Below are 54,668 nucleotides of genomic sequence, written 5' to 3'. Positions count from 1 at the left end.
TTAAAGAGCGTTCGTTACCCGTTCGCTTGCGGCGAATCTTACGGTAACGCGGGAGGCAGATAATACGCTTTCCCGCTACAGAGTCAACAACTTAATTCGTTAATTTTCTCTGTTCTCCCCGGCCACTCTGTGAAGTTGCTCACAGCGCCGTGTCGATGGATGCGCATTATAGGGAGCTGCTTCAGAATGGCAAGGGTTTATCGTAAAGTTTATTCCGTTTGCTGATTATTTGCGCTTTACGCTTATTTAACCCGCATTTTGATGGCTTTTGGTAGTTCTGCGAGGCTATTTAGCACCCAATCGGCCAGCGCTTCACCCGCTTCAGTTACGGGTTTACCGCTTCTCACCAGAACTTTAGTACCGACATTGGCAGCCAATGCGGCCTGCATGTCTTCAATTTTATCACCTACCATATAAGAAGCAGCCATATCGATGTTCAATTCTTGCTGTGCTTCTATTAACATGCCAGGTAACGGCTTGCGACATTCGCAGGTTTGACGAAACTCGTCGACACTTCCTTCCGGATGATGCGGACAGAAATAGATACCATCCAAATCCACACCGCGATCGGCCAGTGACCAATCCATCCATTCTGTCAGGCTGACAAACTGGGCTTCGGTAAACATGCCGCGGGCGATGCCAGATTGGTTAGTCACTAGCACTAAGGCAAAGCCCATTTCTTTTAATTCACGGCAAGCATCAATCACACCGTCAATAAACTGAAAGTTATCTATCTCGTGGACATAACCGTGGTCGATATTAAGAGTACCGTCACGATCTAAAAATATTGCGGGAACTGGCTGCGTCACTTATATGCTCCTGAGGACTGTAAACACCGCTAGTATTGCATGTTTCACCCATCATTGAGAATGAAGAGAAATAACCTTCCCAGTTGACTTGGACGTCTAGACGCCTTAACATCCGATCCATGCTTTGGTTTCACTAAAGTTTACTTTTTATCTAGCCACGGAAACTAACGATAAAATAAGAATAATATGATTAAACTCTCCAATATCAGCAAAGTGTTTCAGCAGGGATCGCGTGTTATTACCGCCCTCTCTGACGTGACTCTTCACGTCCCTGCCGGACAGATCTATGGCGTTATCGGCTCATCAGGCGCAGGCAAAAGCACCCTGATTCGCTGCGCCAATATGTTAGAGCGACCAACCAGCGGTCAGGTTCTGGTTGATGGTCAGGATCTGACTTCATTATCAGAACGCGAACTGACTCGCGCACGCCGTCAGATTGGCATGATTTTCCAGCATTTTAATTTGCTCTCCTCCCGTACCGTATTCGGTAATATTGCTCTGCCGCTTGAGTTGGATAACACGCCGCGCGCAGATATAAAGAAGAGAGTGCTCGAATTACTTGATTTGGTCGGTTTGGCTGATAAACAGGACGCCTATCCGGCTAACCTTTCCGGCGGACAAAAACAGCGCGTGGCTATTGCCCGAGCGCTTGCCAGCAATCCGAAAGTTTTATTGTGCGACGAAGCCACCAGCGCACTGGACCCAGCGACGACCCGTTCTATTCTGGAACTGCTGAAAGACATTAACCGTCGGCTGGGATTAACTATCTTGTTAATCACCCATGAAATGGACGTGGTAAAACGCATTTGCGATCAGGTTGCCGTTATTAGCGAAGGCAAGCTGATTGAGAAAGACAGCGTGAGCGAAGTGTTCTCCCATCCGAAAACGCCGCTGGCGCAGCAGTTTATTCATTCCACGCTGCATCTGGATATCCCAGAAGACTATGCCCTACGCATGAGCGCTGAACCTGCGTCTGACCGTGTGCCATTGCTGAAACTGGAATTTACCGGCAAATCCGTAGACGCTCCGCTGATTTCTCAGGCAGTACGTCGCTTTAACATCGATATCGGTATTCTGAGTTCACAAATGGATTATGCCGGCGGAGTTAAATTCGGCGTTATGTTGGCGGAATTGCACGGCGAAAGTGAAGATGGCCTGGCCGCAATCAAATTCCTGCAAGATCATCATGTAAAAGTAGAGGTTCTGGGTTATGTCTGAGGCAATGATGTGGTTAATGGGCCGGGGCATCTGGGAAACGATTGTGATGACCTTCGTTTCCGGCTTTTTCGGTTTTGTACTGGGCCTGCCAATTGGCGTGTTGCTGTATATCACACGTCCTGGGCAAATCAGCGCCAACAGTACCTTATATAAGACAGTCTCAGCGTTGGTGAATATTTTCCGCTCCATACCTTTCATTATTTTATTGGTTTGGATGATTCCATTCACTCGCATGATAGTAGGCACCTCTATCGGCCTACAGGCGGCAATCGTTCCTTTAACCGTAGGCGCTGCGCCATTTATCGCGCGTATGGTAGAAAACGCCCTACTGGAGATTCCATCTGGTTTAGTAGAAGCGGCTCGCGCCATGGGTGCCACGCCGTTCCAAATCATCAAAAAAGTATTATTACCAGAAGCTTTGCCCGGTTTAGTTAACGCGGCAACCATTACGCTGATTACTCTGGTCGGTTATTCCGCCATGGGTGGCGCAGTCGGTGCCGGTGGTTTAGGTCAAATCGGATACCAATATGGTTATATTGGGTATGACGCGACCGCAATGAATACCGTCTTAGTATTATTGGTTATTTTGGTCTATCTGATTCAGTTCTGTGGTGACCGGATCGTCAGAGCCGTGACTCACAAGTAATAATCAGCCTGCGATAGCGCTCACAGCGGCGCCTATTAAAATGAATGTCTATAGAGGAAAGGATATGTCTTTTAAATTAAAATCTATCGCGGCAGTCGGCGCGCTGATCGGAACCCTGCTTTTGGCCGGTTGTGGTCAGGAAGAAAAAGATACTAATCACATCAAAGTAGGTGTGATCGTTGGCGCTGAGCAGCAGGTTGCAGAAGTTGCGCAGAAAGTTGCGAAAGATAAATACGGTCTGGACGTTGAGTTAGTTGTATTCAACGATTATGTGTTGCCTAACGAAGCGTTGAGCAAAGGCGATATCGATCTGAATGCTTTTCAGCATAAACCTTATCTGGATCAGCAAATCATTGATCGCGGTTATAAATTGGTTTCCGTTGGTAATTCCTTCGTTTACCCCATTGCCGGTTACTCCAAGAAAATCAAATCACTGGACGAACTGCAACCGGGCTCCAGCGTCGCAGTACCTAACGATCCAACTAACCTAGGCCGTTCCCTGCTGCTGCTGGAAAAACAAAATCTGATCAAACTGAAGCCAGGCGTAGGCTTGCTGCCAACGAAGCTGGATATCATCGAAAACCCTAAAAACCTGAATCTGGTTGAGCTGGAAGCGCCCCAGTTACCGCGCGTTCTGGATGACCAGAAAATTGCGCTGGCGGTGATCAACACCACTTATGCCAGCCAGGTTGGTCTGACTCCGGCGAAAGACGGTCTGTTTGTCGAAGGCAAAGACTCACCTTACGTTAACCTGATCGTGGCGCGTGAAGACAATAAAGACGCGGAAAACGTGAAGAAATTCGTACAGGCCTACCAGTCTGAAGAAGTTTACGAAGCCGCGAATAAAGCCTTTAACGGCGGTGCTGTAAAAGGCTGGTAATTTTTCATTACTGATTTTAGTGAATATATCTTCAAGACGGGCTACGGCCCGTCTTGTTATTTGCATGATAGATTGCTTCAATAGCGCAACTTAAATATAAAAAGCAAAGGAATCTCTATGCGTGCGTTACCTCTCTGTTGGTTAGCTCTTTCGCTAACTGGATGTTCCATGCTGCAAACCGAATCATCCAATGGCGGGAAGATGTTGCCAAACCCACAGCCGACGGCCAAATCCACTCAAACTACGGCTCCGCGTTCTGCGCCGGTGAAACTGTATAAAACCGCCGAAGAGTTGGTCGGTAAACCTTTCCGTGATTTAGGGGAAGTTTCAGGTGAATCCTGCCAAACCAGCGCGCAAGACTCACCGCCGAATATTGCCACGGCGCGTAAGAGAATGCAGATTAAAGCCTCTTACCTGAAAGCAAACGCGGTATTGCTCCATGAATGTCAGATTATCAGCGGCGCGCCAGGTTGTTACCAGCAGGCGATTTGCCAAGGTTCTGCGTTGAACGTATCGTCAAAATGACCACGTTTTCCTTTGAGCAGATCGGCGTTATCCGGTCGCCCTATAAAGAAAAATTTGCAGTTCCTCGACAGCCGGGGCTGATTGAAGACGGCGGCGGTGAGCTACAATTACTGGCTCCTTATAATCAGCCAGAGGCAGTTCGCGGCCTGAATGATTTTAGCCACCTATGGATAATGTTTGTTTTCCATCAAACCATGGACGGCGGTTGGCGACCTACTGTGCGTCCTCCACGCCTTGGCGGCAATGCTCGTATGGGCGTATTTGCCACCCGATCGACTTTCCGTCCCAATCCCATCGGTATGTCGCTCATTGAGCTGAAAGCCGTGCGAGTGAAAGGTTCGGAAGTGGTGCTTGAGCTAGGGAGTCTGGATCTGGTCGACGGCACGCCGGTTATCGATATTAAACCCTACCTGCCCTTTGCAGAAAGCCAGCCGCTGGCTCGTGCCGGTTTTGCTCAATCAGCACCTGACGCCGATATGCCAGTAACATTTTCCGCTTATGCCCAACGGCAGTTAGCAGAAAATCAGGCGCGCTACCCGAATCTAGAGCGTTTTATTTCTCAGGTTCTGGCACAGGACCCTCGTCCGGCCTATCGGAAAAATGAAGTAGAAACGCGGGAATACGCAGTATTATTATTAGAGTTTAACGTTCGTTGGCGAGTTATTGGGCAGCAAACCGAAGTGTTATCCCTCGACCCACGCTAAATTTCGTGCTGTTCTCTTTTGACAACCGTTTCTCACTGGTAAACTAAGCTACTTTTACTGTTTTTGACTGCCTGACCAATCTCGGCAGCCTGTTGCAATTTGCAGTTCTAATGGAACCAAAACATCATGCGCACTAGCCAATATTTGCTCTCCACTCTAAAAGAGACGCCTGCCGACGCGGAAGTCATTAGCCATCAATTGATGCTGCGTGCCGGCATGGTTCGTAAACTGGCCTCAGGTCTTTATACCTGGCTGCCCACCGGTATCCGCGTTCTGAAAAAAGTTGAAAACATCGTTCGTGAAGAGATGAACAATGCGGGCGCTATTGAAGTTTCCATGCCGGTAGTTCAGCCCGCAGACCTGTGGCAGGAGAGCGGTCGTTGGGAGCAATACGGCCCTGAATTGCTGCGTTTTGTCGATCGCGGCGAACGTCCTTTTGTACTTGGCCCGACTCACGAAGAAGTGATTACCGATCTGGTTCGTGGCGAAATCAACTCTTATAAGCAGTTGCCGCTGAACTTCTTCCAGATTCAAACCAAGTTCCGGGACGAAGTACGTCCGCGCTTTGGCGTTATGCGCGCCCGCGAGTTTCTCATGAAAGATGCTTACTCTTTCCATACAACGCAGGAGTCTCTGCAAGAAACTTACGATGCCATGTATGCCGCATACAACCGAATCTTTGAACGTATGGGGCTGAACTTCCGCCCGGTTCTGGCTGATACCGGCTCTATCGGTGGCGACGCATCCCATGAGTTCCAGGTTCTGGCCGACAGCGGTGAAGACGATATCGTTTTCTCTACCGAATCAGACTACGCGGCGAATATCGAATTCGCGGAAGCCATGGCGCCAAACGAACCTCGCGCGGCCGCGTCGGAAGAATTGCGTGTTATTGATACGCCAAATGCGAAAACCATCGCTGAATTGGTAGACCAATTCCAGTTACCCATCGAAAAAACCGTCAAAACCCTGATGGTTCATGCCCATGAAGAAAGCGGCCATAAGCTGATTGCCCTGCTAGTACGTGGCGATCACGAGCTGAACGAAATCAAGGCGGAGAAACTACCGCAGGTTGCCAAACCGCTGACCTTCGCGAGCGAAGAAGAAATTCGCGCTATCGTAGGCGCAGGTCCTGGTTCTCTCGGCCCGGTGAACCTGCCAATGCCAGTGGTTATCGATCGCAGCGTTGCAGTTATGAGCGATTTCGGCGCTGGCGCAAACATTGATGGCAAACATTACTTCGGTATTAACTGGGAGCGCGATCTGCCGCTGCCGCAGATTGCTGATCTGCGTAACGTGGTTGAAGGCGATATCAGCCCAGACGGCAAAGGTACTTTGCAGATTAAACGCGGTATCGAAGTGGGTCATATCTTCCAGCTGGGCACCAAGTATTCCGAAGCAATGAAAGCGACGGTTCAGGGTGAAGATGGCCGCAATCAGGTCATGACCATGGGCTGTTACGGCATTGGGGTTTCCCGCGTAGTGGCGGCGGCGATTGAGCAAAATCATGATGACCGCGGGATTATCTGGCCAGACGCTATTGCGCCATTCCAGGTTGCTATTCTCCCTATGAATATGCACAAGTCTTTCCGCGTTAAAGAGCTGGCGGAAGAACTGTACGCCACTCTGCGCGCTAAAGGCATCGATGTCATTCTGGACGACCGTAAAGAACGTCCGGGCGTGATGTTTGCCGATATGGAACTGATTGGCGTGCCGCACAATATCGTTATTGGCGATCGCAACTTGGACAGCGAAGAAGTGGAATACAAAAACCGCCGTGCCAGTGAGAAGAAAATGATTAAAACCAGCGAAATCATTGAGTTCCTGCTGAGTGAAATCAAAGGCTAATCAGCCGAGAATGGATACCAAAAAGCCCTGTTTTTAACAGGGCTTTTTCTTTAGCTGAATCACTGAAAAACCAGTGAATAATCCGTCCGCTTACGATTATTTGCTATTACAGGTTTTACCCGCAGTGAACTTGATATTACCATCAGGAATCATGGACTTATCCCACTGTCCGTCTTCCATAGACGGTCGCATACCAAAATGTCCATTTAACGTCAGGAAAACCGGCTCGCCGGCGTTTTTCCGCGCATTCATATAACCGGTTTCCAACTCGACATTATTATCAACCGCGAAGCTATGGCCGGTAGCGCAGTCGGTAAACTGTGCCGCATCAGCCATATAAATATACATGCCGCGCAAAGGAATAGACGTCGTTGGCAAAGCTTCGCTGGCCGTTAACTGGTAGTTCAGAGAGGATTTAATCCGTTGTCCATTTTGATCCAACATTTCCAGATTCTTTCCTACCGGATGGAAATAGCGCTTCTCACCTTTAGCGCTGGTTAACACTAGCTTATCGGCGGTTCGCGCCCAGGTTCCCTGCTCTGAGAATGTCCTATCGCCATCTCTGGTATCGCGATAAGTTTCCTGCAATACGAAGGTGCCGTCAGCATCTAAAAATAAAGACGTATCCAGCCCACTGCAATCCGCGCAAGGCAATACGCCCTGATAACTTTGCAGCATCGGTTGTAAAGGTTGCTGTTTTGGCTGATAAAGGTTTTTACAGCCCAGCAGTGACAAAGCGCCAGCTGCTAATAACAAAGTAATACTGAGTTTTCTCACAGCTTATCTCCTACTGCGTACCAATCCTATGGACCCACACCCCTGCGGTATCAATCCTGATGTATTTTGCCGCGCAGCGCTTTAGTTGCACCTTTGCGGACTTTTCCTTCCACCCGCCGAATTTTAGAGCCTTTGGTCGGCTTGGTTGGTCGCCGGGTCTTCTCTACGACCATGGCTTGGCGAATCAGCGCCGCTAAACGGGCCAGAGCTGCCTCGCGATTCATATCCTGACTGCGGTATTCCTGAGCCTTGATAATCACCACCCCATCCGCCGTGACCAGATGATGATTCAGCGCCAACAGGCGCTGCTTGTAATACTCTGGCAGGCTAGAGGCCTTGATGTCAAAGCGCAAATGTATTGCCGTTGAGGATTTATTAACATGCTGGCCACCCGCGCCCTGAGCCCGGATCGCCGTTAGCTCTATCTCGCTGTCGGCCAGCGTCACGCTATTCGAAATATTTAACACACTTATTGCTCGCTGCCTTGCCATTCAGAAAAAGTGATTTCCAGATTATTCTGAGCATCAGAAAGCCAAATGGTTCCCTCTTGCAGGGTCGCCTGCAAATTCATGTTGCGAGCGGACATCGCAGCCAGTTTCGCCATTTGCTCATCATCCAGAAAACGTACCTGAAGATTTTCATGGCCGGAAAGTTTCTCTTTAACCTGCGGCCACCACACTTTCGCCGCGCGTTCCCCATAGGAATAAAGAACAACTTTTTTCGACTGATTGCAGGCTTTGCGCAAGCGCTTCTCGTCCGGCAGCCCTAACTCCACCCACAGCTCGATGCCGTTATGATCGTTACGCAGCCAGATTTCCGGCTCATCGTCCGCACTTAGGCCTTTGGTAAATAACAAACGCTCGTCCGCATGGCAAATCCACGCCAATAGCCGCAGCATCATGCGTTGATCGGTTTCGGATGGGTGCTGTGCCACCGTCAGGTTAGTATCCATAAAGACATTGCGATCCATATCGGCAATATTGACTGTGGCTTTGTGAATGGTTGCTTTTAGTGCCATGGGTGACCTCTTGATTTTCAGGAGGACAGTGTACTTGATCCCGCCTTTGCGCGCGCTGCTAACCCCACATAAACCGATTATTAATGGCTTTTAGTAAGCAAAGAAACCTTCCGCTGAACGCTGATATCTCTTCAACTCCTGTGCTATAGTCCTTATAAGTTCAGAGTTTATCTTCGTGGTTTTACAATGTGGTTTACCATTGAAAATCCACCGGGTTAAACTTTTCCGGGAGGATACCGTGCAACAATACTGTGAATTAGTACGTCGTTTTTATTCCGAGATTGGCAGTGGCGATCTTGGGTATGTGCCTGATGCGCTGGGCTGTGTATTGAAAGCATTGGACGAAGTTGCGGCAAATGACGCACTGCCGTCCTCCGTTAGGGAACAGGCGGCTTACGCCGCCGCTAACTTATTGGTGAGCGATTATGTCGATGAGTGAAGAGTATCAACCCATCAATTGCGATGATTACGATAATCTGGAACTCGCCTGCCAGCATCACCTGATACTGACGTTGAAGTTGAGAGGCGGTGAGATCGTAGAAGGTAAAGCCAGCGACCTGCTATTACGCAAGCATGTCGAATACCTGATTGTGGAAGAATCGGGGAAAATGCGCGAGTTACGGCTGGATCATATCGCCAGCTTCAGTCATCCAGAAATTGGAACTGTCGTGGTCAGTGCTTCGTAATCCTTTCGCCAAAAAAAACGGGCCGCTGAAAAGTGGCCCGTTTTGTTTTTAACCAAGGCGAAATATTAGGGTTTAAGGCTGGCATAGTAAGCCGCCAAATCAGACATATCCTCATCGGTCAAACCTGAAACATAGGCGCGCATCACCTCAGCCTGACCGCCAGAACGCCCGCCGGTTTTATACGCTTTTAGCGATTGCTCAAGATAGAGCGCATTTTGCCCTGCCAAATTCGGATACATCGGCACCGAAACCTTACCATTCATACCGTGACAGGCAATACAGGCGGCAGACTTCGCCTTACCGGCCTCAATATCATTTTTCGCCATTGCAGAAAAACTGCATAGGCTCAACGCCACTGCCAGACACACAACTGATTTCATCATTGATCCTCAAGACCGCTTTTATTATTCGTTATTTATTCTGTTATTCAGCTGACGCCACTGAACGCACCAGCAGGCTCCGCCTTCTTCGGCTACGCCCTCTGGCGTGATAAATACGCCGATGGCGGCTATCAATTGCTCACCAAAATACAATAGCGGAATACGTTCGCGCTCCCAAGGCGGAATGCCTAATTCCTGCCACAATTTTTTAGCGCGCCGCGAATGCCGACGCCCAACGATTCTGATGTTCCCCTGTAGGCCAAAACGGACGCTAACAGGTTCATTTTCAGCGGGCACTCGGATTTTCTGTCCCTTCTCATCAGCCAGTTCCAAACGTCCCAGCCCGGCGGGTAGCTCCAACGGCGATGGCACAGACCACGGTAAAACTGTCGTAGTGATGGCTTCCAACTGCGGTAATACATACAAATATTGCCGAAAACGCCGTACCTGATGAGGAGCTAACTCCAGCACCGGTTCTGCATCAGCCCGCGCCAACGCCACTTCATTCCAAATTCGCTGTAGCTGTTCTCTGGCGGGCATCGCCACGCCTTTCTCTGCCAGCCAACGACGCAGCAAGGCACCGCGTTTAGCTTCCGACATTAGCGCTAAACCGTTGATCGCTAAAGAACCATCCGGTTGCCGTAGTTGCGCCAAGGGTTCAGATAATAGCTCATCTAACAATTGTTCCTGCTCAGCGCACAACTCCGCACTACGCGCCACCGATCGGGAAAAATGCGGCCAACGTTCGGATAAAACCGGCAATACTTTCAGACGCAGAAAATTACGATCGAAGCGATCGTCCTGATTGCTATCATCTTCTATCCATGCCAACTGGCAATCTTCGGCGTAACGCTCTAATTGTTTGCGAGAAATAGCTAATAATGGGCGCAAAATCTGCCCCTCAGCAAATGGCATAGCCGCAGCCATCGAAGCTAAACCCGCAGGGCCGCTGCCGCGTTTTAACGCCAGTAAAAAGGTTTCACTTTGATCGTCGAGATGCTGAGCAGTAAGTAAGGTTTCTCCTTCTGCCAAGTGGCTGGAAAAGGCCTGATAACGCGCGGTTCGCGCGGCGGCTTCTATCCCACTGTGGCGCGTATCGAGCTGTACCCGAACAACTTCAAATGGCACATTCCAGCCCTGACACTGTGCCTGGCAATGTTCCACCCAGTTTTCCGCCAGTGGATTCAAACCATGATGTATATGAATAGCGCGCAGGGTTAGAGACGGCAACAGACTGGCGCGCAGCTGCACCAAAGCGTGGAGCAACACGCTGGAATCAAGTCCACCGCTGAACCCCACCAGAAAACTGGTTTGCCCACGCAGGTTATCGGCAATATATTCAACGAGTTGTTGTGGCTGATTCATCGATACATCACCGAGACGGCTTCAATTCATACAGTTCCAACGGCAGCCCGTCCGGATCCTGAAAGAAAGTGAAACGCGATTGTGTATAAGGATCGATTCGCAGCGTTTCACAAGCCACGCCCTTCTCAGCCAATTGCTTAACGCTCAAATCAATATCATCTACCTGAAACGCCAGGTGACGTAAGCCACAGGCTTCCGGGCGGCTTGGCCGCGCAGCCGGAGCCGGGAAGGAAAATAACTCAATGATATAATTATCGTTTAATGCAAAATCGGCTTTCCAGGAATCACGCTCTGCGCGATAAACCTCACTCAGCAAAGTGAATCCCAATACGTCGCAGTAGAAATCCTTGCTGACCTGATAATCTGAGCCGATCACCGCAATATGGTGAATCTGGCGAATGTCCAACATGGCTGGCTCCATCATTATTTTTCACCCGCTGGCCAACGGGTGATGGGTTATCAACTGGTTTTCAGCACCTTAACCATATATCGTCCATCGTCGGCCAGATGAGCGCCGTGAATATCGGTTTCAAAGCCGGGATAGTGCTCGCCGATAGCACACAGCATCAGCAGGAAATCCAACACCGCTCGGCTTTCTTCGGTAATCATTTCACCCGGCATCACCACGGGTACGCCCGGCGGATAAGGCAGAATCATATTGGCAACCACTTTGCCAATCAGATCACCCATTTCACATTCTTCTATATTACCGCGGATTTGCTGTTGGAACATATCGTAAGGCGTCAGTTTCATTTCCGGCAATACGCTAAAGGACTGATGCATTAGACGCGGCAAGTCATGGTGACGAATAAGTTGATGTATGCCGGCGGCGAGATCCTGAATTCGCATATGACGATAAAAATCAGGATCTTCCGCATACAAATCCGGCAGCATATTTTTGACACGTAAATTCAGATCATAGGCGCGCTTAAACTCCATCAGCCCACGTAATAAACTCATGGCTTTGGTTTTATCTATACCAATACTGAACAGGAACAATAAGTTATACGGCCCGGTTTTCTCAACTATAACGCCACGCTCATCGAGAAATTTTGCCACTAGAGCGGCAGGAATACCTTCCTCCGTCAACTGCCCATCACTGTTCATTCCCGGCATCAGAATCGTGACTTTAATCGGGTCCAGATACATATGATCAGCGTCTGCCTTAGCAAAGCCATGCCAGTTTTCGCCCGGCTCTAGCGGCCAGCACTGGATGTCTTCAATATCATCTGGCTGCCAGACGTCAAAGAACCAGTTATCGCTTTCGGCTCTCAAGCGCTTAACTTCTTTACGGAAATGCATCGCGCGCTCAATAGAGCGCTGAATCAGCCGTTTGCCCGGTTTACCTCGCATCATGGCGGCTGCCGTTTCCATTGAGGCCACGATACCGTAATGTGGGGAAGTGGTCGTGTGCATCATATAGGCTTCATTAAAGGTCGATTCGTTATAATCGCCTTTTATATGAATCATCGAAGCCTGAGAAAATGCGGCCAGTAATTTATGCGTCGATTGGGTTTCGTAAATAACTTTACCGGGAATCCTATCGCCGCTCATTCCACTCTTACCATCGTAGATCTGGTGAAATTGAGTGTAAGGCACCCAAGCAGAATCAAAATGTATCGAAGGAACGTCCAGAGTCTGTTTAATATAATCGGTGTTATACAACAGACCGTCATAGGTTGAGTTAGTAATAACCGCATGGACAGGCCAGGTAGCCCCCGCCGTTTGCGCGATCTTTTCGTTGATGCTTTCGCGAGTAAACTCTCTCTTCGGTATTCCGCCCAAAATACCGTAGGCATTACGCGCAGGCCGCAAATATAGCGGCGTGATATCGCTCATCATCAATAAATGCGTCAGTGACTTATGACAATTACGGTCGATCAATATGCTGCAACCGGCTGGGGCAGAATACATGCCGACGATTTTATTGGCGGTCGACGTACCGTTGGTCACCATATAACTTTTTTCGGCGTTGAAAGTACGCGCGATATACTCTTCGGCTTCTAAATGCGGGCCGCTATGATCCAGTAAAGACCCCAGTTCGGTCACCGAAATAGAAATATCGGCTTTTAAGGTATTGGCGCCAAAGAAATCATAAAATAGGCTCCCCACCGGGCTTTTCTGAAATGCCGTGCCCGCCATGTGCCCTGGGGTGCAAAACGTATATTTTCCCTCTTTAACATAGTGAAACAACGCTTTGGTCAGCGGCGGCGTGATGACATCAATATACTCGGCGGTATACTGCTCAATATGCTGAGCAATATCATCGGCTGCGTTAAGCGCATATTCGAAGAAATACAGTGCCATGCGCATTTCATTCAGGCTGACATCCAGCGATGAGGTCGTATTGATAAAAGCATAAATCGGCAGGTATTCATTTAACTCGTTGATCTCGGTACACAGCGCCATGCTGTGCTGATCCCAATCGAAAATGACGCCAATAATCCGAGCGTTATGTTCAATCAGCTTGAGTAGATCCTGCCCATCTTTCGGGTAAACCAGTTGAAAACCTTTAGCTTGCAGAGCGCTGTGAAGCTCACGAATTGGCTCATCCTTATAGTAACCCCCCATTGGGCTCATAATGGCGATGATATTCATTTGTATAGTCCTCACATTTTTATTTATCCCTATAACAACATGAAAACTCGCCGCTGTGTACCTAATTAGATAATAATGTTGGAAATTCTATATCAGACACCATGCCATATATTGACTGCATTCTGGACAAAATAATAAATTTAATCACCGAGTGAATTAATCGGGCGAGATCAAAGCCACAATTAAAACTAAAAAAGAGAACGATCAGACAATAATAATTATCAAAACAAGCCCAGCCAGCAAATTAAATAACATCAAGTAATAATCAAAATGTAACTTATTTTAAGGCTTTTAAATTTTTGATTTACACTTAACACTTCACCATCAAAATATAATATTTTATTTCACAGGTTATAAGGATGGTGTTATGCAGGGAAAGTTTCTTTCTCTATTAATCAATACACTGTTTATTATTGGACTTCTATTTTTTTATATATCCGCCAGCTATGCTATTTACCCCGTTAGCCTGGTATACCGCGCCGACACCCGGGACTTAGGGGAGATAAATGCAGCTAACGGAATGCGTCCTTGGGCAGGCCCACGCGTTGATTATGATCTTATACATCATTTTGATGGAGAATCTGTCGATGATTACACCAGTGCCTTTGTCTCTACCAGCGCTTCGTTTCGTCATAGCATCGAGCACGCAGCATCACTTGCCAGAGCCAATAGCGAAGAGCCTTTTGAGGAAGACTTTCGAATTTTTATCTATGCCATAAGGCCAGAGTCAAACTTCTATGAAGTCGAAGGTTCTATCGCACATGCCAGAGATACCAGCGCCGAACACTCACCACGACAAGCCGGATTATCAGCGCTATTGCATAATTATGGCGGAATGGAGGAATGGGTGGCGCTGGAAGGTATATCGGCGGAGCGGATCATTTCTTTTATCGAAATAACCGGAGAAATATTGCAGAATTATTATCAATCCGGTCAGCTATTTTCAAATGGCTTTTGGATAAATCGATGGCAGCCAAATTTAGGTTATAACTCAGCCAACGATGGTGATATCAGTAGCTCAGAATTTTATACCCATATTGGCAATCCGCGAGGTTATCGTGATGTAATACAAGGTGAAACACTGCCCCCATTAGCCGCCTCTTTTACTTGTATAACTCCCAACTCCAATTCCATGAAGAAAAGGCAGTTACAAAATAAAAGATGTAAAACCAGAAAAGGCAGACATTTTTATTTCGTCAACAGACTTATTGCGGCATTAGAGAATAACGTTGAATAAATAAACATATCTCAATGAGATATTAACCCACCATAATATAAATGATACACGGAGGTTATTTTGAATAAACCGATTATTTTTTCTCTGTTTGTTTCATTAACGCCTATTGCCTTTGCCGATGATACTCCTGGCTCCAGTTATGTCATCGATGGGACCGTCGCGGCCATTCGCGTATCGGATCAGGGGTGTCGGATTTCATTTAGTGAGAGAACCGAACCACGCGAAAATATGGTCTGGCATTTTAGTGACGTACCGATAATCTGTAATCTGGCTAAAACGGCTTATGTACTGCGGGAAAAGGTCAGAGTAAACGTGGAGATAAACCCGGATAAAAGTTACGTTAACACTATTTCTAGTATTATTCTTGGCGATACCAACTCAAAGTGGTTACCCAATAATCTCTGATTGAGCGGCTATTATTGCCCAATAAAAAACCCGGAGTCAAAGTGAGTCCGGGTTTTTGTCTGAAAGATTAAATCAGCAATAGCCGTAGTTCATCAACCGCTGGTAGCGGCGATTCAGCAGCTCATCGTTATTCAATACATCCAGATCGCTCAGATCGGCCAGCAATTGCGCTTTCAGTGAAGCGGCAATGGCCTGATAATCGCGATGTGCACCGCCTAAAGGTTCAGGAATCACGGAATCGATCATCTTGAGCTCTTTCAGGCGTGGCGCGGTAATACCCATAGCTTCGGCAGCTAACGGCGCTTTATCCGCACTTTTCCACAGAATTGACGCACAGCCTTCCGGCGAAATCACCGAGTAAGTGCTGTACTGCAACATATTCACTTTGTCGCCTACGCCAATCGCCAACGCGCCACCGGAGCCGCCTTCACCGATAACGGTACAGACGATAGGCACATTCAGACGAGACATTTCGCGCAGGTTACGGGCAATGGCCTCTGACTGGCCGCGTTCTTCGGCGCCAACGCCAGGGTAAGCCCCCGGAGTATCAATGAAAGTAATGATCGGCAGCTTGAAGCGCTCAGCCATTTCCATCAAACGCAGCGCTTTACGGTAGCCTTCTGGAGCAGGCATACCGAAGTTGCGACGAATTTTTTCTTTGGTTTCACGGCCTTTCTGATGACCAATGATCATCACCGGACGGCCTTCCAAACGGGCAATTCCGCCGACGATAGCTTTATCATCAGCATAGGCACGGTCACCTGCCAGCTCTTCGAAATCCGTAAAAATGTTAGCGATATAATCCAGGGTATAAGGACGTCGCGGATGGCGCGCTAATTGAGCGACCTGCCAAGCCCCGAGGTCCGAAAAAATCTTCCGCGTCAGCTCAACGCTTTTCTCACGCAGACGCTGGACCTCTTCATCCAGATTAATATCTAATTTTTCGTCTTGACGGCTGACTGCAGTCAGCGAGTCAATTTTCGCTTCCAGCTCTGCAATCGGCTGTTCAAAATCAAGAAAATTCAGACTCATAGCATTCCTATTTTAGTCAAATTCCAGTTCCACCTGCTCATTACCAACCAGCGTCCGCAGGTCGATCAATAAACGGTCTGTCGGGGTAACACGCCACGTGGCACCAAATCGTAGTCTGGCGCGCGCATCTTCCCGTTGGTAATAAAGATGTACTGGGATCGTCCCCGATCGGTGGGGTTCCAACGATTGGCGGAGACGGTTCAAAAGCTGGTCATCAATTTGCCTGTCAGTCAGCGAGATAGCAAGCCCACGGGCATATTTTTCACGAGCTTCACTGATATCCATTAACTCACGGGCGGTCATTTTAAGTCCACCGCTAAAGTCATCAAAGCTGACCTGCCCACTGGCTATCAGGATACGGTCTTTTTCTAACAAATGCTGATATTTTTCCAACGCATCCGTGAACATCATCACTTCCAGACGCCCGGAACGGTCATCTAGCGTACAGATGCCGATACGATTTCCGCGTTTTGTTACCATCACGCGCGCAGCGATTACCAGCCCCACTGCTGTCGTCATTTTGCCCCGATCCGTCGGGTGCATATCTTTCAGGCGCAACCCACCGGTATAACGCTCGATTTCCTTTAGATACTGGGTAATCGGGTGACCGGTTAAATACAGCCCCAGCGTCTCCCTCTCACCGTCAAGAACCACCTGTTCCTGCCAGCGCGGTACGTTAGCATAAGATTGCTCGACCTGCTCAGGCGCATCCGCCAGTACGCCGAACATATCTGCCTGACCAATAGCTTCCGCTTTGGCATGCTGATCTGCCGCTTTCAGCGCTTCTCCGAGAGAGCTCATCAAGGCCGCACGATGCGGACCGAGACGATCGAAAGCGCCGGACATTATCAGTTTTTCCAGAATCCGTCGATTCAGTTTTTTGGTATCAACCCGCGCACATAAATCGAACAGATCTTTAAAGTAGCCGCCTTGGTTGCGGGCTTCCAGCATAGCTTCGATTGGGCCTTCGCCCACGCCTTTGATAGCGCCAATGCCGTAAACGATCTCGCCTTCATCGTTCACATGGAAATGATACAGCCCGCTGTTTATATCCGGCGGCAGGATTTTCAGCCCCATGCGCCAGCACTCATCCACCAAACCAACGACTTTCTCTGTATTATCCATATCAGCGGTCATTACCGCAGCCATAAATTCAGCCGGATAATGTGCTTTCAGCCACAAAGTCTGATAGGAAACCAACGCGTAGGCGGCAGAGTGAGATTTGTTAAAACCGTAACCCGCAAATTTTTCTACCAGATCGAAGATCTTAATCGCCAGTTCGCCGTCAATACCCTGACTTTTAGCTCCATCTTCAAACACGGAACGCTGCTTGGCCATTTCCGCCGGATTTTTCTTACCCATTGCGCGGCGTAGCATATCCGCCCCGCCGAGGGAGTAGCCCGACAGCACCTGAGCGATCTGCATAACCTGTTCTTGGTACAAAATAATGCCGTAGGTAGGCTCTAGTACCGGTTTCAGAGATTCATGCTGCCATTGGATATCTGGATAGGACAACTCTTCGCGACCGTGCTTACGGTCAATAAAGTTATCTACCATGCCTGATTGCAACGGTCCTGGGCGGAACAGCGCCACCAAGGCGATCATATCTTCGAAGCAGTCGGGTTTCAGGCGTTTAATCAGATCCTTCATCCCGCGGGATTCGAGCTGGAATACCGCCGTCGTTTCCGACCGTTGCAGCATATCAAAGCTCTTTTTATCCTCCAGCGGAATGGACGCGATATCGATGGGTTCCAGCCCGGTCTTGGCGCGACGGGCGTTGATCATCTCCAGCGCCCAGTTAATGATGGTTAGAGTACGCAAACCGAGGAAGTCAAACTTCACTAAACCGGCATATTCGACATCATTTTTATCGAACTGAGTAACCGGGTTATTCCCCTCGGCGTCGCAATATAGCGGCGCAAAATCGGTAATTTTGGTCGGCGCGATAACTACCCCACCGGCGTGTTTACCGGCGTTACGGGTAACACCTTCCAATTTACGCGCCATATCGATCAAGGCTCGAACTTCTTCGTCCGCTTCGTAAATTTCAGGTAACTGTGGCTCGGCGGCGAAGGCTTTTTCCAGCGTCATCCCCGGATCGGGCGGAATCAATTTGGAAATACGATCGACAAAACCATAGGGATGGCCCAGCACCCGGCCAACGTCGCGGATTACCGCTTTAGCGGCCATCGTACCGAAGGTAATAATCTGCGAAACCGCGTCACGGCCATACATTTCAGCAACGTGCTCAATCACCAGATCGCGTTTTTCCATACAGAAATCGACGTCGAAATCGGGCATGGATACACGTTCAGGGTTCAGGAATCGTTCAAAAAGCAGATCAAATTCCAGCGGATCCAGATCGGTGATTTTCAGGGCATAAGCCACCAGAGAACCTGCACCTGAACCACGCCCCGGCCCAACCGGTACGCCGTTATCTTTCGACCACTGGATAAACTCCATCACGATCAGGAAGTAGCCTGGGAATCCCATCTGGTTGATAACTTTAAGCTCGATATCCAGACGTTCATCATATTCAGGCCGCTTTTGCGCCCTGACTTCCGGATCCGGGAATAAAAATTCCAGACGTTCTTCCAGACCCTGTTTGGATTTTTCGATCAGAAAATCTTCGGTACTCATATCCCCGGTCGGGAATTGAGGCAGGAAATATTCACCCAGCCGAATTGTCACGTTACAACGTTTGGCAATTTCAACGCTGTTGATCAGCGCTTCAGGAATATCCGCGAACAGCTCGCACATCTGCTCTTCATCGCGCATAAACTGCTGAGGACTATAATTTTTTGGTCGTTTCGGATCGACCAAAGTGAAGCCATCATGAATCGCCACGCGAATTTCATGGGCATCAAAATCCGTTTCATCAATAAAGCGCACATCGTTGGTGGCAACCACGGGAATACCGCGTTCAGTCGCTAATGCTACCGCTACGTGCAGATAATTTTCTTCGTCCTGTCGTCCAGTACGGATTAGCTCTAAATAGTAGCTACCAGGGAAGTATTCATTGTAAAAATCAAGACATTGATCGACCTGAGCCTGATTGCCACGCAGCAAAAATTTGCCTACGTCGCCCATACGTCCGCCGGACAACAAAATCAGCCCTTCGCGGTGCTTAATCAGCCAGTCACGATCGATAACCGGCCCTGCGGGGCCATAGCCACGCTGATAAGCCTCGGAAATAAGCAGGGTAAGGTTTTGATAGCCTTCGTTGTTACGCGCCAGAATAGTCAGATGCGCAAACTCATCGCCCAGCATCTCGCTCTGCACACAGAAATCAGCGCCAATGATAGGTTTGATTCCCGCGCCGTGAGCGCTGCCGTAAAACTTCACCAAACCGCACAGGTTGGTAAAGTCAGTAATCGCTAACGCTGGCATGCCTAAGGCGGCAGCCCGCTTCACCAAGGGTCCAATCTTGGCTAATCCATCGATCATGGAATAATCGCTGTGAACACGCAGGTGGACAAAACGAGGTTCGGCCATATCCAGATACCAGAAATTAGTGGATTGAATCACACCCGCAGGACTGGGTGTCTCGGGGCATCATAACTATAACCTGTATCACGCAAACCATTGTATGGATGCAATTCGATATTCACTGGCTATACGTTGTTTCCATCAGGCAGTAGCAATGCGGGCCTATGCCAGCCCGAGCACGCGTTTAACCGGAGCAAAACTGCGACGATGGTGATCTGTGGCACCCAATGCGGCCAACCGCTCTAGATGGAATGCGGTCGGATAGCCTTTATGCTGAGCAAAGCCGTAATCCGGAAACTCGGCATCCAGCAACGCCATTTCCCGATCGCGGGTCACTTTTGCGACGATAGACGCAGCGCTAATCTCAGCCACTCGGCTATCCCCTTTCACCACCGCGAGGGACGGCATCGGCAGTGCCGGACAACGGTTACCGTCGATTAAGACATAATCAGGCGCAATATGCAGCCCGGCAACCGCTCTCTGCATCGCCAGCATGGTAGCGTGCAATATATTCATATCGTCAATTTCTTCCGGCTCTGCGCGCCCCAGACTCCAAGACAGCGCCTTCTCGGTAATCTCGTCATAAAGCGCCAATCTGCGCTTTTCACTGAGTTTCTTTGAGTCTGCCAGCCCGATAATGGGTTGATTCGGGTCGAGGATCACTGCGGCGGTCACGACCGCGCCAACCAGCGGCCCGCGCCCGACCTCATCAACGCCGGCAATGAGATTTGCCTGCGGATAAATAAAAATATCGCTCATTGCTTCGCTAATTCCAATACCGCCTGTGCGGCCTGTTTGTCCGCATCGCAGCGAATGCTTTGGTGCAAGGCCAGAAAACGTGTTTTTAGTGCTTCAACCGCCTCGCCACCCTTCAATAAAGGTAATAAAGCGTCTGCCAATTTTTGCGGCTGACACTCTTGCTGTAGCAATTCGGGAACCAGTTCTTCGCCCGCCAGTAAGTTAGGTAATGAGACATAAGGCGTTTTCACCAAACGCTCCGCCAACCAGAAGGTGAAAGGCTTCATACGGTAACCCACAACCATCGGCGATTTGGCCAACATGCATTCCAGCGCGGCGGTGCCCGAAGCCAACAGAGTGGCATCGCTGGCGACCATTGCAGCTCTGGCTTTACCATCCAATAAATGGACGGATAATTCCGGTGCAACTTCGGCTTTTATACGTTCGAACTGTTCCCGACGCTTGCTGTTCACCAGCGGCACCAATACTTCTAAATCAGGGAATTGCTGCCGTAATATCTCGGCGGTGCGTAGAAAGTCGGCACTTAACATTTCGACTTCTGAATGCCGACTCCCCGGCAATAACGCCAGACAGTGGACATCAGTAGCGATACCTAATTCAGCACGAGCCGCCGCACGATTGGCAACCAACGGCATGGCATCCGCCATGGTGTGACCAATAAAACGACAGGGAACGTTGAAACGATCGTAAAACGCTTTTTCGAAAGGCAGAAAAGCCAAAACCATATCTGTGGCTTTACCGATTTTGAAAACGCGCTTATGACGCCAGGCCCAAACCGAGGGACTGACGTAATGAATAGTGCGAATTCCGTTCTGCTTTAAGCGGCCTTCCAGGGTGATGTTAAAATCGGGAGCATCGATACCCACGAATACATCGGGAGAAAGCTCGCTGAAACGGCGCGTCAAATCCTTACGGATTTTAAGAAGACGCGGTAACCGTTCCAGCACCTCCACAACCCCCATCACAGCCAACTCTTCCATTTCGTACCAGGCTTCACAACCCTCGGCTTGCATTAAGGGGCCGGCAACGCCGACAAAGCGGGCATTGGGAACCTGAGCTTTAAGCGCCCGGATTAACCCTGCACCTAAAATATCGCCGGAGGTTTCTCCGGCAACTAACCCAATAGTTAATGGGCGATCGGCTGTCATGACAGGCTCTTGCATAAGTTAGCGGATAATACCGCGGGTCGAACGAGCGAAGAAATCGCTGAACGGCTTAACCGCAGGATGCTGCTCGGCCAATTCGGCAATTTCCGGCTTCACTTCATCCAAAGTACGTCCGCTGCGATACACTAGCTTGTAAGCATTACGGATAGCATGCAGAGATTCTTTATCAAAACCACGGCGTTTCAGCCCTTCGATATTAATACCGAACGGTGTCGCGTGGTTTCCTTGCGCTATGACAAAAGGAGGCACATCCTGCGCAACCCCGGAACAGCCGCCAACCATTACATGTGCACCGATCACACAGAATTGATGAACAGCGGTCATTCCGCCAATAATGGCATAATCATCCACTTCAACGTGGCCACCCAAAGTCGCGTTATTGGCAAAGATGCAGCGGTTGCCGATAATGCAGTCATGAGCGATATGGGCATTAATCATCAGTAGGTTATCGCTACCAACTTTCGTCACCCCGGTACCTTGTACCGTGCCACGGTGGATAGTCACACTTTCACGGATACGGTTACGATCGCCAATTTCCACCCGTGTCGGTTCGCCGGCATATTTCAGATCCTGGTTAGCTTCACCAATGGAAGCAAACTGGTAAATCTCATTATCGCGGCCGATTTTAGTCACGCCGTTCACGACAATATGGGATTTCAGTACTGTGCCTTCACCAATTTCCACCTGGGAACCGATATAGCAAAATGGGCCAATGTGAACATTAGCACCAATCACAGCACCTTCTTCAACGATAGCACTCGGGTGGATAAAGGCGGTTTTGTCAATCACGTATCAAGACTCCTTAGATGCGGGTACTGCTGCTGGTGCCGGTTTGCTGCGTGCGCACATCATGGTGGCAGTACAGACAATTTCACCGTCAACTTTAGCAACACCGGTAAAGCGGGTTAAACCACGACGCTCTTTGACGAATTCAACTTCCATAATCATCTGATCGCCAGGCACTACCGGGCGTTTAAAGCGGGCTTCATCAATACCAGCAAAGTAGTAAAGTTCGCCTGGTTCAAGTTTACCGCGGCTTTTAAATGCCAAAATACCGGTAGCCTGCGCCATTGCTTCCAAAATCAGTACGCCAGGGAAAATAGGCTTACCGGGGAAATGGCCTTGGAAAAAAGGCTCGTTGAAAGAGACGTTCTTCACTGCACGTAGAAATTTCCCTTCCTCAAAATCCAGGACGCGATCTACCAGCAAAAAAGGAAAACGGTGCGGCAGTAGATCTAAAATCTCTTCAATATGCAGAGTATGAGTGTCAGTAGTCAAAATACTCTTCCTGTCTAAAAAATTAATGCTATCAACGACACGGCCTGCTTTGACCCCAAAAGGAGATCATTAGGCAGGCCGCAAATTAGGAACTCTGTACGCTTCGGGCAGTAAGCGCCAATAGCTTTTGTTATTGGCTCAGAGTGGTAATTACTCTTTATCGATTTTACGTTCGACAGCTTTCAAACGCTTATTCATCTCATCGATATTCATCACCAGTGCTGCGGTTTTTCGCCACGTTTTATTTGGCTGCAACGGAATTCCGGAGGAGTATACCCCAGGTTCAGTGATTGGACGCATCACCATTCCCATTCCGGTCACAACAACCTTGTCGGCAATCTCCATGTGACCATTGATCACACTGGCACCACCGATCTGGCAATATCGGCCAACTTTCAGGCTTCCCGCCATGATAACGCCGCCCGCAACTGCGGTATTGTCGCCAATAGTCACGTTATGCGCAATCTGGCATTGATTATCAATGATGACACCATTACCGATAACCGTGTTATCTAACGCGCCGCGGTCGATAGTTGTACAGGCACCAATCTCCACGCGGTCACCAATTATTACGGTGCCAAGCTGCGGGATTTTGATCCAATTGCCACGATCGTTAGCGTAACCAAAACCATCTGCACCAATGACCGTACCGGATTGAATCAGGCAATGCTGCCCAATCTCAACTTCATGATAAACGGAAACATTGGCCCACAAACGGCTACCTGCACCGATACGTGCATTTTTACCGACAAAACAGCCCGCACCGATAACCACGTTATCACCCAGAACAACGCCGGACTCAATCACCGCATTTGCGCCAATTGATACCTGATTGCCCAAGGTTGCTTCAGGGGAAATCACTGCGCTTGGGGCGATGTCCTGAGCTGGCTGCGGAGTGGTATCCATAATCTGCGCCATGCGCGCATAGGTCAGATAGGGATTTTTAACGACTAAAGCAGCAACGTTACAATAAGGCAGATCTTCCTCGGTCAAAACCACGGCGCTAGCTTGGCAAGACGCGAGTTGTTCCCGGTAACGGCTGTTTGACAAAAACGTGATTTGCGCAGGTTTGGCAGAATGCATTGAAGCGATGCCGGTGATGACAATTTCGCCATCACCGTGCACTTGTGCATCCAACTGCTGGGCTAAATCAGCCAGTCGAATTGAAGGCATGTGTTATTTAACCTGTTTCAGCACGTCAGCAGTGATGTCTTTTGAGGAATCAGCGTATGCCACAGCATTCGCGTCGATAACCACATCATACCCACCTTTACTTGCAACAGATTTCACAGCGTCCTGAATACGGCTCAGGATTTTGTTACGCTCTTCCATCTGGCGACGACGGTTGTCTTGTTCAAACGCCTGCGCTTTTTGAGAGAAGGTTTCACGCTGCGCCATGACGTCTTTTTCCAGTTTGGTACGATCGCTGGCTTTCATGGTAGAACCGTCGCGCTGCAGCTTCTGCATTTTGGTCTGCAGATCGCGCTCCATTCCTTGCAGCTCGGTTGCACGGCCTTTGAATTCATTCTCCAGCTGCTTAGCCACGGTTTCACGCGCGGGTAATTGTTGGAAAATGCTGGAAACATTAACAATAGCAATCTTGTCAGCGGCTTGAACGCTGGCTGAAGCAGCCAATGCTAAACCAAGACCTGCGGCACACAACCACTTTTTCACTATAAACTCCTTACCATTACCCGTTTGTGTCAGAGACACCCTGAAATGCACTTGACGCCGGATTTATCCGATGCGGCAAAGGTAATACTAGATCACCTTTGCAACAGGGAGATCGGCGTCAGCGCGATCTTTACTTATCGATCAACAATTCTTGCTCAACTACTCAGTAGCCTGTTACCAGGTTTTACCGATGTTAAACTGGAACTGCTCGGATTTATCACCCGGATAGTCTTTGACCGGTTTGGCGTAAGAGAACACCAATGGACCCAGCGGTGACATCCACTGTAATGCTACACCCGCAGAAACGCGAATATTGCTTGGGTCGCTGTAGTCAGGAATCCCGGCGGCTCCCGTTGCCGCAGTGTTTTCCCAGTGGGTATCCCAAACGGTACCTGAATCGATAAAGATCGAAGTACGAACCGAGTTAGAATACTTTTCACTGATAAACGGCGTTGGCGTGATCAATTCGATACTCGCCACAGCCATGGCATTACCGCCCACAGCATCGGTAGATTTATTAACCGTAGCGCCATTATTCGCATAGTATGCAGCTTTAGGCCCGATGTTGTTCGAGCGGAAGCCACGTACAGTGCTGGAACCACCGGCATAGAAGTTCTCATAGAACGGCATTTCTTTGCCACCGAGGCCATCGCCATAACCTAAGCGCCCGCGACCTAACAGAACCCAAGAACGATCCTGATCCAACGGCAGGTAGCCGGAAGTATCGAAGGTCACTTTGTAGAATTCATTATCGGAGCCAGGAACGGTTACTTTACCGTTAACCGAAGATTTTACACCGGAAGTCGGGAAGAAACCTCGGTCTAGGTTGTTATAAGTCCAACCAAGGTTCAGGGTAAAGTCATCAGCGGTGAAGTCAGCGCGGTCAGTATAGTTCGGCTTTTGGCCGACTGACTCGAGATAACGCCACATAGCAACCTGCGGCAACATGTCGGACAGACTGTTGTGCACATAGCCCACGCCTACGCGTAATGAGTTATTTTCGTTGATTGGGAACCCAAGGGTACCGTCAACACCGTAGCTGCTGTTGGTATAGCCAGACAGGTCTGCGTTATCCGCTTTAAAATCGTTGTAGAACACACGACCACCCAGACTCACACCGTCAACGGTGAAGTAAGGGTCGGTTAACGTAAATTCAGCATAGGTCTGGTAATCATTCTTAGTACCGTTAATCCCTACGCTGTTACCCGTGCCCAGCCAGTTATCCTGTTGAACACCCACCTGGAAACTCACGCCACTTTCAGTACCGTAGCCAATGCCGAAGTTCAGGCTACCGGTATTACGTTCTTTAACTTTGTAAACAATATCAACCTGATCGGCAGTACCCGGAACACGCTGCGTTTCCACATCGACGGTTTCGAAGTAACCTAAACGGTTCAGACGATCTTTACCTTGTTCAACCTGAGCGTTACCCAGCCATGCACCTTCCATCTGACGCATTTCACGACGAAGAACGGAATCTTTACTGGTGTCATTGCCTTCGAAGCGAACGTGACGCACATAGAAACGGTTACCCGCATCCACATTAATGTGCAGTTTCACGGTTTTATCCGCATCGTTGATTTCAGGCTGAGTCTGTACGCGTGGGTAAGCGTAGCCATAGCGACCTAACATCTTTTTGATGTCGTCTTCCATGCGCGTCACTTTACCGCCGTTATACAACTCGCCCGGCTCAATTTTGGTCAGCTTCTCAGCTTCAGACTGATGGCCCGCCAGATTCCCGTTGACCACCACGCTGCTCAACTTGTACTGCTCGCCTTCTGTCAGGTTGATTGTGATGTAGATGCCTTTTTTATCCGGCGTCAAACTCACCTGAGTAGAATCGATGTTGAAGCGTGCGTAACCGCGATCCAGATAGAAGCTACGCAGGATCTCAAGATCGCCTGCCAGTTTCTGTTTCTGATATTTACGGTCACCAACCACGTTCCACCAAGGCACTTCATCGCGCAGCTGGAAACGTGAAATCAGTTCGTCTGTGCTAAACGCATGGTTACCGACGATATTGATCTGCTGAATCTTGGCAGATACACCTTCGGTAAACACCAGCTTCAGATCGACACGGTTGCGCGGCAACGGCGTCACTACGGCTTTCACCGAAGCGCTGTATTTACCCACGCTGTAATAGAAGTCCTCCAGACCTTTTTCAATGCTGGAGATCGTTGTGCGGTCTAGTGCCTCGCCAACCCGAACGCCAGAGGCTTCAAGGTTCTGTTTAAGCATATCCTCTTTCACCGCTTTGTTACCGGAGAAAGTGATACTGGCGATCGTTGGGCGTTCTTTGACTTGAACAATCAGAGTATTACCATCGCGCAGAACGCGAACGTCCTCGAAGTTGCCTGTGGCAAACAACGCACGGATAGTATTACTGATGTCATCATCACTGACGGTATCGCCTACGCGAACCGGCATATTAAGTAACGCCGCACCGACGGCGACTCGCTGCAGGCCCTCGAAATGAATGTCTTTCACTACGAACCCGTCTGCACCGTATACGGTGGCGCTGCCAAACAGCAGCGACGCTATGAGCAACTTTTTCATCGCCATCGTTGTTATGCGTTCTTCCTAACCTATCCCCTGCCGTTAAAAGCGGGAGAAATCATTGAAAAGTGCAAGTCCCATCAACAGCATTAGCAATATCGAGCCAATGCGGTAGCTGAAATCTTGAACTCGCTCAGAAACCGGCCCACCCTTGAGCTTTTCTATCGCCAGGAAGAGCAGATGTCCACCATCTAATACCGGTAACGGGAACAGATTGATAATCCCCAAGTTGACACTAATCAGTGCCAAAAACATCAGGTAATAAACCAATCCGAACTCGGCTGAAACCCCTGCGCCCTGTGCAATGGAAATCGGGCCACTCAGGTTATTCAGCTTAACATCACCAGTAATCAGTTTACCCAACATGTTGACCGTCAACCGCATCAACTGCCAGGTTTTATCCCCAGCCTGATAGAGTGCCGTAAACGGACCATATTGGCGAATCGTTTTATACTCATCCGGAAGCGGTATAACTTTCGGAATTACGCCTGCAAAGCCTTCGGTTCTGTCTTTACCCGCCGATTTTGTATCTGGAATCAGGGTTAAAGACAAGGGAGAACCACCCCTTTCAATTTCAACTGCCAGCGGCTTGCCAGGATTTTCGCGTACCCGGCTGGCAAATGTCTGCCAACCTTCAACTAGCTGACCGTCAACTTTAACGATCCTATCCCCTGCTTGTAAACCCGCCTTTTGCGCTGCCGACTCTGTTTGAACCTCTTGCAGCACTGATTCAATCTGCGGGCCACGAGGAATAATCCCCAAAGTCACCACGGGGTCCTGCTTATCAGGCTCGAACGACCATTGACGTAAATCCAGAGTTTTCTGTACTACGTTATCAGAGCCAAAAGGGGCTACGCCAACTTGCACCTGCTGGTCGCCAATTTTACCGACCAGAGCAAGACGAACTGCAGACCAATCAGGCGTTTCGATACCGTCAACAGACTTAAGTTCCATTCCAGCAGAAATATCAGCCTGCGCAGCAATGGATTGTGGGGATATTTCACCCACAACCGGACGAAAGCTCGGGATGCCGATGATAAACACCAGCCAGTAGGCAAAAATAGCGAAGAGGAAGTTGGCGATAGGGCCGGCGCTGACGATCGCAGCGCGCTGGGCAATACTTTTATTGTTAAAAGCCTGATGGCGGAATTCCGGGGCAACGGCCTCGGCACGCTCATCCAGCATTTTCACATAACCGCCGAGGGGAATCAGGGCGATCACATATTCTGTACCTTGTCGATCGGTTCTGCGCCATAAGGCTTTGCCAAAACCGATAGAAAAGCGCTCAACACGGACTCCACAGCGACGCGCCACCCAAAAGTGGCCGAACTCGTGAACCGTAATTAAGATGCCCAGCGCAATGATAAATGCAGCCAGGTTCCAGAGTATGCTCATCATAATCCCTAAACTCCCCGTCAGTGACGGATTAAAACACTAACAGCATCAGGCAGGCAAATACCGGCACGGCTGCGGTCAGGCTATCGATACGATCCAGTATCCCGCCATGACCAGGAATCAGATGACCGCTGTCTTTGATTCCCGCTTCACGTTTGAACATACTCTCGGTCAAATCCCCGAGTACTGAGGCCAGAGCCGCAACCACAGAACACACTAACAGTTTTTCCGGAATCACATCCAGCGGAGCATAGCGGCCAAATAACCAGGCTATCAACGCCGATGACAGCAAGCCGCCTATCAACCCTTCCCAGGTTTTCCCGGGGGAAACTTTCGGTGCAAGCTTATGTTTGCCGAACATTTTGCCAAACATGTAGGCACCGGAATCCGCGCCCCACACCAGCAACATCACGTAAAGCAGCCACCAGGCACCGGTTGAATGATTTTGCTCATAACCGTACTGACGCAGCGCAAACATGCCCCAGAAGAATGGCACTATGGTCAGAATACCGAAGATAATTCTGATGGTTCGCGAGTCACGCCAGAAAGCAGCCGAGCGCGGGTAGGTCAACACCAGCAACAGAGCGGCTATCCACCACCCCATCGATGCCCAAAGCGGGCCACTGACTTGCAAATCGTGCACTGTAGGTTGATATTCTGGAATACTCAACCACATCGATACCAGCAAGAAACCGCAGAGTATCGCCAGCCAGATGCGCTGTGAGTGCGAAGCGAAACCAGCGAGCTGCCCCCACTCCCAAGCAGCCAGCATACATACAGCCAGCGTCACTATGGCAAAACCAATCGGAGGCAGCAAAAACAGCGCCCCGATGACGATAGGGATTAAAATCAAAGCAGTTATGAGACGATACTTCAGCAAAAGTTCCCCCTAGGATGCAGCAACATCGTTAGGTGTCGTTCCACCGAAGCGGCGCTCGCGTTGTGCAAATGCATTCAGCGCACCTTCAAAGACAAGTTCATCAAAATCAGGCCAAAGGACATCAGTAAAGTAAAGTTCAGCATAGGCTATTTGCCACAGCAGGAAATTACTGATGCGATGTTCGCCACCGGTCCTGATCACTAGATCCACCTGAGACTGTTCGTTCAGGCAAATATGAGAATTTAACAAATCCTCAGTGATATCTTCAGGTTGTAACAATCCCTTTTGAACCTGCCCAGCCAATTGGCGCATTCCCTGAATGATATCCCAACGTCCACCATAATTGGCAGCAATGTTAAGCTTCAAACCATCATTATTTTCCGTCAGCGCTTCAGAGCGTCGAATGCGTTCCTGCAGACGTCCACTGAAGCGGCTGATATCACCAATAACGCTTAAACGTACGTTATGTTTATGCAGACTTTTCACTTCGCTGTCCAGCGCTCGAACGAAAAGCTCCATCAGTGCGGTCACTTCCTGAGCAGGGCGATTCCAGTTTTCACTACTAAAAGCATAAAGCGTGAGCGCATCTAATTGATGAGTGGCGGCAAAACTCACCGCACGGCGAACTGATTTCACTCCCGCTTTATGACCGAAGATCCTTAATTTACCCTGGCGTTTAGCCCATCGGCCATTACCATCCATAATAATAGCAACGTGGCGCGGGCCTTGGGGGGACAAGTTAGCCCTATCTTCATTTACGGACGACATAACGCGAACATTCTTCCTCAATAAATACGACTGCTCTTCCCTAACATTAGGCCTCATGCGCACAAAAAAAGCCGTGTACTGAATCACGGCTTCTTATATGACAGCCAAACCAGAGGGTCTAAATACCCATAGAACCGTTAATCAAGGGTCTGTCTGCCCATTGACGGCGCAGACTATATCATCTCAGTCCGAGACGAACAAATTCCACCAATGAATAACATCACCTTCAACGACTTAATGCACCTAATGCTCGCTCAGCAGCAATTCGTGCCAAACGGTCAATATCTAAGACTTCATCGACTGAATTGGGTTCCTGCAATGCCAAACTTTCGAGCACATTTCTGTTTAATCTCGCAATATCTGTGAAACCGATACGCGATTGCAAGAAAGCCATGACAGAAATTTCATTAGCCGCATTTAACACTGTGGTCGCCGCTTGCCCTGCGTTAAAAGCTTCCATCGCCAGCTGCAGACACGGATAACGCTGATAATCAGGCTCTGCGAACGTCAGCGGGCCCATACGGCAAAAATCTAGCGCTTCAACGCCTGATTCTACCCGATTTGGGTACGCCATAGCGTGGGCGATTGGCGTGCGCATATCCGGTGTACCAAGCTGCGCCAGCACGCTTCCGTCCTGATAGCGAACCATCGAGTGAATCACCGACTGCGGATGCAGAATCACTTCAATCTGCTCAGCCGAAGCGTTAAACAGCCAGCGAGCCTCGATATATTCCAGCCCTTTATTCATCATGGTAGCTGAATCGACGGAAATCTTACGCCCCATCGACCAGTTTGGATGAGCGCAGGCTTGGTCTGGCGTCATTGTGGCAAACTGATCCAACGGCGTTTCACGGAAAGGACCGCCGGAGCCGGTCAGGATAATGCGCGATACACCATTCTCAATCAGAGAAGAATAGCCTAACTGTTGCTGAACGCGCTCTGGCAGGCTTTGAAAAATGGCATTGTGTTCACTATCGATGGGGAGCAGCTGCGCACGACTTTCTCGCACCGCGTCCATGAAAAGACGACCACAGGTAATCAAAGATTCTTTATTGGCCAGCAGCACTTTTTTACCGGCGCGGATCGCCGCCAGCGTAGGTAATAGCCCGGCTACGCCGACGATAGCCGCCATTACCTGATCGACTTCACCGAGAGCAGCAAGTTCGCAGGCCGCCTTTTCACCGGCTAATACTTCGGTTTTGCTACCTTGCTCAGACAGCAAAAGGCGCAGCGCCGCAGCAGAATCTTCGTCCGCCATTGCCGCATAACGCGGCGCAAATTCCAGACATTGTTCTGCCATTAATGAGACATTGCGCCCTGCAACCAATGCGGTGACGGCGAATAAATCGGGATTAGCCCGCACAACGGCCAATGTACTGCAGCCAACGGAGCCGGTAGAACCAAGAATAGTCAGTTGCTTCATGAGGGTGCTCTGAATAACTGTTTTTATGATAGGAAGATGCATCAGTATGAAACATCTGAGCCCGCAAGACTAAGACATTTAGCCCAAATATCAGCTGTTGTCTTCAATAAAACCGTACAGATGTAAAAAACAAAGCGCCGCCTAAGCGACGCCTTGCGGAACCGGTTAACGATTAGAAATTCATTAACTCAGCTTCTTTATCGGACAAAATAGAGTCGATTTTCTTGATGAAGGTATCAGTCATTTTCTGAACTTCATCCTGACAACGACGATCTTCATCTTCGCTGATAGCTTTATCTTTCAACAAGGCTTTAACCTTATCGTTAGTATCGCGACGCACGTTACGCACAGAGACACGGCCCTGCTCTGCTTCGCCACGCACCACTTTGATCAGGTCTTTACGACGCTCTTCGGTCAGCGGAGGCAGCGGAACGCGGATCACGGTGCCAGCTGAAGATGGGTTCAGACCCAAATCAGAAGACATGATCGCTTTTTCTACCGCGGCGTTCAGGCTGCGGTCAAATACGGTAATTGCCAGCGTACGGGAGTCTTCTACTACCACGTTGGCCAACTGGCGCAATGGCGTTGCGCTACCGTAATATTCAACCTGAATACCATCAAGAATACTTGGTGAAGCACGGCCAGTACGGATTTTATCGATATGGCCCTGGAATGCTTCTACGCACTTACCCATGCGCACTTCTGCATCTTTTTTAATTTCGTTAATCACGTTGCGAACCCTTGTAAACTGGTTACTTGGCAGGCTATACCTTGCAGCATAGCCGGTGAATATGTAAACCAGCAATTGCTGGTTAAAAGGGACTCAGCGCACAATTACGTGAAGCCCCTGATTAGAACGGCGCTATTTAGCGATCAACGTTCCTTCGTTTTCACCCATCACAACGCGACGCAGCGCGCCAGGTTTGTTCATGTTAAATACGCGAATTGGCAAGTTATGGTCACGAGCCAGCGTAAAGGCGGCAAGATCCATCACTTTCAGTTCACGTTCTAACACGTCTTGATAGGTTAACTGTTCGTACAGCGTTGCATCAGGATCTTTCACAGGATCGGCTGAATACACACCGTCAACTTTGGTGGCTTTTAACACCACGTCGGCTTCGATCTCGATACCGCGCAAACATGCCGCTGAATCAGTAGTGAAGAATGGGTTGCCGGTACCGGCAGCAAAAATCACCACGCGATTGTGACGCAGTAGGCTGATTGCTTCAGCCCAGCTGTAATTGTCACATACGCCGTTCAACGGGATTGCCGACATCAGGCGGGCGTTCACATAGGCACGGTGCAGTGCATCACGCATTGCCAGGCCGTTCATTACGGTAGCCAGCATTCCCATGTGGTCGCCCACTACGCGGTTCATCCCAGCCTGTGCCAAACCGGCACCGCGGAATAAGTTACCACCGCCAATTACCACACCGACCTGAATACCCAGTTCGACCAGCTCTTTGACTTCCTGAGCCATACGATCCAAAACGCTAGCGTCGATACCAAAACCTTCCGCGCCTTGCAGGGCTTCGCCACTCAGCTTTAGCAGGATTCGCTGATATACGGGTTTTGCATTGGTTGCCATGGTGTTCTGTCCTAAGCAGCAGTAATAGTATTGGGGATTTGACCGTCATACATTCAAAACACCTATAAGTGCGCTGAAAGTTTACGGACTAAATTCTAGATTGGATAAAATGGAACCGCCTGTTGGCGGCCCCATTTTTAAGCATTAAGACTGTTTGCTCATTGCTGCAACTTCAGCAGCAAAGTCAGTCTCAACTTTCTCGATGCCTTCGCCCACTTCAAAGCGGATGAAGTTGATCACGTCAGCTTTATGCTCTTTCAGCAGCTCGCCAACGGTTTTGCTTGGGTCCATTACGAAATGCTGACCGGTCAAAGAAACTTCGCCGGTGAACTTACGCATGCGGCCTTCAACCATTTTCTCTGCGATTTCGCGTGGCTTGCCAGATTCCATAGCGATGTCCAACTGGATTTGGTGCTCGCGAGCAACAACTTCAGCAGGGACGTCTTCTGGTTTAACGTATTCTGGTTTGCTTGCAGCGATGTGCATAGCGATGTGCTTAACCAGCTCTTCATCAGCACCGGTAGCGGCAACCATAACGCCGATACGTGCGCCGTGCAGGTAAGTCCCCAGAATGTCGCCTTCCAGAGCAGCAACACGACGGATATTGATGTTTTCACCGATTTTAGCAACCAGGTTAGCGCGTTGTTCTTCGAACTGTGCTTTCAGCACTTCGATATCAACGATTTTGCCAGCCAGTGCTGCATCGATAACTTCGTCGCCGAATGCTTTAAAGCCAGCATCTTTAGCAACAAAGTCAGTTTCACAGTTCAGTTCCAGCATCACGCCGAATTTGCCGTCTGCAGAAACTTTCGCCAGGATGATACCTTCAGCAGCGATACGGCCTGCTTTCTTGGCAGCTTTAGCCTGACCAGATTTACGCATGTTATCGATCGCCAGCTCGATGTCGCCATCAGCTTCAACCAGCGCTTTCTTACATTCCATCATGCCTGCGGCAGTACGCTCACGCAGTTCTTTTACCAAAGCAGCGGTAATAACAGCCATTTCAATTTTCCTCGGTTCTCTCGTGAAGATAGTTCTCACTGTAGATACGCAAAGGGGGCCTATAAAAGGCCCCCTAACCAACATATTTCAATACCTGGTTAATAAGGGCTCAGTGACGAGCCTGTCTTATTATTCAGCTTCTACGAAGCTTTCTTCCGCTTGAACGGCCAGATCTTGAGAACGACCTTCACGGACGGCGGCAGCAACAGCGCTCAGATACAGTTTAACTGCACGGATTGCGTCATCGTTACCAGGGATAATGAAGTCAACGCCATCTGGATCGGAGTTGGTATCAACGATAGAGAATACCGGGATACCCAGGTTGTTAGCTTCTTTGATAGCGATGTGTTCGTGATCGGCGTCAACAACGAACAGTGCGTCAGGTAAACCGCCCATGTCCTTGATACCGCCCAGGCTGTTTTCCAGCTTGTTCAGCTCACGGGTACGCATCAGAGCTTCTTTTTTGGTCAGCTTTTCAAAGGTGCCGTCTTGAGACTGGATTTCCAGATCTTTCAAACGTTTGATGGACTGACGAACGGTTTTCCAGTTAGTCAGCATGCCGCCTAACCAGCGATGGTTCACGAAGAACTGGTCGCAGTTATGAGCAGCTTCTTTTACCGCTTCGCTTGCTGCGCGTTTAGTACCAACGAACAGGATCTTACCTTTACGGGAAGAAATCTTGGTCAACTCAGCCAGAGCTTCGTTGAACATTGGTACAGTTTTTTCCAGGTTGATGATGTGAACTTTGTTACGTGCGCCGAAGATGAAAGGCTTCATTTTCGGGTTCCAGTAACGAGTTTGGTGACCAAAGTGAACACCAGCCTGAAGCATGTCGCGCATGGAAACAGTTGCCATGATTAAAACCTCTATATTTAACGATTGGGGTTATGCCTCCACGTGTCCCATAACACCGACCCCACAAGCCTCCGCTATAAGACAGCGACTTTAGGGCACCCCGGTGTATGTGCCGACACGTGTGTGTTATTTACACATATGAGTGCGATTAGTACTACTTGGCTGAAGACTCATTGCTGCCCTAAGGACAAATGACGCAGAGCGGATCGCCGGCGCGCTTTATACCATAATCCGGCACCATACACCAACTTTTGTTGCATTTCGTGGCAGCATAAAAAGGAAAGTTTGGCAGCAATTTGCTGGGCTGGTACCATGTGCAACAGCATTTTTTACTTATTTAATCATAACAGCGGCCACGCTCTGGCCCCTGTGGACCTTTTCTTCATGGCTATCACAATTAAAACACCTGCAGATATCGAAAAAATGCGCGTTGCCGGCCGCCTGGCCGCCGAAGTGCTGGAAATGATCGAACCTTACGTAAAACCGGGCGTAACGACCGGCGAACTGGATCGTATCTGCCACGATCACATCACCAATAAGCAGCAGGCTATTTCCGCCTGTCTGGGCTACCACGGCTTCCCGAAATCAGTCTGTATTTCTGTTAACGAAGTCATTTGCCACGGTATTCCAAGCGACGATAAAGTGCTGAAAGACGGCGATATCGTGAATATCGACGTTACCGTAATCAAAGACGGTTTCCACGGTGATACGTCCAAAATGTTTATCGTTGGCAAACCAACTATTCTGGGCGAGCGCCTGTGCCGCGTCACTCAGGAAAGCCTGTATCTGGCGATTAAAATGGTGAAACCGGGCATTCGTCTGCGCACCTTGGGTAAAGAGATTCAGAAATTCGTCGAAGCGGAAAACTTCTCCGTAGTACGCGAATACTGCGGCCACGGTATCGGTGAAGGTTTCCACGAAGAGCCACAGGTTCTGCACTACGATGCAGATGACGGCGGCGTGGTGCTGCAACCCGGTATGGCTTTCACTATCGAGCCGATGGTTAACGCCGGCGATTACCGCATTCGCACCATGAAAGACGGCTGGACGGTAAAAACCAAAGATCGCAGCTTGTCTGCACAGTATGAGCATACTATTGTGGTAACTGAGAACGGCTGCGAAATAATGACGTTGCGTAAGGATGACACCATCCCCAACATCATAACGCACGAGTAATGACGACAAGCCGGCAATCGCCGGCTTTTTTATGGGCTGCGTTTTATATCAGGACCCCCTATGTCTGACCACAACACTGAAAACCCTCTCCCATCGGCATCAGTGAGGGCTCTCCCTGAGCAGCCTGCATTTCCCAGCACTTATTCTGATAGCGAACTCCACTGCCAACCGTTGAAACAACGTCTGGAAACCTTCCAGAACTGGCTGGCCGACGCCTTCAATGCAGGGGTGAGCGCGGAAAAACTGGTGGCAGCCCGTAGCAATTATATTGATGCTCTATTACAGCGACTGTGGTCATTTTATGGCTTTGAGCATATTCCGCAGACCGCACTGGTCGCCGTTGGTGGCTATGGCCGCGGCGAACTGCATCCCCTGTCCGATATTGATGTATTGGTATTAAGCGAGCAGCGTTTAAGCGATGAGCAGGCGCAGCGCGTCGGGCAGCTTATTACCCTGCTATGGGATTTAAAACTCGAAGTCGGTCACAGCGTACGCAGCCTTGAAGAGTGTCTGCTGGAAGGCTTGGCTGATTTAACCGTCGCCACCAATTTGATCGAATCCCGCATGATTTGCGGTGATGTCGCACTGTTTTTGCAAATGCAGAAACACATTTTCAGCGACAGCTTCTGGCCCTCACCCGAATTTTTCGATGCCAAAATTGCCGAGCAACAAGAGCGGCACAAACGCTACCACGGCACCAGCTATAATCTGGAGCCGGATATCAAAAGCAGCCCCGGCGGCCTACGAGACATTCACACCTTGCTGTGGGTTGCCCGCCGCCACTTTGGTGCCACCACGCTGAGTGAAATGGTCGAGTTCGGTTTCCTGACCAAAGCGGAAAGCAACGAGCTTATCGAATGCCAAAGCTTCCTGTGGCGCATCCGTTTTGCCCTTCATCTGGTCTTAAATCGCTACGATAACCGGCTGCTGTTCGACCGCCAGCTTAGCGTGGCACAACTGCTTCGTTATCAGGGAGAAGGCAACGAACCGGTGGAGCGCATGATGAAAGATTTTTATCGTATGACGCGTCGTGTCAGCGAACTGAACAACATGCTGCTACAGCTATTCGATGAAGCCATACTGGCACTGGATACTAATGAAAAACCACGGCCTTTGGATGATGATTTCCAGCTACGCGGCAATCTGATTGATCTACGGGATGAGCAACTGTTTATCCGCCAGCCCGAAACCATCATGAGAATGTTTTACCTGATGGTTCGCAATCAGGATATCATGGGAATCTATTCCACCACCGTGCGCCAACTGCGCCACGCTCGCCGCCACCTAAAACAGCCGCTGTGTACCATTCCAGAGGCTCGTAAACTGTTTATGGCTATTCTGCGCCATCCGGGAGCCGTTTCCCGCGCCTTACTGCCAATGCACCGCCACAGCGTGCTGTGGGCCTATATGCCACAGTGGGGCAGTATTGTCGGCCAAATGCAGTTTGACCTGTTCCATGCCTACACCGTCGATGAACACACTATTCGGGTATTACAAAAACTGGAAAGCTTCGCCGACGAATCAACTCGTCCGCGTCATCCATTATGCGTAGAGCTATATCCGCGCCTGCCGCAGCCGGAATTACTGTTGCTCGCCGCGCTGTTCCACGATATAGCCAAAGGGCGCGGCGGCGACCACTCAATTCTCGGCGCGCAGGATGTGCTGGAATTTGCCGAATTACACGGATTGAACTCGCGGGAAGCTCAGCTTGTTGCTTGGCTAGTTCGTTGCCATTTATTGATGTCAGTGACGGCTCAGCGTCGTGATATTCAGGACCCAACGGTTATTCAGCAATTTTCTGCCGAAGTACAAAGTGAAACGCGCTTACGCTACCTGATTAGCCTGACGGTGGCTGATATTTGTGCCACCAATGAAAACCTGTGGAATAGCTGGAAGCAGAGTTTATTGCGCGAGCTATATTTCGCCACTGAAAAGCAGCTGCGACGAGGCATGGAAAACAGTCCGGATCTGCGAGAGCGCGTGCGCCATCACCGCCTCCAGGCGCTGGCATTACTGCGAATGGATAATATTGACGAAGAAGCGCTTCACAGAATCTGGAGTCGCTGCCGCGCCGATTATTTCCTACGCCATTCACCAAATCAATTAGCCTGGCATGCCCGTCACTTACTTGAGCATGATTCCACCAAACCTTTGGTGCTAGTCAGTCGCCAGGCTACGCGGGGGGGCACAGAAATCTTTATCTGGAGCCCGGATCGCCCTTCCCTATTCGCTGCCGTGGTGGGTGAATTAGATCGGCGTAATCTGAGCGTTCACGACGCTCAGATTTTCACCAATCGTGACGGTATGGCGATGGATACCTTTATCGTGCTAGAACCGGACGGCAGCCCGTTGGCGCAGGATCGGCATCCGGTAATTCGTCATGCGCTGGAACAGGCAATGACACAGCCGAACTATCAGCATCCGCGGGTCAGACGTTTATCGCCCAAACTGCGTCATTTCAGCGTGCCTACCGAGGCTAACTTCCTGCCAACTCATACAGATCGCCGTAGTTATCTCGAACTGATCGCCTTGGATCAGCCGGGATTATTGGCCAGAGTTGGGGAAATATTTGCTGATTTGGGATTATCACTTCACAGCGCTCGCATCACCACTATTGGCGAAAGAGTTGAGGATTTATTCGTATTAGCAGATAAGGATCGTCGGGCATTGAATGCCGAAACGCGAAAGGAATTAGCACAACGGTTGACAGACACCCTCAATCCGAACGATAAACTGTGATACAAATAACTTTTTAACGATTATTTTTTCTTACAACCTTTCAACTTCAGGAAAGAGAACCGGATGCAGCAACTACAGACCGTTATTGAAAACGCCTTCGAACGCCGTGCAGAGATCACTCCGGCTAACGTAGACACCGTAACGCGCGAAGCCATTAACCACGTTATCAATCTGTTAGATACCGGCGCATTGCGCGTAGCGGAAAAGATTGAAGGCCAGTGGGTAACACATCAATGGCTGAAAAAAGCCGTTCTGCTCTCCTTCCGCATCAATGATAACCAAGTGATGGAAGGTGCAGAAACTCGTTATTACGATAAAGTCCCAATGAAATTTGCTGATTACGACGAAGCGCGCTTCCAGCGCGAAGGCTTCCGCGTCGTACCACCGGCTACCGTGCGCAAAGGCGCTTACATTGCCCGTAACACCGTGCTGATGCCTTCCTACGTCAATATCGGCGCTTTCGTTGACGAAGGCACCATGGTTGATACCTGGGCGACAGTAGGTTCTTGCGCACAGATCGGTAAAAACGTGCACTTATCCGGCGGCGTTGGCATCGGCGGCGTATTGGAGCCATTGCAGGCTAACCCAACCATCATCGAAGATAACTGCTTCGTAGGCGCACGTTCAGAAGTCGTTGAAGGGGTTATCGTCGAAGAAGGCTCCGTGATTTCCATGGGCGTATTCATCGGTCAAAGCACTCGTATTTACGATCGCGAAACCGGCGAAATCCATTACGGTCGCGTACCGGCTGGTTCGGTTGTGGTTTCAGGTAATCTGCCGTCCAAAGACGGTAGCTACAGCCTGTACTGTGCGGTTATTGTGAAGAAAGTCGACGCAAAAACCTTGGGTAAAGTCGGCATTAACGAGTTATTACGTACCATCGACTAACATTCAACTAGCGGGCCAATCAGCCCGCTATTTTTTTGTCTTGTAAGCAGTTATCGCCTGCAATCACATATTATGGCAACAATAACCGCCATAATAGAAACTGTGGAATATAAAACCAATAAGGTGGCGCTATGTATGACAACCTGAAAAGCTTAGGAATCACTCAACCGGAAGATGTCGATCGCTACAGCCTGCGTCAGGAGGCCAATAACGACATTCTGAAAATTTATTTCCGCAAAGATAAAGGCGAGTTTTTTGCTAAAAGCGTCAAATTCAAATATCCGCGTCAGCGTAAAACCGTAGTTGCGGACAACGCCGGACAAGGTTACAAAGAGATTCACGAAATTAACCCGAATCTGCGTTATGTGATTGATGAGTTGGACCAACTCTGCAAACGCGATCAAGTTGAAGTGGACTTGAAACGCAAAATTCTGGATGACCTGCGTCATTTGGAAAACGTGGTTGCTCACAAAATCTCTGAAATTGAATCCGATCTGGAAAAACTAACGAAAAGCGGCCGCTAATACCTGCCCATAATCCGTTAGGAACAAGATAGACAATCACAAAACAAACAGTAAAAAGTGGCGATATCTGTTCGCCACTTTTATTTACATCAATTTATTTACGCTGAGCGTGTGAGCACGGCTACGGCTGGATTCCAACCCGGTTTATTTCAGCAACTGGCCCCATTGCTCTACCCACGGGCAGGAAACCGCCTCAGGCTCCGGCTGCTCAATCGCATCAATTTCCAAGATCTCGCCGATACGCGTCGCGCCCTGCTCCTGCAATAAAGCGTCAAAAGCACGACCTGCGCCACAGTAGTTATCGTAGCTGCTATCGCCTAATGCAATAACGCCGTAGCGCAGCTCAGGCTGGTAACCAACCTGATCGCGCACAGCCTGAAACAACGGCGCGATATTGTCAGGAAAATCACCTTGCCCAGTGGTGGACGTGATCACTAACGCATAATGCTGGCGATAATATTGCCAGGCTTCCAGCGTACCTTCGTCAAATAGCTTAACTTCGTGGCCTTGCTCATTCAGTATGTTTTCAGCTTCTTCCGCAACTAAAAGCGCATTGCCATAAACCGTACCGACAAAAATACCCACCTGAGCCATAAAAAACCTTCTTTAAATTACCAATAAGTTACTCACTATCCTGACCTTCGTCGCCAGGAAACTCAACCCTTTCAAGCTCAGGGAGAAGGCCTTCCCAGCCAAATTGTGACATCACGCCCTGCCAGGCACTGTCCCAGCGCGCAGATAGCGCCAAGGATTCACCGGTGACCGGATGATTCAGCGATAAATGGCTGGCATGTAACATTAAACGTGAGCAATCAAAATGTTGCGACATTCCGCGATTCTGACGTAAATCGCCATGCGTGCTGTCCCCCAGAATCGGGTGACGAATATGCGCCATATGACGTCGTAACTGATGTTTACGCCCGGTTTCCGGAGTCAGTTCCATCAAGCTGTAGCGAGCGGTTTCGTAGCGACCAATAGCAACCGGCATCTCGGCTCTCGCTAACGCACGGTAATGCGTAATCGCTGGTTTTGGCGCTTTATCCTGGCTGGCAAACTTATCGGCAATTTTGTCCAACTCTTCGGTCAAAGCGTAGTCGAGAGTGTCGTCTTCTAACACATAACCGCGTACAACCGCATGATAAACCTTCTTAACTTCATGTTGTTCGAACTGTTGTGACAATGCGCGTGCCACTTCGCTAGACAGCGCCATCAACAATACGCCGGAAGTCGGACGATCCAAACGGTGTAGGGTATACACATGCTGTCCAATTTGGTCACGCACCGTTTGCATCACAAAAACGGTTTCATTACGGTCAAGCCAGCTGCGGTGTACCAGCCAACCGGCAGGCTTATTAACCGCAACAATATGTTCATCTTGATAAAGTATTTCGAGCATTATTCGCTTTCTATGTTTAACAGGTCATCGAGACGCTGCAACTGCGCCAGAAGAAGACTGCAATCCGTCTGATGATCTTTCAACGCCACCTCAAAATAAGGCGTTACGGCAAAGCGGGTCGGTAAGGGAGCATTTTTTTCTAGCAGCGCATTCATTCGCGGTAGCAATACCCACTGAAGCCATTGCTCAGCGGCCATGGTATCGACGCAAAAAGGCTCAACGCTTTCAAAGGCCTCAGCCTCAGGCGGAGATGACTGCCAAAGATTAATGGTGCGTAATGCCAGATCGATATCCTGTAAAATCTGGCGTACCTGATTGTTTAGACTCATGTTTTAATTCTCGACCAAAAATGGGCCAACACAGGCCAGAAAGGAAGGTTCACTCCAGATAATCCGGATGAAAACAAAAGCGCGCAAGCATACCATCGAAGCGCAGGAGACCCAACTATCGGCTAACTAAATCCGCTATCAGTAACTAATTAAAGGAAGCGAGCCTAAGCCGCAGTGAAAACAAGCATAAAAAAAGGGGTACTGTTTGACCAGTACCCCTCTGTTCGTTTTATAGCAATCCAGCTAAATTGATGCTCCCTGCTCAATCCTTGAAAACTTTTCCTGCGGTTATCCTAACCAGCAATCCTTCGCGATGTCCTACACCATCCTGGTGCGATCCTTAGGTCATCCTAACCCACCAATAATCCTTTATCGGCTCCCTATCTCCATCCTGGAGGTGTCCCTTGTTTCGTCCTAAAACATCCCTTCACTCGTCCTGAGCAGTCCCTGATTTCCTTCATCCTGAAGCTGCATCATCCCGATGCTGTTCCTTTCCAACCAGATCCTATCTGGTGAATAAAGGATCGCTTAATTGGCGAACAGAGACAAGATACTGTAAAGCCTCTTATCTATACGTTTTAATAGACAAAAAATTGAATGTTTATAACGGAGTGATTTTATTGAGAATAATTCTCACGCAAGAAAATCATCTTCAAAAAATAGAAGCTATGTCTTACAGGCCGTGTGAGAGATCTCTCACACGGAAATCAGATAACCTTAATTAAATTAAGGTTTATATTGGCATTACTGGGCGCAATGCATCGAGGAAATGGCTCAAGTTGGAGGCTAAAAGCGTACGTTGATTACTGCCAAAGTGCTCCAAAACGACATTGCCAGTAACGTTGCACAGCGATGCCATTGTCATTTCAGATTCTGTCGTTGCCAGAAACAGCGTCGGGGACAGTTTGAGCCGTTTTTGCGTAACCAAATGACCGATAAGGTTTTCCTGTAATCGAGTAAAATCATCCTCACTCCATACCTGCAACAGAGTAAAACGATGATCGCCCAACTCCGCGGTCATATCTCCCGCATACTGCAGCGTGTAAAAGGTATGAATATCGTCATGTAACTGGATTTCTAACGCGCGAGCCACGTTTTCTAACGTTGCTGCCGGCAAGAATGGCTGCGGAAGCCAATAAATCTGATCCTCGTGCGTTTCCGTGATACAAGGCGAAGCCACCCCGTACAACTCGTGGCTGGCTGGCGCATGGGCGGTTTGCTGCTGCCATAGTTCAACGTAGCGCTGCGTAAAGCTCTGTAGAGCGGTTGAAACATTCTGGTCCATATTTTCTCTCAACATCCGATAAGCCTGCGCTAAACTGGGAAACGAAACTTCGCCTTCAGCGACAATGCCTAGCGCGGCATAAATGGTAAACTGTCGGCTATTGTACCGATCTCTCACCTAGGGAACAGCATGTCTTCATATCAAGATCATCAGGCTCTGGCCGAACTCACCTTAGGTAAGCCTACCGCTTACCGTGACCACTATGATGCGGCCTTGCTACAGGCAGTTCCCCGCAGTATGAATCGCGAGCCGCTGGGATTATATCCTGATAACCTTCCCTTCCACGGCGCGGACATTTGGACTATGTATGAGTTGTCCTGGCTCAATGCCAACGGCTTGCCGCAGGTTGCCGTCGGCGAAATCAGCCTGAATGCCGATAGTGTTAATCTTATCGAATCCAAGAGTTTTAAGCTGTATTTGAACAGCTTTAACCAGACTCCGTTTAGCGATTGGGAAAGCGTTCGCCATACTTTACAACAAGACCTATCTATCTGCGCGCAGGGCGAAGTCAGTGTCACACTCTATAAACTGAGTGATATAGCCGGGCAACCTATTGCTGATTTCCATGGAGAATGTCTGGATGAACAAGATATTCGCATCGATAATTACGAATTCAGCACCGATTATCTGAAAGATGCCACGGGTCAACAGATCGTTGAAGAAACGTTGGTCAGCCACCTATTGAAATCCAACTGCCTGATCACTCATCAGCCAGATTGGGGTTCGGTTCAAATCCGCTACCGTGGCCCACAAATCAATCGTGAAGCATTGTTGCGCTATCTGGTTTCCTTCCGTCATCACAATGAATTTCATGAGCAATGTGTGGAGCGTATTTTCAACGACTTAATGCGCTTCTGCCAGCCTGAAACGCTGTCGGTCTATGCCCGCTATACCCGCCGCGGCGGCCTGGATATCAACCCTTGGCGCAGCAATACCGACTTCACTCCGTCGAACGGGCGTTTAGCGCGTCAATAATGCGTGCCATTACGCAACATTGGCAGTAAAAATCTCGTTAGTATTGGCAAAAAACAAGGGACAACGTTAAGGTGAATTGAAGTGTGTTACGGCAATAATGAACGATAAAGACTGCCGTCACCTGAAGAACAATTTATGTGATATTTCAATGGAGACATCGAGAGCGGAGCTCTGGTACGCAAAAAAGCGAGATCATAAAGAGAATAGCCGCTCTCTGGTGCAATGCAGTTACGACGGCCCCTCTGCGGGGCGTAAAGGAGTCATTTTGATTACACATATTAGCCCGCTTGGCTCAATGGATCTGTTGTCTCAGCTCGAAGTTGACATGCTAAAACGCACTGCCAGCAGCGACCTTTACCGCCTGTTCCGTAATTGCTCTCTGGCGGTATTGAATTCAGGTAGCCAGACCGATAACAGCAAAGAGCTGCTATCTCGCTACGAAAACTTTGATATCAATGTGTTACGTCGCGAGCGAGGCGTCAAGCTGGAGCTGGTCAATCCGCCAGAACATGCCTTTGTTGATGGACGAATCATCCGTTCACTACAAGCTAACCTGTTTGCGGTTCTGCGAGATATTCTGTTCGTGAATGGTCAGATCGTCAGTGCCGGACGTTTCCAGCACCTGAATATGGAAAACTCCAGCCATTTGACCAATCTGGTATTTTCTATCCTGCGTAACGCCCGCGCACTGCATATTGATGAAGATCCTAATATGGTGGTGTGTTGGGGCGGGCATTCTATCAATGAAATTGAATATCTGTATGCCCGCAAGGTCGGTAGCCAACTGGGTCTGCGTGAACTAAATATTTGTACTGGCTGCGGGCCAGGTGCGATGGAAGCGCCGATGAAGGGCGCGGCGGTAGGCCATGCGCAGCAGCGCTACAGACAAGGTCGTTTCATCGGTATGACCGAGCCTTCAATTATTGCCGCTGAGCCGCCAAATCCTCTGGTTAACGAACTGGTAATCATGCCAGACATCGAAAAACGTCTGGAAGCCTTTGTACGCATAGCTCACGGCATTATCATCTTCCCCGGTGGCGTTGGTACCGCAGAAGAGTTGCTCTATTTGCTTGGGATTTTGATGAATCCTGAAAACAGCAATCAAGTTTTACCTTTGATTCTGACCGGGCCAAAAGAGAGTGAAGATTATTTCCGGGTATTGGACGATTTCATCGTGAATACATTAGGAGAGAAGGCGCGGACTTACTATCAGATTATTATCGACGATCCGGACGAAGTGGCTCGCCAAGTGAAAAAAGCCATGCCACTGGTGAAAGAAAATCGCCGAAATACCGGCGATGCCTATAGCTTCAACTGGTCTATGCGCATTGAACCAGACTTGCAATTGCCATTTGAACCAACCCACGAGAACATGGCTGCACTGAATTTATACCCTGATCAACCGGCAGAAAAGCTGGCTGCAGCACTACGTCGGGCATTTTCAGGCATTGTGGCTGGTAATGTAAAAGAAGTCGGCATTCACGCCATTGAGGCTTATGGGCCTTATAAATTACACGGCGACCCACAAATGATGAAGCAGATGGATCATTTGCTACAGGGCTTTATTGCTCAGCATCGAATGAAATTACCGGGCAGCGCATATACGCCATGTTATGAAATCTGCCCTTAAACGCGAGCGGCTACGCGTGCTCAATAAGGTTTAAGCGGCAGTGAGGATAATCCCCGATACTTAGTCATTCTAAGTATCGGGAGAGTACGGGGAGTAATAAAGTCGATGCGATAGCATGACGTATCAGAAGTATCAGAAGTATCAGAAGTATCAGAAGTATCAGAAGTATCAGAATTATCAGAATTATCAGAATTATCAATAATACCGATTTTATTTTCACCCACACAATTTCGACTATCAGGACTCTTGCCTTCAGGTTATGGATATACACCTTCTTATCGTTGACGCTCTCAATCTCATTCGCCGCATCCATGCAGTGCAAGGTTCCCCTTGTGTAAATGCCTGTACCCATGCATTACAGCAACTTATTTCACACAGCCAGCCTACCCATGCGGTTGCCGTTTTTGATGAGGATGACCGTTCCGATAGCTGGCGCCACCATTGTTTGCCGGATTACAAAGCTGGGCGATCGCCAATGCCGGATAATTTACAGCAGGAAATGCCGCAGCTTAGACAAGCTTTTGCCGAACTGGGCGTCCCCTGCTGGCACTCTCCCGGCAATGAGGCCGATGATTTAGCCGCCACGCTAGCAGCTAAAATTGCCGGAGCCGGACATCAGGTCACCATAGTTTCTACCGATAAAGGTTACTGCCAGTTATTGGTGCCAAACGTACAGATTCGGGATTACTTTCAGAAACGCTGGCTGGACTTACCATTCGTCAAACAAGAGTTTGGCGTTGCCCCACATCAATTACCTGATTATTGGGGGCTAGCCGGTATCAGCAGCAGCAAAATCCCCGGCGTAGCAGGGATAGGCGCTAAAACGGCAGCGGTGTTATTGCAACAGGTCAACAGCCTGGAAGAGTTATATCAAAACCTAGAACAGGTTCCGGAAAAGTGGCGAAAAAAGCTGCAACAGCATCAGGACATGGCCTTTATCTGCAAACAGGTAGCCACGCTTAAAACAGATTTACCGCTGAACGGTAACCTGCAACAGCTACGCTTAGGCCATAGTTAAGGGATAAATCGGCCTAATGCTGGTCACTTAAGGTGACCAACTGCCTTTTTATCCGAGCCGGTAAGATTACGGGCATGCTCAGGAAAAGTGAGATTGATAATGCCGAGGGCTTGTGAAAGTTCCATTAAAAAGGGTTCATGCAGAGACATGAACCCTTTTACATCAACCAACGGATCGGTCAACCGCTCATTAAACGATCGGCATTAGCCAATCGCCCCTCTGATTTTACATCTTAGCTATTGAATCTCTGCCGTTGACCCGAAGGTTTTAAAGATCGGGGTTTGAACGTTTAATTTTGAATCCCGAGCGCCCAATCACTCACGTTTGGCTGTGAGTGAAATCATAGATTTAGCTTTAATCAACAACTAAATACGTTCATCTCTACGACCTGGAACGCCAGCCCAGATACGACGAACATGCACGGTCACTTCCTCACGATCGTGATAAAGCTGTTTAGCCTGAATATGCGCATTAATACCGTTTTCTTTCAACTGTTCATCCATCATCGCCAGGTTTTGCAACACTTCTTCGTAGCGCTTTTTCATTGGCAATTTAAGATTGAAAATTGCCTCACGACACCAGCCATTGACCAGCCAGTCGGTAATCAGCTGCGTTACTCGCGCTGGCTTTTCAACCATATCGCAAACCAGCCAATAGATATTGCTGCGCGTTGGCTCATATTTGAATCCGTCCGCACGGTGATGAGTCACCTGCCCGGTATCCATCAGACTCTGTGCCATAGTGCCGTTATCCACCGCCTGCACCATCATGCTGCGTTGAACCAGCTGATAAGTCCAGCCACCCGGACAAGCGCCGAGATCCACCGCGTGCATGCCGCTTGCCAAGCGTTCTTCCCACTCATCCGCAGGAATAAATTCGTGGAAAGCCTCTTCCAGCTTCAGCGTCGAACGGCTTGGTGCATCCGAAGGGAATTTCAGGCGCGGAATCCCCATATACAGAGGAGAGTTGTTGTTACTGTAGGAATAACCGACATAACAGCAACCAGAAGCGATAAAGAATACGTGAACCACCGGACGATGCGGATTTTCACGAGTCTGCAAAATCTTCTGTTCACGCATCGCGGCACGCAGCGGCACCGTCAGTTTGCGGCAGAATTTAAGCAATTCTTTACTCTCATTGGTGTCCGGCACTTCAACTCGCAGTTCACCGGCTTTTTCCACCACGCCGACCAACATCCCTACGATCGGAGACACTCGGTCTTCCGGCGGCAGATCCTTTAGCAGTTCGCCAACAACCATCATTTGCCGAGCAAAAATCAGCTCTTTAAACGGCAGCTCGCGAATCAGGCGATCCGCATCTTCATGCTGGTAACACTCGAATAAGACATAACCGCTATTATCTTTTACCCGAGCAAAACCAAAGACTTCGTGTTCTGCGGCCTTGGCGGTAATTTCCGCCGCACACTCTTTTTCAAAGCCTTGACGGCAATATAAAGCAATTTTATTCATGGCGTTCTGCCCTTTTCCGTAGACGCAGCGCGCCAATCAACATCAAAATCCATCCCGCCAGAAAGCATACGCCGCCAATCGGCGTGACATATACCCAAAGTTTCAGGTGCGATAGAGCCAGGCAGTAGAGACTGCCACTAAATAACAGGGTGCCGAGGGCCAATAAAGCGCCGCTCCAGTAAAACCAAATACTGATCTGGCGCTGCATAGCAACGGCCAAAGCGAGAATAGCCAGAGTATGAAATCCCTGATATTCCAAACCGGTACGGATCCAGGCCATTTCATTTACGCCCAGACTTCCGCTTAATACGTGTGCGCCAAAAGCACCAAAAGCGACATAGAAAAAACCGCTGATAGCGGCAAAGATCAGCATCAAACGACCACTCATCGTTATTTACCTTATTTTATAGATAGTTACCGTGGTGAAATTAGGTAATTTTGCGTTTTTTCACGATCAATTTTCGTAGCGGAATCGTAATTTCTCTTGTTCACTGGCTGCCCGAGCCAGAATCCACTGACGAAAGGCAGCTATTTTACCCAGTTCTGCCTGACTGTCATGACAAACCAGATAAAAAGCATTTTTACTTACCAGAACCTCATTGAACGGACATACCAACCGCCCCGCTTCGATTTCGGTCTGAGCCATCACATTATTCACCAAAGCAATACCCTGACCGTGAACCGCGGCCTGAACCACCATGGCACTGTGACTAAAAATCGGCCCCTGCTGCACATTAATTTGCGGAACGCCCAACTGACGGGTATAGGCCAACCAGTCGCGGCGGGAAGTATCATGCAACAAAGTATGATTAGCCAGATCTGCCGGCATTTTCAGCGGATGTTCGCCCATTAGCAGGCTAGGAGCACAAACTGGCAGCAGAAACTCGGCGTACAATCTTTCGGTGCGCAGCCCCGTCCAGTTGCCGCGACCGTAGAAAATAGCCACGTCTACATCATCTGCCAATTTATCTTCTTCACGGTCAACGGCCTGGATTCTGACGTCAATCCCCGGATAAGCTGAGTTAAAGCTAGATAAACGCGGAACCAACCATTGAATAGCAAAACTCGGCGGTAAACTGACCGTTAATGCCCCCTTGGCGCTACGGGCCTGTAATTTGCGCGTAGCTTCGTTAATCGAAGTGAAAATTTCTTTAATATCCAGGTAGTAACTTTGCCCTTCTTCCGTCAGCAGTAAGGAACGGTTACGTCGACGGAAAAGCTTCAGGCCCAGAAAGTCTTCCAGAGATTTAATCTGGTGGCTAACGGCGGCCTGAGTGACAAATAATTCATCCGCCGCCTTAGTAAAACTGAGGTGGCGCGCGGCCGCATCAAACACGCGGAGAGCATTAAGGGGTGGCAATCGTTTTGACATGAATTGGATACTTTTTTATAACGGCTCATCCGCGGATGAAACCCTTTGTTTACTTATTAGTTTTTGTAATGCGAGCCATTATAAATTGTCCGTTGATGATGCGCCAGCAAATACCTATAGTGGCGGCACTTCCCGAGCCGGAACGAAAAGTAAGTTTAGTATCCAGGTACTGAATTGCTTTTGGCTTTGTGGTTGTGATGTTGTGTTTGCAAATGGTCTGGAATGCCAGACATAGTAGCTAAGCTACTGTTTTTTCACTTCCTGTACATTTACCCTGTCTGTCCATAGTGATTTTATGCAGCACCGCCCCATAAAGCGGTGCTTTTTTTTATCTTAAGTTTAAGCTTCACTGCGCGTTGCACGTCAGAAAAGCTTAAACTTAATCAGGTAGTCAGGCTAAAATCCGCCGGTATTATTTCCCTTCCGCCATTTCTTTTACTTCGGAACGGTTAATTTGCTGTTCTGTGCCGTTGGCATCAATGTAACTGATCATACCGGTATCATTATCGACTTTAGGTTTACCATCGGCGACGATGGTGCGACCATCATTGGTATGCATGACATAGTTGCTTGAGCAGGCTGCGAGAGTAAAAGTAAGCATTAAAGCGGAAAGTACGGCAGCTGTCTTTTTCATGGATCACTCCTTGCAGATTAAAATACTGAAAAAAATAATTTAGATTATTAAATTAATTATTCGCCAGACACTATTCAGCATAACAAACTTATTACATATTTCCATGAATCTGGGCAATTAGCGGGCTAATTACCCGTTAAACACCGAAAAATAAGAATGATCTTAGCTTTTCAGAGGATTTGAGCACTGTATGAAGTCTTTTAACCCCGCAGCTTTTCGCGCAGAATTCCCGGCTATCAATAGTTCGGGAATTTACCTGGATAGTGCCGCTACCGCGCTGAAACCCCAAGGGGTGATTGATGCCACTCAACAGTTTTATGCGCAAGATGCGGCCACGGTACATCGCAGCCAGCATCAGGCCGCTCGTTCCCTGACCTTGCGTTTTGAACAAGCTCGTCAGCAAGTCGCTGATTTTATTAACGCTCCTACGGCAGAAAATATTGTCTGGACCAAAGGCACTACCGAAGCGATTAATCTGATCGCGCAAAGCTACGCTCGCCCTCGCCTCCAACCCGGAGATGAAATTCTGGTGAGCGAAGCAGAACATCATGCCAATCTGATTCCCTGGCTAATGGTCGCAGAGCAAACTGGCGCAACCTTGGTAAAACTACCGCTGGGCAGCGACTTTCTCCCTGATTTTCAGCAGCTACCCGCGTTATTGACCGGGAAAACGCGCATTTTAGCGCTGGGGCAAATGTCTAATGTCACCGGCGGTATGCCTGATTTGGCTTTGGCTATCGATCTGGCACACAGTAAAAACTGCATAGTGGTCGTTGATGGTGCTCAAGGTGTGGTACACAGCCCGGCGGATGTTCAGGATTTTGATATTGATTTTTATGTTTTTTCTGCTCATAAACTCTATGGCCCGACGGGAATTGGCGCGTTATATGCCAAAACAGAACTGCTGGAAGAAATGTCTCCTTGGCAGGGGGGCGGTAAAATGCTGACTCAAGCTTCCTTCGCCGGTTTTACTCCGCAGGATGCTCCTTACCGTTTCGAAGCAGGAACCCCCAATATCGCCGGGGTTATCGGCCTGTCCGCCGCACTTAGCTGGCTTGAAAATATTGATATTGAAGCGGCAGAAGAATACAGCAGTGGTCTGGCTACGTTAGCGGAAGAAAAACTGAGCAAACTGGACGGATTTCGCAGTTATCGTTGCTCTCACTCCAGCTTGCTGGCTTTTAACTTTGACGGAGTACACCACAGCGATTTGGTAACACTGCTGGCAGAGCAAGGTATCGCTCTGCGCGCCGGTCAGCATTGTGCTCAGCCGCTAATGAGTGCGTTGGGTATCAGCGGTAGCCTGCGAGCCTCGTTCGCGCCCTACAATACCCGTGAAGAAGTAGAAAGCCTCTGCTCAGCGATAACTTTCGCGCTAACATTATTGCAGGATTAATGAAAACCTCAGGAAAAGCTGAGGCTCACTGAATAGAAAAGAGAAGAAAATGACCGCCCCACATCCATTTGGCCAAGAAGTTACCCGCGACGACCTTATCGAGAAATTCAGTACTCTGAAACAGTGGGAAGATCGCTACCGCCAACTGATTTTGCTGGCTAAGCAGTTACCGCCGATGGATGAATCGCTGAAACAAACTGAATTCGAACTGTCCGGCTGTGAAAACCGAGTCTGGCTTGGCCACGAACTTTTGGCGGATGGCCGACTGCATTTTTATGGGGACAGCGAAGGCCGAATCGTTCGAGGTTTACTGGCGGTATTACTGACCAATGTGGAAGGGAAAACGCCCCAACAGATTTTGAATCAAGATCCGTTAGATTTGTTTGATCGACTGGATCTGCGCCAACAGCTAAGCAGTTCCCGCGCCAGCGGTTTACAGGCACTGGCGCAGGGCGTTAAAACGATTGCTGCTCGCTATCAGAATCCGATTTAGACCGCCTCAAGTTGTCGCGCCGCTTTTGCCAGCATTTTTTTCAGGGCATGAGAGACCGCAACAAAACCGAAGGTGGCGGTGACCATAGTCACCGAACCGAATCCTGAGGCGCAATCCATCTTTTTAGGGCCTTCCGCAGTGCTGCGGGAGGCACAGACGGAACCATCAGGTTGCGGATAAACCAGCGGTTCAGTGGAAAAAACGCAATCAATCCCGAGCTTACCTTTGCTGTTTTTCACTACGTTATAATCGCTTTTCAGCCTTTCACGCAGTTTAGCTGCCAACGGATCCTGAATCGTCTTGGCTAAATCAACAACTTCAATCCGAGTTGGATCTATCTGACCGCCAGCGCCACCGGTTGCTATAACCGGAATTCTATAGCGACGGCAATAGGCCAGTAATGCCGCTTTGGGACGAATGCTATCAATTGCATCAATGACATAGCTAAAGTTTCGATCCAGCATCTCAGCCACGTTGTCTGGCGTAATAAAGTCATCAATGCAGGTAACCTGACATTCAGGGTTAATCGCCCGAATACGCTCGGCCATAACCTCTGTTTTAGACTGCCCCACATATTGTCTCAGCGCATGTACCTGCCTGTTGGTATTGGTTACACACACGTCATCCATATCAATCAGAGTAATGGCACCGATACCGGTTCGGGCTAAGGCTTCTGCCGCCCAGGAACCCACTCCGCCAATACCAATCACGCAAACGTGAGCCTGCGAAAATACCGCCAGCGCCTGTTGACCATAAAGACGGGCTATGCCACCAAATCGCTGTTGATAAGCTTCAGAATACAGTGTGCTCATAACCTTATTTGTACCTTATAGAGAAATAACCTAAAACCAGTCTACGAATGCAAAAGCGGCCAATTGGCCGCTTGATAAGCTGTGACTGTAAACAGAGTCACGCCATGAGTCGCCTAGTTGTTCACTAAAAGCGAAGAGCTGGAAGGCGTGTTAGCTTTATCACCTTTATAAGCGGTAAACATTGGGCCACCGCTTTGAGCATTTTTCAGCACCCATACACGGCCATAATGGTTATAGAAACCAGCAGCCTGACCGGCTTCATGACCAATACCCTGATAAATATCGAAATGCTGACCTTTGATTGCTCCACCGACGTCCAGTGCAACCATCAGGCGCATTTGATATTGCCCGGTAAATTTGCCCTGTTCGTCCAGCAGCGGCACTTCGGCCAGCAGCGTTGTTCCCGCAGGAATTAATGAACGATCCGATGCAACGGAAGCTTTCGCAATCAATGGAACCGCGCTCGCACCTTTTACCGGGGCGTACATTTCCGGTTTAAAGAACACAAAGGACGGGTTCTGCTCTAATAACTCTCTGACTTCAGCTTCACTGTGCGTTTCAGCCCATTTACGAATAGCCTGCATCGACATATCGGCCTTAGCGACTTCACCGCGGTCGATCAGCACTTTCCCAATGCTGCGGTAAGCATGGCCATTTTTGCCTGCGTAACCAAAGAAAGTCAGAGGCCGCCCATCACCAAAATCTACGTAACCGCTGCCCTGCACTTCCATCATAAAGTTATCCATCAACGAATTGGTGTAAGCGATAACTAAATTGCGATCATCCAATGCGCCCGCGTAGATTCCGGCGCGATCCGGCAGACGGCCTTTGCCTTTTTTAGATGGCATACGGTACAGAGGATGACGGAATTCTCCTTGCGGCGTATAGCGAGCTTGTAAAACCGGAGTGTAATAGCCGGTAAACTGGACGTTTCCAAAATTATCCACCCCTTCCATTTGATAAGCGTTCAAACCAAACAGGCTGAGTTTGCTGGTATCCGCACCCGCTAACATCCAGTTTTGGACTGCTTCAAAAGTATTACTGTGGCGGTTGTAAAGATTAGGTGAAGCCTGATTAATCACTTTCACCTGATCTGAATAATCTTTTGCGTTGACCGGCTTACCCGTGGCGCTGGGTTCATTCACCAGTTCCAGAGAATGGCTCAATCGACCATCCTTATATTGTTGACCACGATCGGTGGGCCGTGACTGACAACCAGCCAATACTGCAATCATTAATCCGCTCAGTAGGTATTTGCCCCAACGTCCTTTCATTACACGCCTTCTTATACACACATTTTATCTTCCGGCTGAACGATAACAAACGCCTATGGATAAAGGAATCAGTAGCCACAAAAAATCATATACTGACTCATATTGCCCATTACGTAGAAAAACAAACCACATAGTTCACAAATTAGTCAATTGATTGTCTTTATGCAGTTTAAATGCCAAAAGCACTTGCAAGAAATGTGATCCAGAGTATAGTGCGCTGAATCGGACGCGGGGTGGAGCAGCCTGGTAGCTCGTCGGGCTCATAACCCGAAGGTCGTCGGTTCAAATCCGGCCCCCGCA

The 54,668-nt window shown here is 49.1% G+C and carries 54 protein-coding genes and 1 tRNA gene; 20 read left to right on the top strand and 35 right to left on the bottom strand.

Annotated elements, in window-relative coordinates; all coding sequences use genetic code 11:
• Positions 1 to 242: 242 nt before the first annotated feature.
• On the bottom strand, positions 243 to 809 hold the full coding sequence (gmhB, locus tag DBA33_RS18030) for a D-glycero-beta-D-manno-heptose 1,7-bisphosphate 7-phosphatase (protein ID WP_064514741.1): 567 nt from the start codon (positions 807 to 809) through the stop codon (positions 243 to 245).
• A gap of 186 nt (positions 810 to 995) precedes the next feature.
• On the opposite strand from gmhB, the gene metN reads away from it, so the two are divergent.
• The 6 genes from metN to proS all read left to right on the top strand — a co-directional run bounded on the left by metN (position 996) and on the right by proS (position 6,627).
• A complete protein-coding gene (gene metN, locus DBA33_RS18025; RefSeq protein WP_064514742.1) occupies positions 996 to 2,027 on the top strand; it encodes a methionine ABC transporter ATP-binding protein MetN in 1,032 nt (343 codons plus the stop codon).
• Positions 2,020 to 2,673 (top strand): methionine ABC transporter permease MetI, encoded by a 654-nt coding sequence (locus DBA33_RS18020; RefSeq protein WP_064514744.1) that lies wholly within the window; start codon positions 2,020 to 2,022, stop codon positions 2,671 to 2,673. The genes metN and DBA33_RS18020 overlap by 8 nt, the downstream gene beginning before the upstream one ends.
• A gap of 64 nt (positions 2,674 to 2,737) precedes the next feature.
• The gene (locus DBA33_RS18015; protein WP_064514747.1) at positions 2,738 to 3,553 is read left to right on the top strand and encodes a MetQ/NlpA family lipoprotein; all 816 of its coding nucleotides are present in this window, start codon (positions 2,738 to 2,740) and stop codon (positions 3,551 to 3,553) included.
• Between the two features lie 117 nt (positions 3,554 to 3,670).
• Positions 3,671 to 4,078: an Rcs stress response system protein RcsF gene (gene rcsF / locus DBA33_RS18010; protein ID WP_064514749.1), complete on the top strand. Its 408-nt coding sequence runs from the start codon at positions 3,671 to 3,673 to the stop codon at positions 4,076 to 4,078.
• On the top strand, positions 4,075 to 4,782 hold the full coding sequence (gene tsaA / locus DBA33_RS18005) for a tRNA (N6-threonylcarbamoyladenosine(37)-N6)-methyltransferase TrmO (RefSeq protein WP_120806922.1): 708 nt from the start codon (positions 4,075 to 4,077) through the stop codon (positions 4,780 to 4,782). Before rcsF ends, tsaA begins: the two co-directional genes overlap by 4 nt.
• Before the next feature lie 126 nt (positions 4,783 to 4,908).
• The gene (gene proS / locus DBA33_RS18000; protein ID WP_064514753.1) at positions 4,909 to 6,627 is read left to right on the top strand and encodes a proline--tRNA ligase; all 1,719 of its coding nucleotides are present in this window, start codon (positions 4,909 to 4,911) and stop codon (positions 6,625 to 6,627) included.
• Positions 6,628 to 6,723: 96 nt separating this feature from the next.
• Here proS and nlpE read toward each other — a convergent pair whose 3' ends face one another.
• The 3 genes from nlpE to DBA33_RS17985 are packed head-to-tail and all read right to left on the bottom strand — an operon-like array spanning position 6,724 to position 8,422.
• Complete coding sequence (gene nlpE, locus DBA33_RS17995; RefSeq protein ID WP_120806921.1) at positions 6,724 to 7,404, bottom strand: envelope stress response activation lipoprotein NlpE; 681 nt, start codon at positions 7,402 to 7,404, stop codon at positions 6,724 to 6,726.
• A gap of 50 nt (positions 7,405 to 7,454) precedes the next feature.
• Entirely contained in the window at positions 7,455 to 7,871 is a 417-nt protein-coding gene (gene arfB, locus DBA33_RS17990) for an alternative ribosome rescue aminoacyl-tRNA hydrolase ArfB (RefSeq protein WP_049599972.1), read from the bottom strand.
• 2 nt (positions 7,872 to 7,873) lie between these two features.
• On the bottom strand, positions 7,874 to 8,422 hold the full coding sequence (locus DBA33_RS17985) for a YaeQ family protein (protein ID WP_064514757.1): 549 nt from the start codon (positions 8,420 to 8,422) through the stop codon (positions 7,874 to 7,876).
• Positions 8,423 to 8,660: 238 nt separating this feature from the next.
• Here DBA33_RS17985 and DBA33_RS17980 point away from each other — a divergent pair, with 238 nt between their 5' ends.
• Together DBA33_RS17980 and rof are read left to right on the top strand one after the other, a co-directional pair.
• Positions 8,661 to 8,861, top strand: coding sequence for a YaeP family protein (locus DBA33_RS17980; protein WP_049599966.1), 201 nt, complete (start codon positions 8,661 to 8,663; stop codon positions 8,859 to 8,861).
• Positions 8,848 to 9,108 (top strand): Rho-binding antiterminator, encoded by a 261-nt coding sequence (gene rof, locus DBA33_RS17975; protein ID WP_049599964.1) that lies wholly within the window; start codon positions 8,848 to 8,850, stop codon positions 9,106 to 9,108. Before DBA33_RS17980 ends, rof begins: the two co-directional genes overlap by 14 nt.
• A gap of 65 nt (positions 9,109 to 9,173) precedes the next feature.
• On the opposite strand, the gene DBA33_RS17970 is transcribed toward rof, so the two are convergent.
• The 4 genes from DBA33_RS17970 to DBA33_RS17955 are packed head-to-tail and all read right to left on the bottom strand — an operon-like array spanning position 9,174 to position 13,451.
• Positions 9,174 to 9,491, bottom strand: coding sequence for a cytochrome c (locus DBA33_RS17970; RefSeq protein ID WP_084414307.1), 318 nt, complete (start codon positions 9,489 to 9,491; stop codon positions 9,174 to 9,176).
• Between the two features lie 21 nt (positions 9,492 to 9,512).
• Positions 9,513 to 10,853, bottom strand: a complete 1,341-nt coding sequence (tilS, locus tag DBA33_RS17965; RefSeq protein ID WP_064514761.1) for a tRNA lysidine(34) synthetase TilS — start codon at positions 10,851 to 10,853, stop codon at positions 9,513 to 9,515.
• A gap of 7 nt (positions 10,854 to 10,860) precedes the next feature.
• On the bottom strand, positions 10,861 to 11,262 hold the full coding sequence (locus DBA33_RS17960; RefSeq protein WP_120806920.1) for a VOC family protein: 402 nt from the start codon (positions 11,260 to 11,262) through the stop codon (positions 10,861 to 10,863).
• 50 nt (positions 11,263 to 11,312) lie between these two features.
• Positions 11,313 to 13,451, bottom strand: coding sequence for a lysine decarboxylase LdcC (locus tag DBA33_RS17955; RefSeq protein ID WP_064514765.1), 2,139 nt, complete (start codon positions 13,449 to 13,451; stop codon positions 11,313 to 11,315).
• A 367-nt stretch (positions 13,452 to 13,818) separates the two neighbouring features.
• Between DBA33_RS17955 and DBA33_RS17950 the strand changes: the two genes are divergently transcribed.
• Together DBA33_RS17950 and DBA33_RS17945 are read left to right on the top strand one after the other, a co-directional pair.
• Positions 13,819 to 14,688, top strand: a complete 870-nt coding sequence (locus DBA33_RS17950) for a hypothetical protein (RefSeq protein WP_120806919.1) — start codon at positions 13,819 to 13,821, stop codon at positions 14,686 to 14,688.
• A gap of 60 nt (positions 14,689 to 14,748) precedes the next feature.
• Positions 14,749 to 15,093, top strand: a complete 345-nt coding sequence (locus DBA33_RS17945) for a hypothetical protein (RefSeq protein ID WP_064514768.1) — start codon at positions 14,749 to 14,751, stop codon at positions 15,091 to 15,093.
• A gap of 72 nt (positions 15,094 to 15,165) precedes the next feature.
• On the opposite strand, the gene accA is transcribed toward DBA33_RS17945, so the two are convergent.
• From accA to rpsB, 17 genes are all read right to left on the bottom strand, one after another.
• Positions 15,166 to 16,125, bottom strand: a complete 960-nt coding sequence (gene accA, locus DBA33_RS17940; protein ID WP_064514770.1) for an acetyl-CoA carboxylase carboxyl transferase subunit alpha — start codon at positions 16,123 to 16,125, stop codon at positions 15,166 to 15,168.
• Between the two features lie 12 nt (positions 16,126 to 16,137).
• Positions 16,138 to 19,620, bottom strand: coding sequence for a DNA polymerase III subunit alpha (gene dnaE, locus DBA33_RS17935; protein ID WP_064514772.1), 3,483 nt, complete (start codon positions 19,618 to 19,620; stop codon positions 16,138 to 16,140).
• Between the two features lie 156 nt (positions 19,621 to 19,776).
• Complete coding sequence (gene rnhB / locus DBA33_RS17930; RefSeq protein WP_064514774.1) at positions 19,777 to 20,373, bottom strand: ribonuclease HII; 597 nt, start codon at positions 20,371 to 20,373, stop codon at positions 19,777 to 19,779.
• The gene (lpxB, locus tag DBA33_RS17925; RefSeq protein WP_064514776.1) at positions 20,370 to 21,536 is read right to left on the bottom strand and encodes a lipid-A-disaccharide synthase; all 1,167 of its coding nucleotides are present in this window, start codon (positions 21,534 to 21,536) and stop codon (positions 20,370 to 20,372) included. Before lpxB ends, rnhB begins: the two co-directional genes overlap by 4 nt.
• Positions 21,537 to 21,539: 3 nt before the next feature.
• Positions 21,540 to 22,328, bottom strand: coding sequence for an acyl-ACP--UDP-N-acetylglucosamine O-acyltransferase (gene lpxA / locus DBA33_RS17920; protein WP_049599940.1), 789 nt, complete (start codon positions 22,326 to 22,328; stop codon positions 21,540 to 21,542).
• 3 nt (positions 22,329 to 22,331) lie between these two features.
• Positions 22,332 to 22,817 carry a 3-hydroxyacyl-ACP dehydratase FabZ gene (fabZ, locus tag DBA33_RS17915; protein WP_064514778.1) on the bottom strand — a complete coding sequence of 162 codons (486 nt, stop codon included), beginning with the start codon at positions 22,815 to 22,817 and terminating at the stop codon, positions 22,332 to 22,334.
• Between the two features lie 150 nt (positions 22,818 to 22,967).
• Positions 22,968 to 23,990 carry a UDP-3-O-(3-hydroxymyristoyl)glucosamine N-acyltransferase gene (lpxD, locus tag DBA33_RS17910; RefSeq protein WP_064514780.1) on the bottom strand — a complete coding sequence of 341 codons (1,023 nt, stop codon included), beginning with the start codon at positions 23,988 to 23,990 and terminating at the stop codon, positions 22,968 to 22,970.
• Positions 23,991 to 23,993: 3 nt separating this feature from the next.
• Entirely contained in the window at positions 23,994 to 24,491 is a 498-nt protein-coding gene (skp, locus tag DBA33_RS17905; RefSeq protein ID WP_049599935.1) for a molecular chaperone Skp, read from the bottom strand.
• Between the two features lie 174 nt (positions 24,492 to 24,665).
• Positions 24,666 to 27,053 carry an outer membrane protein assembly factor BamA gene (gene bamA, locus DBA33_RS17900; protein WP_064514782.1) on the bottom strand — a complete coding sequence of 796 codons (2,388 nt, stop codon included), beginning with the start codon at positions 27,051 to 27,053 and terminating at the stop codon, positions 24,666 to 24,668.
• 36 nt (positions 27,054 to 27,089) lie between these two features.
• Positions 27,090 to 28,445, bottom strand: coding sequence for a sigma E protease regulator RseP (rseP, locus tag DBA33_RS17895; RefSeq protein ID WP_064514783.1), 1,356 nt, complete (start codon positions 28,443 to 28,445; stop codon positions 27,090 to 27,092).
• A 28-nt stretch (positions 28,446 to 28,473) separates the two neighbouring features.
• Positions 28,474 to 29,322 carry a phosphatidate cytidylyltransferase gene (gene cdsA / locus DBA33_RS17890; RefSeq protein WP_120806918.1) on the bottom strand — a complete coding sequence of 283 codons (849 nt, stop codon included), beginning with the start codon at positions 29,320 to 29,322 and terminating at the stop codon, positions 28,474 to 28,476.
• Between the two features lie 9 nt (positions 29,323 to 29,331).
• On the bottom strand, positions 29,332 to 30,090 hold the full coding sequence (gene ispU / locus DBA33_RS17885) for a (2E,6E)-farnesyl-diphosphate-specific ditrans,polycis-undecaprenyl-diphosphate synthase (protein WP_064514787.1): 759 nt from the start codon (positions 30,088 to 30,090) through the stop codon (positions 29,332 to 29,334).
• A gap of 226 nt (positions 30,091 to 30,316) precedes the next feature.
• Positions 30,317 to 31,513 carry a 1-deoxy-D-xylulose-5-phosphate reductoisomerase gene (ispC, locus tag DBA33_RS17880; RefSeq protein ID WP_120806917.1) on the bottom strand — a complete coding sequence of 399 codons (1,197 nt, stop codon included), beginning with the start codon at positions 31,511 to 31,513 and terminating at the stop codon, positions 30,317 to 30,319.
• 172 nt (positions 31,514 to 31,685) lie between these two features.
• A complete protein-coding gene (frr, locus tag DBA33_RS17875) occupies positions 31,686 to 32,243 on the bottom strand; it encodes a ribosome recycling factor (protein WP_049599918.1) in 558 nt (185 codons plus the stop codon).
• Positions 32,244 to 32,375: 132 nt separating this feature from the next.
• On the bottom strand, positions 32,376 to 33,101 hold the full coding sequence (gene pyrH / locus DBA33_RS17870; RefSeq protein WP_004719674.1) for a UMP kinase: 726 nt from the start codon (positions 33,099 to 33,101) through the stop codon (positions 32,376 to 32,378).
• A 144-nt stretch (positions 33,102 to 33,245) separates the two neighbouring features.
• Positions 33,246 to 34,103 carry a translation elongation factor Ts gene (gene tsf, locus DBA33_RS17865; RefSeq protein ID WP_064514791.1) on the bottom strand — a complete coding sequence of 286 codons (858 nt, stop codon included), beginning with the start codon at positions 34,101 to 34,103 and terminating at the stop codon, positions 33,246 to 33,248.
• Positions 34,104 to 34,232: 129 nt separating this feature from the next.
• Entirely contained in the window at positions 34,233 to 34,958 is a 726-nt protein-coding gene (gene rpsB / locus DBA33_RS17860) for a 30S ribosomal protein S2 (protein ID WP_049599912.1), read from the bottom strand.
• Positions 34,959 to 35,342: 384 nt separating this feature from the next.
• Between rpsB and map the strand changes: the two genes are divergently transcribed.
• The 4 genes from map to DBA33_RS17840 all read left to right on the top strand — a co-directional run bounded on the left by map (position 35,343) and on the right by DBA33_RS17840 (position 40,285).
• A complete protein-coding gene (gene map, locus DBA33_RS17855) occupies positions 35,343 to 36,134 on the top strand; it encodes a type I methionyl aminopeptidase (protein WP_064518334.1) in 792 nt (263 codons plus the stop codon).
• A gap of 60 nt (positions 36,135 to 36,194) precedes the next feature.
• The gene (glnD, locus tag DBA33_RS17850) at positions 36,195 to 38,873 is read left to right on the top strand and encodes a bifunctional uridylyltransferase/uridylyl-removing protein GlnD (RefSeq protein WP_064514793.1); all 2,679 of its coding nucleotides are present in this window, start codon (positions 36,195 to 36,197) and stop codon (positions 38,871 to 38,873) included.
• Between the two features lie 63 nt (positions 38,874 to 38,936).
• Positions 38,937 to 39,761, top strand: a complete 825-nt coding sequence (dapD, locus tag DBA33_RS17845) for a 2,3,4,5-tetrahydropyridine-2,6-dicarboxylate N-succinyltransferase (protein ID WP_049599907.1) — start codon at positions 38,937 to 38,939, stop codon at positions 39,759 to 39,761.
• A gap of 131 nt (positions 39,762 to 39,892) precedes the next feature.
• Positions 39,893 to 40,285, top strand: coding sequence for a DUF3461 family protein (locus tag DBA33_RS17840; protein ID WP_049599904.1), 393 nt, complete (start codon positions 39,893 to 39,895; stop codon positions 40,283 to 40,285).
• Between the two features lie 144 nt (positions 40,286 to 40,429).
• Here the strand turns inward: DBA33_RS17840 and DBA33_RS17835 are convergent, their stop codons facing one another.
• The 4 genes from DBA33_RS17835 to syd all read right to left on the bottom strand — a co-directional run bounded on the left by DBA33_RS17835 (position 40,430) and on the right by syd (position 43,295).
• Positions 40,430 to 40,879 (bottom strand): flavodoxin, encoded by a 450-nt coding sequence (locus DBA33_RS17835; protein WP_064514795.1) that lies wholly within the window; start codon positions 40,877 to 40,879, stop codon positions 40,430 to 40,432.
• A gap of 28 nt (positions 40,880 to 40,907) precedes the next feature.
• Positions 40,908 to 41,681, bottom strand: coding sequence for a tRNA pseudouridine(65) synthase TruC (truC, locus tag DBA33_RS17830; RefSeq protein ID WP_120806916.1), 774 nt, complete (start codon positions 41,679 to 41,681; stop codon positions 40,908 to 40,910).
• Complete coding sequence (locus DBA33_RS17825; RefSeq protein WP_064514799.1) at positions 41,681 to 42,010, bottom strand: YqcC family protein; 330 nt, start codon at positions 42,008 to 42,010, stop codon at positions 41,681 to 41,683. Before DBA33_RS17825 ends, truC begins: the two co-directional genes overlap by 1 nt.
• Before the next feature lie 733 nt (positions 42,011 to 42,743).
• Positions 42,744 to 43,295, bottom strand: a complete 552-nt coding sequence (syd, locus tag DBA33_RS17820; protein ID WP_120806924.1) for a SecY-interacting protein — start codon at positions 43,293 to 43,295, stop codon at positions 42,744 to 42,746.
• Between the two features lie 129 nt (positions 43,296 to 43,424).
• On the opposite strand from syd, the gene queF reads away from it, so the two are divergent.
• The 3 genes from queF (at position 43,425) to xni (ending at position 46,918) form a co-directional block, all read left to right on the top strand.
• Positions 43,425 to 44,270, top strand: a complete 846-nt coding sequence (queF, locus tag DBA33_RS17815; protein WP_064514801.1) for an NADPH-dependent 7-cyano-7-deazaguanine reductase QueF — start codon at positions 43,425 to 43,427, stop codon at positions 44,268 to 44,270.
• A 265-nt stretch (positions 44,271 to 44,535) separates the two neighbouring features.
• Positions 44,536 to 45,900 (top strand): nucleotide 5'-monophosphate nucleosidase PpnN, encoded by a 1,365-nt coding sequence (ppnN, locus tag DBA33_RS17810; RefSeq protein ID WP_120806923.1) that lies wholly within the window; start codon positions 44,536 to 44,538, stop codon positions 45,898 to 45,900.
• A gap of 259 nt (positions 45,901 to 46,159) precedes the next feature.
• Positions 46,160 to 46,918 (top strand): flap endonuclease Xni, encoded by a 759-nt coding sequence (gene xni, locus DBA33_RS17800; protein ID WP_064514806.1) that lies wholly within the window; start codon positions 46,160 to 46,162, stop codon positions 46,916 to 46,918.
• Positions 46,919 to 47,283: 365 nt separating this feature from the next.
• Here xni and rlmM read toward each other — a convergent pair whose 3' ends face one another.
• The 4 genes from rlmM to DBA33_RS17780 form a co-directional block, all read right to left on the bottom strand.
• A complete protein-coding gene (gene rlmM / locus DBA33_RS17795; protein WP_064514808.1) occupies positions 47,284 to 48,387 on the bottom strand; it encodes a 23S rRNA (cytidine(2498)-2'-O)-methyltransferase RlmM in 1,104 nt (367 codons plus the stop codon).
• A complete protein-coding gene (locus tag DBA33_RS17790) occupies positions 48,380 to 48,775 on the bottom strand; it encodes a DUF423 domain-containing protein (RefSeq protein ID WP_120806914.1) in 396 nt (131 codons plus the stop codon). The genes rlmM and DBA33_RS17790 overlap by 8 nt, the downstream gene beginning before the upstream one ends.
• Before the next feature lie 66 nt (positions 48,776 to 48,841).
• Positions 48,842 to 49,759 carry a transcriptional regulator GcvA gene (locus DBA33_RS17785; RefSeq protein WP_064514810.1) on the bottom strand — a complete coding sequence of 306 codons (918 nt, stop codon included), beginning with the start codon at positions 49,757 to 49,759 and terminating at the stop codon, positions 48,842 to 48,844.
• Between the two features lie 412 nt (positions 49,760 to 50,171).
• A complete protein-coding gene (locus tag DBA33_RS17780; protein ID WP_064514812.1) occupies positions 50,172 to 50,393 on the bottom strand; it encodes a YgdI/YgdR family lipoprotein in 222 nt (73 codons plus the stop codon).
• 190 nt (positions 50,394 to 50,583) lie between these two features.
• On the opposite strand from DBA33_RS17780, the gene csdA reads away from it, so the two are divergent.
• Both csdA and csdE read left to right on the top strand, forming a co-directional pair.
• Positions 50,584 to 51,789, top strand: a complete 1,206-nt coding sequence (gene csdA, locus DBA33_RS17775) for a cysteine desulfurase CsdA (RefSeq protein WP_064514814.1) — start codon at positions 50,584 to 50,586, stop codon at positions 51,787 to 51,789.
• A gap of 49 nt (positions 51,790 to 51,838) precedes the next feature.
• Positions 51,839 to 52,282, top strand: coding sequence for a cysteine desulfurase sulfur acceptor subunit CsdE (gene csdE / locus DBA33_RS17770; protein ID WP_064514816.1), 444 nt, complete (start codon positions 51,839 to 51,841; stop codon positions 52,280 to 52,282).
• Here csdE and tcdA read toward each other — a convergent pair.
• Both tcdA and mltA read right to left on the bottom strand, forming a co-directional pair.
• Positions 52,279 to 53,094: a tRNA cyclic N6-threonylcarbamoyladenosine(37) synthase TcdA gene (gene tcdA, locus DBA33_RS17765; RefSeq protein WP_064514818.1), complete on the bottom strand. Its 816-nt coding sequence runs from the start codon at positions 53,092 to 53,094 to the stop codon at positions 52,279 to 52,281. The genes csdE and tcdA overlap by 4 nt on opposite strands.
• 113 nt (positions 53,095 to 53,207) lie before the next feature.
• On the bottom strand, positions 53,208 to 54,368 hold the full coding sequence (gene mltA / locus DBA33_RS17760; RefSeq protein ID WP_049599868.1) for a murein transglycosylase A: 1,161 nt from the start codon (positions 54,366 to 54,368) through the stop codon (positions 53,208 to 53,210).
• A 227-nt stretch (positions 54,369 to 54,595) separates the two neighbouring features.
• Between mltA and DBA33_RS17755 the strand changes: the two genes are divergently transcribed.
• Positions 54,596 to 54,668 (top strand) — tRNA-Met (locus DBA33_RS17755).

Source organism: Yersinia sp. IP36721 (assembly GCF_003634395.1).
In the GTDB taxonomy this organism is placed as follows: Bacteria; Pseudomonadota; Gammaproteobacteria; order Enterobacterales; family Enterobacteriaceae; genus Yersinia; species Yersinia entomophaga.
This window is presented reverse-complemented; position numbering and strand designations above follow the sequence as displayed.

Excerpts from the sequence above, each read along its gene's own strand:
- metN (WP_064514742.1), top strand. The coding sequence starts at position 996 with ATGATTAAACTCTCCAATATCAGCAAAGTGTTTCAGCAGGGATCGCGT.
- DBA33_RS18020 (WP_064514744.1), top strand. The coding sequence starts at position 2,020 with ATGTCTGAGGCAATGATGTGGTTAATGGGCCGGGGCATCTGGGAAACG.
- DBA33_RS18015 (WP_064514747.1), top strand. The coding sequence starts at position 2,738 with ATGTCTTTTAAATTAAAATCTATCGCGGCAGTCGGCGCGCTGATCGGA.
- rcsF (WP_064514749.1), top strand. The coding sequence starts at position 3,671 with ATGCGTGCGTTACCTCTCTGTTGGTTAGCTCTTTCGCTAACTGGATGT.
- tsaA (WP_120806922.1), top strand. The coding sequence starts at position 4,075 with ATGACCACGTTTTCCTTTGAGCAGATCGGCGTTATCCGGTCGCCCTAT.
- proS (WP_064514753.1), top strand. The coding sequence starts at position 4,909 with ATGCGCACTAGCCAATATTTGCTCTCCACTCTAAAAGAGACGCCTGCC.
- DBA33_RS17985 (WP_064514757.1), bottom strand. The coding sequence starts at position 8,422 with ATGGCACTAAAAGCAACCATTCACAAAGCCACAGTCAATATTGCCGAT.
- rof (WP_049599964.1), top strand. The coding sequence starts at position 8,848 with ATGTCGATGAGTGAAGAGTATCAACCCATCAATTGCGATGATTACGAT.
- DBA33_RS17970 (WP_084414307.1), bottom strand. The coding sequence starts at position 9,491 with ATGATGAAATCAGTTGTGTGTCTGGCAGTGGCGTTGAGCCTATGCAGT.
- tilS (WP_064514761.1), bottom strand. The coding sequence starts at position 10,853 with ATGAATCAGCCACAACAACTCGTTGAATATATTGCCGATAACCTGCGT.
- DBA33_RS17960 (WP_120806920.1), bottom strand. The coding sequence starts at position 11,262 with ATGTTGGACATTCGCCAGATTCACCATATTGCGGTGATCGGCTCAGAT.
- DBA33_RS17955 (WP_064514765.1), bottom strand. The coding sequence starts at position 13,451 with ATGAATATCATCGCCATTATGAGCCCAATGGGGGGTTACTATAAGGAT.
- DBA33_RS17950 (WP_120806919.1), top strand. The coding sequence starts at position 13,819 with ATGCAGGGAAAGTTTCTTTCTCTATTAATCAATACACTGTTTATTATT.
- accA (WP_064514770.1), bottom strand. The coding sequence starts at position 16,125 with ATGAGTCTGAATTTTCTTGATTTTGAACAGCCGATTGCAGAGCTGGAA.
- dnaE (WP_064514772.1), bottom strand. The coding sequence starts at position 19,620 with ATGGCCGAACCTCGTTTTGTCCACCTGCGTGTTCACAGCGATTATTCC.
- rnhB (WP_064514774.1), bottom strand. The coding sequence starts at position 20,373 with ATGAGCGATATTTTTATTTATCCGCAGGCAAATCTCATTGCCGGCGTT.
- lpxB (WP_064514776.1), bottom strand. The coding sequence starts at position 21,536 with ATGCAAGAGCCTGTCATGACAGCCGATCGCCCATTAACTATTGGGTTA.
- lpxD (WP_064514780.1), bottom strand. The coding sequence starts at position 23,990 with ATGCCTTCAATTCGACTGGCTGATTTAGCCCAGCAGTTGGATGCACAA.
- bamA (WP_064514782.1), bottom strand. The coding sequence starts at position 27,053 with ATGGCGATGAAAAAGTTGCTCATAGCGTCGCTGCTGTTTGGCAGCGCC.
- rseP (WP_064514783.1), bottom strand. The coding sequence starts at position 28,445 with ATGATGAGCATACTCTGGAACCTGGCTGCATTTATCATTGCGCTGGGC.
- ispU (WP_064514787.1), bottom strand. The coding sequence starts at position 30,090 with ATGTCGTCCGTAAATGAAGATAGGGCTAACTTGTCCCCCCAAGGCCCG.
- ispC (WP_120806917.1), bottom strand. The coding sequence starts at position 31,513 with ATGAAGCAACTGACTATTCTTGGTTCTACCGGCTCCGTTGGCTGCAGT.
- pyrH (WP_004719674.1), bottom strand. The coding sequence starts at position 33,101 with ATGGCAACCAATGCAAAACCCGTATATCAGCGAATCCTGCTAAAGCTG.
- tsf (WP_064514791.1), bottom strand. The coding sequence starts at position 34,103 with ATGGCTGTTATTACCGCTGCTTTGGTAAAAGAACTGCGTGAGCGTACT.
- rpsB (WP_049599912.1), bottom strand. The coding sequence starts at position 34,958 with ATGGCAACTGTTTCCATGCGCGACATGCTTCAGGCTGGTGTTCACTTT.
- map (WP_064518334.1), top strand. The coding sequence starts at position 35,343 with ATGGCTATCACAATTAAAACACCTGCAGATATCGAAAAAATGCGCGTT.
- glnD (WP_064514793.1), top strand. The coding sequence starts at position 36,195 with ATGTCTGACCACAACACTGAAAACCCTCTCCCATCGGCATCAGTGAGG.
- dapD (WP_049599907.1), top strand. The coding sequence starts at position 38,937 with ATGCAGCAACTACAGACCGTTATTGAAAACGCCTTCGAACGCCGTGCA.
- DBA33_RS17840 (WP_049599904.1), top strand. The coding sequence starts at position 39,893 with ATGTATGACAACCTGAAAAGCTTAGGAATCACTCAACCGGAAGATGTC.
- DBA33_RS17835 (WP_064514795.1), bottom strand. The coding sequence starts at position 40,879 with ATGGCTCAGGTGGGTATTTTTGTCGGTACGGTTTATGGCAATGCGCTT.
- truC (WP_120806916.1), bottom strand. The coding sequence starts at position 41,681 with ATGCTCGAAATACTTTATCAAGATGAACATATTGTTGCGGTTAATAAG.
- DBA33_RS17825 (WP_064514799.1), bottom strand. The coding sequence starts at position 42,010 with ATGAGTCTAAACAATCAGGTACGCCAGATTTTACAGGATATCGATCTG.
- syd (WP_120806924.1), bottom strand. The coding sequence starts at position 43,295 with ATGGACCAGAATGTTTCAACCGCTCTACAGAGCTTTACGCAGCGCTAC.
- queF (WP_064514801.1), top strand. The coding sequence starts at position 43,425 with ATGTCTTCATATCAAGATCATCAGGCTCTGGCCGAACTCACCTTAGGT.
- xni (WP_064514806.1), top strand. The coding sequence starts at position 46,160 with ATGGATATACACCTTCTTATCGTTGACGCTCTCAATCTCATTCGCCGC.
- rlmM (WP_064514808.1), bottom strand. The coding sequence starts at position 48,387 with ATGAATAAAATTGCTTTATATTGCCGTCAAGGCTTTGAAAAAGAGTGT.
- DBA33_RS17790 (WP_120806914.1), bottom strand. The coding sequence starts at position 48,775 with ATGAGTGGTCGTTTGATGCTGATCTTTGCCGCTATCAGCGGTTTTTTC.
- DBA33_RS17785 (WP_064514810.1), bottom strand. The coding sequence starts at position 49,759 with ATGTCAAAACGATTGCCACCCCTTAATGCTCTCCGCGTGTTTGATGCG.
- DBA33_RS17780 (WP_064514812.1), bottom strand. The coding sequence starts at position 50,393 with ATGAAAAAGACAGCTGCCGTACTTTCCGCTTTAATGCTTACTTTTACT.
- csdA (WP_064514814.1), top strand. The coding sequence starts at position 50,584 with ATGAAGTCTTTTAACCCCGCAGCTTTTCGCGCAGAATTCCCGGCTATC.
- csdE (WP_064514816.1), top strand. The coding sequence starts at position 51,839 with ATGACCGCCCCACATCCATTTGGCCAAGAAGTTACCCGCGACGACCTT.
- tcdA (WP_064514818.1), bottom strand. The coding sequence starts at position 53,094 with ATGAGCACACTGTATTCTGAAGCTTATCAACAGCGATTTGGTGGCATA.
- mltA (WP_049599868.1), bottom strand. The coding sequence starts at position 54,368 with ATGAAAGGACGTTGGGGCAAATACCTACTGAGCGGATTAATGATTGCA.